34 protein-coding genes are annotated in these 43,536 nt (G+C 40.3%); 24 read left to right on the forward strand and 10 right to left on the reverse strand.

Annotated elements, in window-relative coordinates:
- The first annotated feature begins 115 nt into the window (after window positions 1–115).
- From L4C32_RS11960 to L4C32_RS11980, 5 genes are read left to right on the forward strand one after another with little or no spacing between them, the layout of a single operon-like run.
- On the forward strand, window positions 116–763 hold the full coding sequence (locus tag L4C32_RS11960) for an XrtA/PEP-CTERM system exopolysaccharide export protein (protein WP_428197108.1): 648 nt from the start codon (window positions 116–118) through the stop codon (window positions 761–763).
- 17 nt (window positions 764–780) lie between these two features.
- On the forward strand, window positions 781–2,334 hold the full coding sequence (locus L4C32_RS11965; RefSeq protein ID WP_428197109.1) for an XrtA system polysaccharide chain length determinant: 1,554 nt from the start codon (window positions 781–783) through the stop codon (window positions 2,332–2,334).
- Window positions 2,331–3,278, forward strand: coding sequence for an XrtA-associated tyrosine autokinase (locus L4C32_RS11970; protein ID WP_428197110.1), 948 nt, complete (start codon window positions 2,331–2,333; stop codon window positions 3,276–3,278). The genes L4C32_RS11965 and L4C32_RS11970 overlap by 4 nt, the downstream gene beginning before the upstream one ends.
- Window positions 3,226–4,707: a porin family protein gene (locus L4C32_RS11975; protein ID WP_428197111.1), complete on the forward strand. Its 1,482-nt coding sequence runs from the start codon at window positions 3,226–3,228 to the stop codon at window positions 4,705–4,707. Before L4C32_RS11970 ends, L4C32_RS11975 begins: the two co-directional genes overlap by 53 nt.
- A gap of 2 nt (window positions 4,708–4,709) precedes the next feature.
- A complete protein-coding gene (locus tag L4C32_RS11980; protein WP_428197112.1) occupies window positions 4,710–5,807 on the forward strand; it encodes an XrtA/PEP-CTERM system-associated ATPase in 1,098 nt (365 codons plus the stop codon).
- Window positions 5,808–5,834: 27 nt separating this feature from the next.
- Here L4C32_RS11980 and prsR read toward each other — a convergent pair whose 3' ends face one another.
- From prsR to L4C32_RS12020, 8 genes are all read right to left on the reverse strand, one after another.
- Window positions 5,835–7,187 (reverse strand): PEP-CTERM-box response regulator transcription factor, encoded by a 1,353-nt coding sequence (prsR, locus tag L4C32_RS11985; protein WP_428197113.1) that lies wholly within the window; start codon window positions 7,185–7,187, stop codon window positions 5,835–5,837.
- Window positions 7,188–7,218: 31 nt separating this feature from the next.
- A complete protein-coding gene (prsK, locus tag L4C32_RS11990; protein WP_428197114.1) occupies window positions 7,219–9,270 on the reverse strand; it encodes an XrtA/PEP-CTERM system histidine kinase PrsK in 2,052 nt (683 codons plus the stop codon).
- A gap of 28 nt (window positions 9,271–9,298) precedes the next feature.
- Window positions 9,299–10,309, reverse strand: a complete 1,011-nt coding sequence (locus tag L4C32_RS11995) for an NAD-dependent epimerase (protein ID WP_428197115.1) — start codon at window positions 10,307–10,309, stop codon at window positions 9,299–9,301.
- A gap of 155 nt (window positions 10,310–10,464) precedes the next feature.
- Window positions 10,465–12,408 carry a RecQ family ATP-dependent DNA helicase gene (locus L4C32_RS12000; protein ID WP_428197116.1) on the reverse strand — a complete coding sequence of 648 codons (1,944 nt, stop codon included), beginning with the start codon at window positions 12,406–12,408 and terminating at the stop codon, window positions 10,465–10,467.
- Window positions 12,409–12,546: 138 nt separating this feature from the next.
- Complete coding sequence (locus tag L4C32_RS12005) at window positions 12,547–13,821, reverse strand: response regulator (RefSeq protein WP_428197117.1); 1,275 nt, start codon at window positions 13,819–13,821, stop codon at window positions 12,547–12,549.
- 62 nt (window positions 13,822–13,883) lie between these two features.
- Window positions 13,884–15,077 carry an EAL domain-containing response regulator gene (locus L4C32_RS12010; protein ID WP_428197118.1) on the reverse strand — a complete coding sequence of 398 codons (1,194 nt, stop codon included), beginning with the start codon at window positions 15,075–15,077 and terminating at the stop codon, window positions 13,884–13,886.
- 38 nt (window positions 15,078–15,115) lie between these two features.
- Window positions 15,116–19,519 (reverse strand): transporter substrate-binding domain-containing protein, encoded by a 4,404-nt coding sequence (locus L4C32_RS12015; protein WP_428197119.1) that lies wholly within the window; start codon window positions 19,517–19,519, stop codon window positions 15,116–15,118.
- 144 nt (window positions 19,520–19,663) lie between these two features.
- A complete protein-coding gene (locus tag L4C32_RS12020; RefSeq protein ID WP_428197120.1) occupies window positions 19,664–20,848 on the reverse strand; it encodes an NnrS family protein in 1,185 nt (394 codons plus the stop codon).
- Between the two features lie 167 nt (window positions 20,849–21,015).
- Between L4C32_RS12020 and norR the strand changes: the two genes are divergently transcribed.
- From norR to mog, 12 genes are all read left to right on the forward strand, one after another.
- Window positions 21,016–22,551, forward strand: coding sequence for a nitric oxide reductase transcriptional regulator NorR (gene norR, locus L4C32_RS12025; RefSeq protein ID WP_428197121.1), 1,536 nt, complete (start codon window positions 21,016–21,018; stop codon window positions 22,549–22,551).
- Window positions 22,552–22,788: 237 nt separating this feature from the next.
- Window positions 22,789–24,450 (forward strand): hydroxylamine reductase, encoded by a 1,662-nt coding sequence (gene hcp / locus L4C32_RS12030; RefSeq protein WP_428197122.1) that lies wholly within the window; start codon window positions 22,789–22,791, stop codon window positions 24,448–24,450.
- Window positions 24,451–24,516: 66 nt separating this feature from the next.
- Complete coding sequence (locus L4C32_RS12035) at window positions 24,517–25,569, forward strand: FAD-binding oxidoreductase (protein WP_428197123.1); 1,053 nt, start codon at window positions 24,517–24,519, stop codon at window positions 25,567–25,569.
- Between the two features lie 171 nt (window positions 25,570–25,740).
- Window positions 25,741–26,022: an HlyU family transcriptional regulator gene (locus L4C32_RS12040; protein ID WP_428197124.1), complete on the forward strand. Its 282-nt coding sequence runs from the start codon at window positions 25,741–25,743 to the stop codon at window positions 26,020–26,022.
- A 207-nt stretch (window positions 26,023–26,229) separates the two neighbouring features.
- Complete coding sequence (gene pntA, locus L4C32_RS12045; RefSeq protein WP_428197125.1) at window positions 26,230–27,783, forward strand: Re/Si-specific NAD(P)(+) transhydrogenase subunit alpha; 1,554 nt, start codon at window positions 26,230–26,232, stop codon at window positions 27,781–27,783.
- Window positions 27,784–27,794: 11 nt separating this feature from the next.
- Complete coding sequence (gene pntB, locus L4C32_RS12050; protein ID WP_428197126.1) at window positions 27,795–29,171, forward strand: Re/Si-specific NAD(P)(+) transhydrogenase subunit beta; 1,377 nt, start codon at window positions 27,795–27,797, stop codon at window positions 29,169–29,171.
- A 249-nt stretch (window positions 29,172–29,420) separates the two neighbouring features.
- Complete coding sequence (gene vxrA, locus L4C32_RS12055) at window positions 29,421–30,878, forward strand: sensor histidine kinase VxrA (protein WP_428197127.1); 1,458 nt, start codon at window positions 29,421–29,423, stop codon at window positions 30,876–30,878.
- Complete coding sequence (locus tag L4C32_RS12060) at window positions 30,853–31,515, forward strand: response regulator transcription factor (protein WP_428197128.1); 663 nt, start codon at window positions 30,853–30,855, stop codon at window positions 31,513–31,515. Before vxrA ends, L4C32_RS12060 begins: the two co-directional genes overlap by 26 nt.
- Window positions 31,516–31,519: 4 nt before the next feature.
- Entirely contained in the window at window positions 31,520–32,416 is an 897-nt protein-coding gene (locus L4C32_RS12065; RefSeq protein WP_428197129.1) for a DUF2861 family protein, read from the forward strand.
- Window positions 32,417–32,537: 121 nt separating this feature from the next.
- Window positions 32,538–33,731 carry a conjugal transfer protein TraF gene (locus L4C32_RS12070; RefSeq protein ID WP_428197130.1) on the forward strand — a complete coding sequence of 398 codons (1,194 nt, stop codon included), beginning with the start codon at window positions 32,538–32,540 and terminating at the stop codon, window positions 33,729–33,731.
- Between the two features lie 114 nt (window positions 33,732–33,845).
- Complete coding sequence (locus tag L4C32_RS12075) at window positions 33,846–33,995, forward strand: YoaH family protein (protein ID WP_428197131.1); 150 nt, start codon at window positions 33,846–33,848, stop codon at window positions 33,993–33,995.
- Between the two features lie 254 nt (window positions 33,996–34,249).
- Window positions 34,250–34,783 carry a molybdopterin adenylyltransferase gene (mog, locus tag L4C32_RS12080; protein WP_428197132.1) on the forward strand — a complete coding sequence of 178 codons (534 nt, stop codon included), beginning with the start codon at window positions 34,250–34,252 and terminating at the stop codon, window positions 34,781–34,783.
- Window positions 34,784–34,846: 63 nt separating this feature from the next.
- Here mog and L4C32_RS12085 read toward each other — a convergent pair whose 3' ends face one another.
- Window positions 34,847–35,596, reverse strand: coding sequence for an SDR family NAD(P)-dependent oxidoreductase (locus L4C32_RS12085; RefSeq protein WP_428197141.1), 750 nt, complete (start codon window positions 35,594–35,596; stop codon window positions 34,847–34,849).
- Between the two features lie 185 nt (window positions 35,597–35,781).
- Between L4C32_RS12085 and L4C32_RS12090 the strand changes: the two genes are divergently transcribed.
- Together L4C32_RS12090 and L4C32_RS12095 are read left to right on the forward strand one after the other, a co-directional pair.
- Entirely contained in the window at window positions 35,782–36,693 is a 912-nt protein-coding gene (locus L4C32_RS12090) for a patatin-like phospholipase family protein (RefSeq protein ID WP_428197133.1), read from the forward strand.
- Window positions 36,694–37,062: 369 nt separating this feature from the next.
- On the forward strand, window positions 37,063–37,923 hold the full coding sequence (locus L4C32_RS12095) for a hypothetical protein (RefSeq protein ID WP_428197134.1): 861 nt from the start codon (window positions 37,063–37,065) through the stop codon (window positions 37,921–37,923).
- A gap of 72 nt (window positions 37,924–37,995) precedes the next feature.
- Here the strand turns inward: L4C32_RS12095 and L4C32_RS12100 are convergent, their stop codons facing one another.
- Window positions 37,996–39,906: a methyl-accepting chemotaxis protein gene (locus L4C32_RS12100; protein WP_428197135.1), complete on the reverse strand. Its 1,911-nt coding sequence runs from the start codon at window positions 39,904–39,906 to the stop codon at window positions 37,996–37,998.
- Window positions 39,907–40,335: 429 nt separating this feature from the next.
- Between L4C32_RS12100 and L4C32_RS12105 the strand changes: the two genes are divergently transcribed.
- The 5 genes from L4C32_RS12105 to L4C32_RS12125 all read left to right on the forward strand — a co-directional run bounded on the left by L4C32_RS12105 (window position 40,336) and on the right by L4C32_RS12125 (window position 43,468).
- Window positions 40,336–41,259: a tetratricopeptide repeat protein gene (locus L4C32_RS12105; RefSeq protein WP_428197136.1), complete on the forward strand. Its 924-nt coding sequence runs from the start codon at window positions 40,336–40,338 to the stop codon at window positions 41,257–41,259.
- Between the two features lie 177 nt (window positions 41,260–41,436).
- Window positions 41,437–41,820, forward strand: a complete 384-nt coding sequence (locus L4C32_RS12110; protein WP_428197137.1) for a regulator — start codon at window positions 41,437–41,439, stop codon at window positions 41,818–41,820.
- A gap of 249 nt (window positions 41,821–42,069) precedes the next feature.
- The gene (locus L4C32_RS12115) at window positions 42,070–42,420 is read left to right on the forward strand and encodes a hypothetical protein (RefSeq protein WP_428197138.1); all 351 of its coding nucleotides are present in this window, start codon (window positions 42,070–42,072) and stop codon (window positions 42,418–42,420) included.
- A 146-nt stretch (window positions 42,421–42,566) separates the two neighbouring features.
- Window positions 42,567–42,782, forward strand: a complete 216-nt coding sequence (locus tag L4C32_RS12120) for a hypothetical protein (RefSeq protein WP_428197139.1) — start codon at window positions 42,567–42,569, stop codon at window positions 42,780–42,782.
- A 293-nt stretch (window positions 42,783–43,075) separates the two neighbouring features.
- A complete protein-coding gene (locus L4C32_RS12125; protein WP_428197140.1) occupies window positions 43,076–43,468 on the forward strand; it encodes a regulator in 393 nt (130 codons plus the stop codon).
- Window positions 43,469–43,536 lie beyond the last annotated feature (68 nt).

Raw genomic sequence — 43,536 nt, forward strand, 5'->3', positions numbered from 1 at the left:
ACTTTAGCCTTATGTTATGCAAATAGCTAAATATAATTTTACTTTTAAGGCCTTAATGGCTATCGTTGTACCTTGTGGATGATATAACTTATTGTATTATGGATGATATGAAGAAATGAAATCGAATCAGATACATAAACCCAACAAAAGCCTGCTTGTAGTAACTATTTTATCATTAATGACTGCTTGCAGCTCAAGTCAACTGCCAGAGCTACCTTCTGCGACATCTCACCCTTCGTTAACAAGCGATATTTCAAATTATAGCTATCTCATTGGCCCTGGGGATTCACTTGAGATTTTTGTATGGCGTAACCCAGAAATTTCGGGTAGCTATCAGGTTAGACCTGATGGAAAGATCAGTACCTCTCTTGTCGAGGATGTTGATGTTTCAGGACAAACACCGACTGACGTTGCTCGTGTTTTTGAAGAGAAATTGTCAACATATATTCGAACCCCTATCGTAACGGTAATTGTAAAACGATTTGTAGGGCCTTACAGCGAACAAGTCAGGGTTATTGGTGAAGCAGCGAATCCCAAAAGTATCAGTTATAGAGAAAACATGTCTCTGTTAGACGTCATGATTGAGGTAGGAGGTTTAACTGAGTTTGCTGATGGTAATAGTGCTCGTTTAGTACGAATTGTTGAAGGTGAACAGCAAGAGTATAGTCTTAATGTGGACTCATTAATTCGCGATGGTGAAATTAAAGCGAACATTGATATGTTACCAGGCGATATTATTATTATCCCGGATAGTTGGTTTTAGGTTAGGGCTTCAATACTATGCAAGAAATATTTGAAGACATATTTCACTATCTACGTGGAGTTTGGTTAAAGCGACGTTTTGTACTTGTCATATCATGGTTAATATGTCCGCTAGCCTGGGTATATATTACGTTTCTTCCTAATCAATACGCATCTGAGGCTCGTGTATATGCGGATACACGTTCGATTCTACAGCCTCTACTTAGAGGATTAGCCATACAAACTGATCAATCACAAGAACTTAGATTGATGGTAAAAACGTTGTTGAGTCGCTCAAACCTCGAAGAGATAGCTAGAGCAACAGATGCAGACATTCAAGCGGAGAGTGAGCAAGAGTTTGAAGATATCATTGCTAACCTTAAAGATAGCATTAAATTGAAATCTGCTGGGCGTGAGAATCTGTATACAATTAGCTATGAAGGTGCAGATGCCAGATATGTTAAAGATGTGGTTCAAGTCACCCTTGATGTTTTTGTAGAAAGTGCATTAGGTGAGAAACGTCTCGATAACGACCAAGCGAATGTATTCATTAGCCGTCAGATTAAAGATTATGAAGATAGATTGAGCTCAGCTGAAAAGAAATTAGCCGAATTTAAAAGAGAGAATCAAGGTTTTATGCCTGGCAGTGACCGGAGTTTTTATTCTAGATTAGAAAACTTCACCTCAGAATTAGAAAATACAGAGATCTTATTAAAAGAGGCAAAATCTAGGTTAATGTCAACCAAAGAGCAGATGCAATCTGAAGAGCTGACTTTGGCGGCGATGAAACAGAACACTAGCACTGAGTTTGATGACCGAATTGACAATATGCAATCTAGGCTCGATGACTTATTATTTCGATTTACTGATGCTCATCCAGATGTTATTGAAGCAAAAAGACAACTTTCAGAGTTACATACTTTGAAAGATAAAGAGTTGAAAGAGGTGAAAAATTCTCGTGAGTGGGTAGAGAATAGTACAGTTTATCAAGATCTAAAGCTCAAATTTGCTGAAAACGAAAATGAAGTGGCCTCTCTTGAAGTTAGGCAGCAGCAATATAACGTGAAAATTACTGAGTTGCAGCGTCAATTAGATCTAGTACCAGACGTTGAAGCTAACCTTACCGCTTTAACAAGAAATTACGATATTACAAAAAGTAAATATGAAGAATTACTTTCACGTAAAGAGAGTGCGGTGATTTCACAAAGTGTCGGGGAGTCTGGAGATAATATTAAATTTAGAGTTATCGATCCGCCAATGCTGGCAAGATCGCCTTCTGGCCCACCTCGCGCACTTTATTTGACTATAATGTTAATTGTAGGTTTAGGCTTAGGGGTGGGGTGTTCTTTCTTGATCAGTCAAATTAGCCCGCAAATAACATCAACAAAACAACTCTATCAGTCGATAGGTCTTCCTGTATTTGGCGTTGTTTCTGCAACTGAGATCTCAGGCCTTGAAGGGTGGGAAAAGAAGAAGATGAAGCTATTCATTGCAGGCATTGGTCTGTTACTGATTACCTTTGTATTGTTTGTTGTTCTTAATTCTGTACCCTCGATACATCAAAAACTTCTTTTAGAGGTATCTTACCTGTGAGCACCATTCAAAAAGCAATGGGTAAGCTAAAATCCCAACAAAAGTGTGATAATAAGTCTGAAGCGGCGGTTAACACTGAGTTTACATCACCTATAAAAGCAGAAAGAGACAGTGAACTCGACAATGTGTTGACACAAGATGTGTTAGCAGTAAAAGAGAATGTCATTGATGATAAAGAGATCATTGAGTTGGATCTTCATCACCTAAAGTCATTAGGTATGATAGATGACACAACGACCATTAAAAACAAACGCATGAATGATGAATTCAGGACCATTAAGCATAAGTTATTAAAAAATGCTTTCGGTGAAAACTCGAATTTAAATCGAAATGGTCAATTGGTTATGATAACCAGCTCAAGCCCAAATGAAGGAAAAACCTTTATTTCAATTAACTTAGCGTTGAGCATGGCCTTAGAAAAGAATAAAACGGTACTTCTTGTTGATTCAGATATTCTAAAACCGAGTGTATCTAAATGCTTAGCAATAGAAGAGCGTGTCGGTTTAATTGAATACCTAAATGGTGAGATAGAAGATATCGGTGATGTTATCTATTCAACCTCTATTCCTAATTTGAAGTTGATCCCTGCGGGCAAACCACACTATCAAGGTCATGAGTTATTAACGAGTGATAGGATGACCTCATTAACCAAAGAGCTTTCAAAACGGTATTCTGATCGTATTGTTTTGTTTGATAGTCCACCAATCAATGGGGTAGTCGAAACGGTGGTGCTCTCTTCGTTAATGGGCCAGGCGATGGTTGTTGTGGAACAAGATAAAACGAAGATGTCAGATTTAAAATCAGCAATCTCAAATTTACATGAAGAGTTAATTATTGGGTTAATACTTAATAAAGCCGTTCGAGGATCGTTTAGTAACTTAGGATATGGGTATGGATATGGCAGCTATGGATATGGCAGTTCTGAGACGAGTAGTAGCAGTTAGCATCATCTCTCTCTGCCCCATTGGAGATGGCTTTGCTAAATCAGAACAGAACAATTTTGAACCAAGCGTTGGTGTTGATATCCTGTTTACTGATAACAGAGATAGGACGGCTAGTAATGCAAAAAATGGTCAAGTGACCACCTTTAATCTGGGTGCAGACTTGGAGATTACAGGCAGCCAAAATAGCTTCACAATGGAGTATATTGGTCGTCAGCTTATTGATCATCAAGACTCTGACCGGAACAGCTTTTATAATGAGTTACAGCTTGATAATACATTCCGTTTGCCTGATTCTGGACTTGAATTTGGCCTTCATGGCTCAATCGATAATTTAGCGGATGAACTAGATACAGATGCGACTACTGACATCTTTAGTGGTACAACGATTGAATCAAAGTCCCTCTCAACAGATGTTAATTTTAGCAGCAATCCAAGAAAAAGAGTGAAGCTAGAAGCGTTTGCAGAGCTAGAACTTGTTAGAAATGAAGATACGATAGCCGATAACAATAATGTAGATTCGCGTTTTAATATTACCAATGGTTCTGCTGAGAAGCAGTATTTTGGAGAGCTAGATTATTCATACGAACAAAGTAACTCCGCAGCCAGCAGCAGCTCTGATAAAAATGTAGTGCAAGAGCTCTATGCTGAGTTTGGTTTACAACCTAAAGATCATTGGAGTCCATTATTTAGGTACTCTAATGAAAATCTTAGTAGTAATTCCGCCGAATCTGCAGAGTCTAATTACCTTGGAGCGGGTACTCGGTACTTTTTAGACAAAAAATCGTATCTTGAGTTAACTTATAACATCCCTAATGATAGGGAAACCAATGACAATTACGTTGGTGGTGCTATCAATATGGAAGCTAGTGCTCGCACAAAACTCTATGTTGAATATAGTCGACGTTTCTTTGGTGATGCCTATGAACTGGAATTTACTCATCAATCACGCCGCTTAAAAAATAATATCTCATATACAGAAGAGCCTACTAGCTTTAACCGAAAGTTATTGGTTGGAGGTAATGAGTCTAATCAATTATCACTCCTTAAAGAGTTAGAGTGGACATCCACCCTTGATTTGAAAAGAGGATTTGTTGAGTTCTCTGCTCGTAGCCAAAATACTAAAAACATTGAGGATGGCTCAACTAATACGGAGTTTGATTCTGTAGGAACGACGATTGAATGGCAACATAAGCTGTCTCGAAGCATGACGTTAACGAATACTTTTGATTATGATAAGTATGATTTCTTTGGCAGTGCAAATCCTGATAAAACAGATCATTATCGCATTTTTAAATCACTACTCGAACAGACATTTAATAATCGTGTTACCGCTAAATATACTTTAGAATACTCAAACAGAGATTCGTCAGAAATTGTTGATAATTATGATGAGTTAAGAGTAAGTTTTAATTTGAATAAGCATTTTTAATTATGTATGAAAACCATTTTAAGCTTTCTGATAAGCCATTTAAATTAAGCCCTGACCCAAATTTTTTCTACGAAAGTCCACACCATCAAAGAGCATTTGCCTATTTGCAATACGGTCTTTCACAAGGAGAAGGTTTTATTGTAGTTACGGGGCCAATTGGCACGGGAAAAACCACATTAGCAAGAACACTACTCGCTTCAGTAGATAATAATATTGTTGCCGCACAAATAGCGACAACAAGGCTGACTCCGGATGAGTTAGTAAGCATGGTTGCTTCACAATTTAATATTAACGTAGAAGGCCTGTCTAAATCAGAAATTTTACGAAAATTCGAACTCTTTTTACTGCAACTGCATAATCAAGGCAAACGTGCGCTACTGGTTGTGGACGAAGCACAAAACTTACCCGCTGAAACGGTTGAAGAGTTAAGAATGTTATCTAATTTCCAGCTTGACGATAAACCACTTATTCAGAGTTTTTTATTGGGGCAGGAGGAGCTCAGACCGATTATTGCCCTTCCTCAGATGGAGCAATTTCGACAGCGAATCATCGCGTCCTCTCATCTTAAAGCATTTGATGCGCAGCAAGTGAAAGATTATATATTACATCGCCTTAAACAGGTTGGCTGGGATAATTTCCCGCAATTAAATGATGATATTTTTGAAAAAATCACTGAATATACACTTGGCATTCCACGTAAAATAAACATCTTTGCTGATCGACTTTTCTTATTTGCATTTCTAGAAGAGATTGATGTGATTCAGACTAAAGATGTTGATTTAGTGATAGAGGAATTGTCAGAAGAGCTGTCAGGATCACTTTCTAAAGATGAGTCCGCTGCCGATGAATCAGTTGGAAATAATACCGTCGATATGTCGGGTCCACAACCTACATCATGTCGACAAGATGACGCTATCACGATGACGGATGTCATTACGAATGGTGGTGATGTTATAGAGCCCGATCAGTTAATGAAAACCTTAATGGAAGTTTCTGATGTTCTTGATAATGACATCCAACGTAAAATTAGAGTTATTCGGCAGTTAGATAAATTTATTAGAATCAAAAGTAAGCAAGCTGAGCTGTTAGATAAAAACTAACAGCGTCAACCGTCAACCGTCTACAGGTTAGCTGTACTCTTTTCCTTCGATAGAATATTTCTCCAATAATGAGTAAAGAGTTGGTCGTGTGACACCCAATAGATTTGCCGTATTTGAAATATTTCCCTCGGCATAACTTAACGCTTTACGAATCGCAATCTTCTCTGCATCTTCGCGTACTTGCCGTAAGTTTAACGCGAGGTCGATGTCATTGCCGCCGCTACTTATTCCAAGATCCATTTCATTAATATGTTTACCATCAGCCATAATAACGGCGGATTTGATTTTGTTCTGCAACTCACGAATATTTCCTGGCCAACGATGGGCAGAGAGTGCATTGATGGCATCTTTTGAAAAACTTAGGTCAGGTCTATTAAGTTGTTTTGTACTCTGTTGTAGGAAAAAGCGAGCGAGTAGTAGAATATCTTCACCGCGATCACGCAGTGGTGGAATGTTGATTGTAACTTCGCTAATACGATAAAAAAGATCTTCACGAAATGCTTTTTGCTCTACCATTTTCTGTAAATCTTGATGGGTTGCACAAACTATTTTGGTGTCTATTTGAATTTCAGAACGACCACCCACTCTTTCAATCACTTTTTCTTGTAAAAAACGTAATATTTTAGCTTGAAGAGAAAAGGGCATGTCACCAATTTCATCCAAGAAAAGAGTTCCACCATTGGCGCATTCTATTTTGCCTTTGGTTGTTTTTATTGCACCGGTAAATGCACCGCGCTCATAACCAAATAACTCACTTTCTAAGAGATTTTCAGGAATAGAGGCGCAGTTTATGGCAATAAATGGTTTATCAGAACGATTTCCTTTTTGATGGATCGCTTTAGCAATAACCTCCTTACCCGTACCACTTTCTCCTAACACTAAGGTTGTTACTTCTGTCGGAGCAATACGTTCAACCATTCTTGATACTTGTTGTATCTTGGGAGAGCTTCCAATAAATCCATAATTATCAAGTGAGTGCTGTTTTAAAGCTGCATTTTCTAACTCGAGATTAGCGACGAGAAAAGCACGCTCAACAATAACCGAAAGGGTATCTTCATCTATGGGTTTTTGATAAAAATCATGAGCGCCCATTGCTATGGCTTCCAATGCAACCTCTTTTTGATCATTACCAGTAATGACGATAACTTTGGTATTAGGTGATAGGGCTAGGATCTCTTTAAGTGCTAATAGTCCTTCAGAGGCATTTGTCTCATCGGGTGGAAGACCAAGGTCTAAGGTGACAACTTTAGGCTCATGCCGTCTAATTGCGTTTACGGCTGCCGCTCTATCGCCAGCAATAATGACTTGATACTGACTAAAGGTCCATTTAAGCTGTTTTTGAAGTCCTATGTCATCGTCAACGACAAGAAGTAGCTCCATAAATTACCTTCCTTGGATAAGTAGATGAAAGTTAATTGAGTGAATCACTAGCGATAGGAAAATGTAATGTAAAAACAGTGCCTTCTCCCTCTGTACTGCTAACGGACAAGTACCCATTGATTTTTTGTATGTATTGATTAGCATCATACACCCCAATACCCATTCCAGCATTACCTTTTGTGGTATCAAATGGCTTAAAAAGTCGATTCGTGATGAAGTCGCCACTCATGCCTGAACCTGTATCTGAAAGCGTGATAATAAACTCCGAATTGTGTGATCTGGTTTTAATGAGCACACAACCTGATTGGTCGGTGGCTTCTTGAGCATTTTGGATCAAGTGGCAAAAGACACTGTGTAATCGGCTTGGATCGGTAATGATGTGGCAGTCAGAAGTATGTGCGTACTCAATAGTCGGTGAAGGTAAGTAAGCTTTACGCTGTTCTACCGCACTATTCAAAGTAGATAGCAGTGAAGTTGATACCTCTGATGTAGTATTAATTTGCTTCTGCTTAAGTTGGGCTAACATTTTATTTAAACGTAATACAGAAGAGTCAACAGTATCAAAAGCATCTTCAATAAACTCAGGGTTGTCTCTGTGTTTGATTGAGTTGGTCGATAATAATTGAAGTTGAGCAATGACATTTTTTAAATCATGGACTAAAAATGCTGACATGCGGTTGAAAGCATCAAACTGCTTGCTCTCAGCAAGCTCTTGATTAGAAATATGTAAGTGTAAATAGTTGGTGACTTGAATACTGATAGCACGCATCAAATCACGATCCTCCCAGTTCACATTATCCGTCGACGTTAATGGAGAGAGTAATACCACGGCTTCGAAGCCAGATGGGTTAGATAATGGAATGATGTATTCAAATAACTGTTTCTTAGCCAAGGTGCTTGTATCAAAATCAAAAGGTGTTGCTTCATATTTTTCAATCACCTCCCTCAAACTAACAATCCACTGGTGTGCAAGAGCCAAATTGCAGAGTTCAAAATTAAGCTGATCGGTTTGGCTTAGTAACTCGCTACTGATGTTATGAGTTGCTTTAACCGTAAATCGTGATCCTTCTTTGACCAAGAGTACGCCATATCTGGGCTTAAATGGTGAAATGAAGGTGGTTAATACTGTCTGATAAGGGTTATCGCTACTATTGTTGAGTAAGTTAGCAAATTTAGTCCACTCCTCTCTATATTCATATTTATTAGCGAAAAAGTGTTTCGCAATAAAGACTTTAATTTTTCGCTGCAGTTTTTCAGATAGAAACAGAGCAACCAAAATAAATAGACTCATTGAAAAAAAGAAGATTTGTAGGATATTGCCCCAACTATTCCCAATATATTGTATGTAATAACCAGCTAGGGCCATGACCAGAAGGTAGCCACCAGCGGCTAAAAGTAGTGAGCTGTGGAAAATAACATCACGAGAGACATAAATTCGGACAGACCAATCAGTGACACGGCGAATGGAGAGTAAGATGAAAGGAATCGTGATAATGACAACCCAAGATCGAGCATATAAAAAGGTCACAGGAATGGTTTGAGTTAAAAGCGCATTTGAATAATAGGCAAAGTCGTAAGCAAAGAGTAACCCAAGTCCCATGCAAAGAGGTTTGACTGTCCAGCGTGACGTACTCACCGTCTTTCTAAACAGTGATTCGACCAACCATAATCCAACCAATGATTGCAAAAGATGGAAAATAAAAATTTGGCCAATGAAAAAGGAGGAAAAAAGAGTGCTTATTTCGCATAAAAGAAGAATGGCAACGGTAGCAAACGCAAATAATGTCCCAATCGGTTGCTTAAAAAAAGCACGTAAATTGTTTTTAGAAGAGATCGTGGCAAAGATAAGGGTAAACCAGGAAATATTACGAATAGTCTCGATAATAAAATTAATTTCAACTGGATAGGGGTACTTTAGCAATATAGCGGTAATGAGTGACCATAATGCACTTAACGCGATTGAGATCGCGAGTACCGTTCTTAGAAAACTATACTGTTTTTTATGGGTAAAAATAAGCAGAAGTAACGAGATAAACCCAATAAAGGAAATACAATAACCCACAAAACCCACAACACTTTGCACTAGCCAACTCCTATTAAATTATTCTGTATCACTTAATCTTATAAAATCTCTTGTACCAAGTGACGAAGGAGAATACGCCCTCATTAATATCGGTTTTAGGTTGATAGTTGATTAAAGAACTTAGATCACTACTATCTGCGTAGGTAGTATATACGTCTCCGGGTTGCATAGGCAGCATGTTCAACTTTGCTTTGACACCGATTGCAGATTCGATCGCGGTAACGAAATCAATAAGAGCAACGGGCTTACCGTTACCGATATTGAACACTTGGTAAGGGGCTGAACTGGACGCAGCACTTGAAGTTTCTACTGTCCAATCATTATTTCTAACGGGCGCATGCTCCTGAATTCGAATCACACCTTCAACAATGTCATCGATATACGTAAAATCGCGCTGTAAGTTACCCTTGTTAAAGATATTAATCGAATTTCCTTCAATGATGTCCTTGGTAAATGAGAACAGCGCCATATCAGGTCGGCCCCATGGACCATATACAGTGAAAAAACGTAAACCTGTAGTAGGAATATCGTAGAGATGTGAATATGAATGTGCCATAAGCTCATTGGATTTTTTTGTTGCTGCGTATAATGAAATCGGATGATCGACACTATCACTGGTTTCGAATGGTGTTTTACTGTTTAATCCATAGACAGAGCTTGAAGAGGCATAAGTTAAATGAGCGACTTTGTTGTGTCTGCAACCTTCGAGAATATTCAGGTGACCGACTAAGTTGCTGTCAGCATAAGCCATTGGGTTTTCAAGTGAATATCGCACACCCGCTTGTGCAGCTAGGTGAATGACCCGGTCAAATTTTTCAGAGAGAAACAGGTCAGCTATCTTCTCACGATCTGAAATATCGAGTTTAATAAATGTAAAGTTATCAAAAGGCTCAATTCTAGAGAGGCGAGCGTATTTAAGGTCGATAGAGTAGTAGTCACAAACATTGTCAATACCAACCACATCATGTCCAGCATTACATAGACGAATGGCCACTTCAGAGCCGATAAAACCTGCAGCGCCTGTTACTAAATATTTCATTGGGTTACCAGTCATCCATAACTAGAGAAAACATAATTAAGAGAAAGTGAGTAACGAAAGTCATTCTATTACTCAATAAATTAGGATAACACTGATCAGTTATTGTTTCCTTAATCTATTGAAATAAATATCATATAAGTCGATAGAGGAAACAACTATCGGTGGAGTGAATTAATGTTTTGTATTACCTGCTTGAAAGGCAGCTTGTCAAAGGAAGCGAACCCTTCCATTTTCCGCGCTTTGAGCTTGGTGGTAATCGGTGTGGATATACCACACAAAAAGCGAGTTTGTGATTCTGAGCTAGGTAATTCGCCTGTTTCTTGATGATGAGCAGATAGGTAAGGGGCAAGCCATTGGTTCATCAATTGTTGGTCAATGTCATACTGTTCGATGGAGTGGGGAAGTATGACGGAGTCACCTCGACACGATGAACAGTGGCCACACTGATTTGGTGCTTGGGTATCATCAAAGTACTGTGCCAACTGAAAACTTAGACATGACGACGACTCAAAGAAATCGATCATATCAGATATCCGATTAATTTCAGTCTCCTGCTTTAGCTTAAAGAGCTTGTGCAGTTCATGGGTTAAATCAGGCAGAGAGCTTGGTAGTGTATTCACACGATACACTTCAGTCATCAATTTACTCTCAAGTTCAATCCACCCCCGGTCGTGGAAATACTCAAGAGCGGCAATAACCCGTTTCCTATCTGCACGGTGTTCATTCCATAAACGTTCAAGATCGGGGGTACACCAAATTTTAGCCTTTTTACTGCTGTGTAAAACAGTGGTCGCAAATTGTCGCCTTTCATCACTAAAATGATTAATGATCGTGTCAGGAGCGACTAAATAACGAAATTTATACTCGGCAAAATAGCTGTAAGCGGGTGAGATGATATTGTGAATTTCGAGATAGACCATCAACGTCTTTAATGGCAATTGTCTAATGTTGGTGTGGTTAGAGAGGCGGGTTAATACGATTTCCCACATAGGTTGATCATTACTTACATCAACTCGTTCAATTTCATCAAGTAACGTCTGGATAGAAGACAGATCCGGTGTATCTCCGTAAACAAAATTCTCTAAAACCGTCAAATTATCTTTATTAGCAAGCACGGTACATTCTGAGGGATGATTATCGCGTCCGGCGCGACCAATCTCTTGACTGTAATTTTCAATGGATTTTGGTAAGTCAAAATGAACCACTCGGCGAATATCTGATTTATCAATGCCCATACCAAAAGCGATGGTCGCGATGATGCAGTTTAACTCACCTTGCATGAATCGAGATTGTATCTGTTGTCGTTTATCAGAATCCATGCCTGCGTGGTAGGCCTGAGCACTAAATCCAAGCGTTTGTAGGTGTTTTGCTACTTCTTCCGCTGTATGTTGCAGCGTAACATACACTATAGTCGGTAAGTGCGGATGAAGGCTTAACAGTGAGGTTAATCTGTCTAGCCTTTCCTCTTCGGTAACGGCTTCAATTGAGAGGTCTAAATTCTGACGATAGAAACCGGTTAGTACAATATCTTCACGAGATATTTCAAATTTATCACTCATATCAGTGACTACTTTTGAGGTTGCCGTTGCTGTGAGTAATAGTACTTGTGGAATATTAAGCTCTTGTTGGTAACGAGCAAGCTTTAGATAGTCAGGTCGAAAGTTGTGACCCCATTCAGAGATACAGTGTGCTTCGTCAACGACTAACAAAGAGATAGGCACTTGAGAGATAAAAGAGCGGAATCGTTCGTTTTTGAGTCGCTCTACCGAGATCATCAGTACTTTAGTGTTACCACTTTTAACCTCTTTCATTATCTGCTGGCTCTGTTCCCATGTCTGACTTGAATCGATGGACGCTGCCGGTATATTTTTACTGTGTAAAAAATCAAGTTGGTCTTTCATCAAGGCTAGCAGAGGGGAGATCACTAAGGTGAGATGGGGAAGTTGAGTCGCTGGCAGTTGATAGCAGAGCGACTTTCCAGAGCCCGTTGGAAAGATAGCGGCTGCCGATTTTCCTGCCAACACTTTGTTTATGACCATTTCTTGACCTGTTCTCAACTGATCAAAACCGAATTGTTGTTTCAGGATCTGGTTTAACATGCAAACTCTCGACGGTAGTAAGTGGCAGAATCATACTGCATTTAACTTGATATCGAATAGAATTACCATGTAAATATATACAGCAGTTTTAGAATGCGAGTGATATCTCCTAATAGAGTTGACCTCGTTAAACTCTGGTTACTTGATTAGGCTATTGATTGTGTGCGCTTTAACCACTTTAAGCAGGGTATCCTCTTCCATCTTAAGGGCATAATTTGCCATCTTTTTTAAACGAGAAAGCTCTTCGTCAAATTCAAGTTCTTTGCAGATCATTATTTTTAATAGAAGCTGTTCAAATAGATCATCAGACATCGATAGGTTGGACATCTCTAGATAACTCTTTTTGGTGTCACTTTTATTATCAGGGCTTCTTGATAAAAGGTAGATTTTGGCCAGCTCTCTAAATTTAGGGGCGAGCGGATTAATCTGAGATAGCGGCAATACCAACTTCTGATTGAAACGTTTTGGTTGAAGTGTAAACATCCAAATAAGCAGAGTGAAGACTTCCGGACGTTGCCATTGAGAGGCCTTTATGCGTGTAAATATGGTTGGAATGGCTCTCTCCCCCATATCGACTGACGGAAAAAAAGTGCCAATTAAGACCATAGAATAGAGCCTTGATATTAAGTAAGTAGCGTGTTTATAAATATGGCTCAAAAGTTCAAAAGCTAAGGTATACTGACCATTGTGAAGCAATATTTGGCAGTGTAACTCTTTAAGCTTTGTGGAGTTAGGGAATTTTGCTAGTAATGGAGTAATGATTTTTTCTGCTTCATCAAACTGTTTTAAAGTGATCAGCACCTCGATTTTTAAGTGGATGGCATTCAGCGATGGGCTCTTATCAAAAAACTTGTTTAACATTTTTAAAGCGATGTCGTTATGGCCCTTCTTCCTTAAAAAAACACAAAGGTTGGTGATGGCATTATTGTGTGCCTTATTGGTTGGGGCTGAAGGCAATAGCTTAAGTGCGGTACCAAGGTTAGAGCTGAGGAAGCTATCCATAACACTTTTTTCGAATTTACGATCAACAATACTGCTGGAGATGGCATCATGGAGGTTATTACCCCTCAATGGCTTCAGCAAGAATCCATTAGGATTAAAGTCAGAAAAACCACTAAGTACTGAGATAGAGTTATCAGCCGTGACCACAAAAATCATGGGATTATGGTCAAGCAATCCTAAATACCGAAAGCGCTCTAGTGTCTGTAAACCGTTCATGCTCTCACCAAGGTTGTAATCAACCACTAAGATGTCAATGTGTCTATTTTTACAGATAGATAGCGCAATACTGGCGTTATTTGCCGTATCAATATTGTGAGGTAAAAATCCAATTTTTTTAAGAATGACGCAGCTAGTCCTGAGTATTAATTTGCAATCATCGATAAGTAAAACACGCATGTCTTTAATTTGCATAATATTGTTAAACCTGATTAAACGTTAAATTAGGATGAAAAAGTAAAGATATCTGTAAAATACTACCTTATTGCTTTACTCTCATGCATAGTGGGGTACCACCTCTGCTGCCACTGTTTATGCCAAGTATTGAGCAAATCCACGGATATTGGCTTACTAATAAAATAGCCTTGGCCTAATCCGTCACTGATTTGTGCGAGGTGCTTTAATGTTGCGAAGTCTTCAATACCTTCTGCGACCGTCATCATGTTGAGTTTATCGGCTAAAAAGAGGCTGGCTTCGACGATGGAATTTGAACGTTTATTCGTCAACATTTTTTGAACGAAACTGAGGTCAATTTTTAATTCACTAAAAGGCATGTCATCGAGAAGCATCATCGATGAATAGCCCGTGCCAAAATCATCAATTGAGAGTTCAAAACCACGCATACAGAGCCTAATGGCCGAACACAGAGTAAAGCCAATATTCTCAATAATGTCGGTTTCGGTTAATTCGAACTTGATGTAATCGACCAGTGTTGGGTGTTCATCCAATAGGGCGATGACATAGTCAATAAACGCTTGATCTAACAGCTCTTTGGAGCCAATGTTGATGGCGACACTGCGGTGGCCAAACATCGGCTTATCATTGATCACTTGTTCAATAATGAATTTTGTTAACTGAGTGCCGAGACCAAAATGGGTCAGTTCGGGAAGAAAGCTACCTGGAAATTGCAAACCGTATTCAGGGTGCTGCCAACGAATTAATGCTTCACTTTGAACCCACTCTCCTGTTCGTAGTTTGATTTGGGGTTGATAGTGAAGGATAAACTGGTTCAGATTGAGCCCCTCAACGATCGATTTTTTATCAAAGGAATGTGTTGGGGCCGGTACGCTTTTAAGTTGACCTTCATTATACAGCAGCGCTTGTAATGATTGTTTGCTAATGGGCTTGTTAAGTGCACCTAATAACTTCATATTGTACGCTTCACACATACGTCCTGACGCTTTTAATACTACGTCATCAACAGCACTCGAAATGATGACTTCGCCAGAGTAGTTCGACTCCCCCAATATACGTAGTAATGAAATACCATCCAATCCAGGCATATTCAGGTCACAAATAATGACATCAGGCGCGTTGCATTTAATCATTTGAAGTGCATCTTCAGCATTACTGATTCCGTAGGCATCAAGCCCTGGGAGCATGTTAAGTAATGAGAGAATAGTCCTACGTTGAAAATCATGGTCTTCAACGACAAGAAGTTGTTTAGGCATATATAATTACAACCTTATAAGTACTGTTTGATAGTCAATTACACTAGCTCTAATTGAGTGATAAACTGTTCGACATCATCAAAATATTGAGTGTACTTGTCCGTGTGTCCAAGCATTGCCGAGTGTTCAAAATCTGACAGGGAATTTGCTAAATGATCTACATCTAGCATTAATGCCGCTCCTTTCATTCGATGCGTGATCTCTCGTACTGATGCGTGGTTATCGCTACGGAGAGCAATAAGCAACTCTGCAAGATCACACTTCTGACTGGTGATAAAATCACTGGTTATGCTGGTGGCTGTCTCCACATCTCCAAAGAGTTCGACCAGTTTATCTAAGCTAATAATGGAGTTTTTAGCTGAAACCTCAGTGTGTTCACTGGTAATGCTAGTTAATTGCTCCACGGTCAAATCAAATTCGGCGAAATCGAGCTCATCATTGGCGGGCGTGGTGCACTCTGGTAGCCATTTTACAAGGGTATCTCGCAGCTTTTCCATCGCGATTGGTTTAGACAAGAAATCAGACATCCCCAATTCGATACATTTTTCACTCTCTCCAACAATGGCATTTGCGGTCAATGCCACAATCGGGATGGAATCAGAGAAGGTAGAGCGCTCCATAGAACGAACTTTTCGGGTTAGCTCATACCCATCCATCTCCGGCATGTGGCAATCAGTAAGTAATAGGCCATACTGCTTCTCATTGAGTGCATTAAACGCTTCTACACCGTCATTAACGATGTCACAGTGGTAGCCTAACTTGGTCAACTGGGTGTTGATAACTTGTCTATTGATAGGGTGATCTTCTGCAACCAGAATAATGCGATTATCACGCTGAGCCTCTTCTCTGGTCTGTACCTTGTCTATCTGTAACGATGTAGGTTGATAGGTTTTTCGATCATCGTTAGCCATGTTTGGGTTGTTGAGACATAGCTGTAGATGCTCTGGAACTAATGGGTTCACAGATATCATCCAATTATGATCATAGGGTTCAGGAGAGAGGAGAGAACTCTTCTCTAATATAATGATAGAGATCTCGGGTAAGTGAGCAGAAAGCCATTGATGGTCTAGGTTTAATCTTTTGTAATCGTCGCGACTTAAAAATAAAAGGTGTATGTTGTTACCCACTGCAGACTGCATCATCAGCTCTTTGTTATCAAAAGTTCTATTCAAGATTGATGATTTTTGCGCTTGAAGATAAGCGATGAGATCTGGCTGCTGAATGAAGTCACCCACCATTAAACATTTTCTATTTGCATTGATCGGGGCTACGAACGATTCAATCACTCTAAAAGGTAGGATGACACTGAAGGTGGATCCTTGCCCTAACTCACTCTGAACGTTAATTTCACCGCCCATTATCTCCACAAACTGGTGGGAGATAGATAAACCTAAACCGGTGCCGCCAAACTTTCTGCTGGTGCTTTCGTCGGCTTGAACAAAAGGTTTAAACAGTTTATTAATGGCGCCTTGACTGATGCCCACACCGGTATCACTAATATTGAACCGAATAGTTTGGATATCATCTTGCTGAGAGACAAATTCAATAGAGAAACGTACCTTGCCAGTGTCGGTAAACTTAACGGCGTTGTTCATGAAGTTATTGAAGATCTGGCCGAGCCTAACATCATCCGCCTCGATGATTGAAGCAACTTTAGGATCTAACCAATACTCACAAAGTAGCCCCTTTCCATGAGCGTGGGGAGCATGAGTTTGGATGGTACGTGAGAGTAACGAGTGCAGATCAATCGGTACGGGTGATACCTCAAGCTTACCCGCTTCAATTTTTGAGAAATCTAAAATGTCATTAACAATGTGAAGTAAATTATCCGATGATTTGGTCAAGCTTGCATGGATATTTACCACCTCTTCTTGCATCGGATATTGCTGTAATATTTCCAGTAGACTAACAATGCCGCCAATTGGAGTACGGATCTCGTGGCTCATATTGGCTAGGAATCGAGACTTGGCTTCCGTCGCAGCAATAGCATTGGTTTTGGCAATTTCGAGTTCACGTTGTTGCTTTTTCAATTCAGTGATATCAGTCAGTACTGTATTCCACGTGTAGGTATCACAGTTATCGTGAACTCGGCTCTGAATCTGCAACCATTTGTCTTCACCAGCGAAATTGATGCGAATCTCATCAGATTGCAGACCAACTTTGGCAGCGGTGCGTGATTTTTGAATAAAGATGCGTTGGTGTTCTTTATCTAACAGACTGAGGAATTTACGATGATCAGCCATTAACTCTTGTCGACTGATGCCGACAAAATCGATAATACTGGCACTGACAAAAGTAAAATTAATATCGCTTAGGTTCGATTTGCTTTGAATCAGCTGAATCACAACACCATTGACATTATTTGCGAGTTCATTCACTCGCTTCTCGGCTTCTCTAGTTCGAAGTTCGGCGTTACGAAGTTCAGTGACGTCATTGACGATGGTCACTACGCCATCAACCTGGCTGCTTTCTGAAGTGTGATAAGGACACTTCCAATAAGAGAAATGTTTGACTGTGTTATGCAGTTCAATCTGTTTCTCCATGCGAGGTAATATTTCTCCATTAAATATCTTCTCATCGTCGATATCGTCTTCAAAAATGGTTTCAATACTTGGGAGGTGCGCAATATTATGCAGCTCAATTTCGGTTGTGTTTTCCGCTTTCAGCTGGACAGCCGCGGTATTTGAAGTGAGCATGTGACCATTTTTATCACGAACTAAAATAGGGAACGGGATAGCATCTAGCAGTGACCGTTCGAACTTAACACGTTGTTTGAGTTGGTCTTCGATTAATGTCCGCTGTTCTACCTCTTTTTGCAGACGTCGGTTCCAATAAAATACCCAGCAGATAAGAATAAGACTGATGGTTGCGATGGCGACGATCCAAGCGATCACTTGCGTAACCTGTACCCCAGTATTGTATGAGGTCTGTATCCATTTTTTCTCAATATCTTTCAAACGAGCTGGTGGAATAACTGAAATGGCTTTGTTAATGATATCCAGTAAAATCTGATCCTCTTTAAGAAACGCAAACCCAACAGGGATAAACGAGCGTTCATTAATCGAGTTGATAACTTTGATTATGCCGGCATATTGACCTTGAATATAAGGAGAGGAGATCAATAGTGAGCTGATGGCGACATCGATCTGTTGCTCATCAACGGCTTGAAGAAGATCCTCGATGTGATCATAACTTTTAATGGTACACCCTGAGCAATACTCTAGTGCCATACTTTCACCGTAAGTCGCAGATAAAATGCCTAATGTATGCTGGTTTGAAAGGTCATTTGATAGCTCGGACTTCCACTCACCCACACGGCCAAGAAGAACCCAAGGCTCACGCATAAAGGGTTGGCTTAAACTCATCTGGTTGCGACGTTGTGCACTTGGGGAGATGGATGACATCATGTCATACTCACCGTCTAAAAAGGCGCTGTAGGTCTGTTGATGTGTTTGACGATTCTTAGGGATAAATTTTAAGCCTGTTAACGAGCTAACTTCATCTAACACGTCAGCAGCAATGCCTTTATAACCTTCACTATCTACAATCTCAACTGGTGCCCAATCCGCCGCCACCCCGATATGAACTATGGGGTTTGTGTTTATCCACTCTTGCTCTTTTGTTGATAGGTGTAGAACCGATATCTTTCTCACAAATTCACGCTGTCTTTCATCCAACCACTTACGTAAAATTCGCTCATATTCGGGCATCTCGTTCACTTCACGAATCGCTTTATTTAAGCGCTCTAGCATGACGTGATTAGATTTCCGAACACCGATATAGAGTGTATCTACTGGAAGATCATCGAGCAGATAGATGTTAACTTGCTCTTGAAGGTGGCTGTTTTTATAGTGCTCATAGAGCATTACACCATCACCGATTTGAGCATCTGCCATGCCTAACGAAATGGAGCGAATCGCTTCACGGTTGCTGGGCACCGTAAGAGAGTCTGTCCCAGGAAGAATGTGTTTTAAAAACTCTTTATCTGCAAAGCCTTCAATAGTGGCGACGGTTTTGCCTTTTAACTCTTTATAACTATTGAGTGGTGTCTGACTAATGACGGCCCTACGAATCGCGAGAATGGATTCCGAAAAGGTCATATACGATTCACGTTCTAACGTAGCGGTTACACCGATCATTACATCGAGCTCACCCATTTTATACGCTTGCATGACCAAACTGAACGTCGGGTAGGAGTAAATTTCTACCTCATATCCAGCTTGTTGTGCATAGCGTTTAAAAAGTGAGGGTAATAAACCAACAATTTCCCCATTGTCATCTGTGATGGCTAATGGCTCAATAAACTTGCTTGGAAAGCCAACACGTATCACTTCACGATTTGAAGGTGAGAGTTGGGAATCGACAGCATAGCTATTCCATGCAAAGAGCAGAGCAAATGATATTACAGCAAAATTCAAAAGTGTCTGTTTAATATGATACATTGGTTACCGTCACGTTAGGGGTTTACGTGCGGTATAGTAGCATGTTTTTAAGGCACATCATGTTGGTTGGGGTATAAAAAAAATAAAAATAAAAAAAAGCAGTAAGACAATGACTTACTGCTGGTGCCAGATCACTATAGGCGGTTAACCAGGGTTACCATCTATACGGGGTTTACATAACATCGGAGCAAAATAGAACAAGAATAGACCGAAGCTAACAGTCCAACACAGGGCAGTAATACTAATGAGAATCGTCATATGCTCAGGGAAAAACGCCACACCGAAACTTCTTATCAAGGCACCACAAAAAAGGATCAAGAAGGCAGGCCACATTCTTGGTCCTTTATAAATCTCATGTCCAGTATGACCCATGGTGACACGAGTGATCATGGCTAAGATCAAACCTGCGATACTGCCAATAGCAAACAAGTGAAGTATTGAATGGTCGAGAAACGGGTCATTGCTGATTCCTGTGACAATTAGGCCAATTGGAATACAGAGATAAGCAGCGTGCAGAGACCAAACAAGAGGTTCACTTAAGGTTAACTGCGGCTTCCATCTTGCCATTCTCACCAATTGAGCAATACCTGCAACAATCATTAATGGAGCGGCAAGTTGTGCTGAAGCAATTGGGAAGAAGCTTAAAATAAACAGCAACAGAAGAGGAAGATTCGCGAACACATCTAACCAAATTAATGTAGGTGCTTTCTCGAAATTAAACTTGCGGGCAGTAAAGAACGGGATAACACGAGCCCCCATTACTGATAACAACAGAACAAACCACCAGATCATCGCTTGCCATACTGCAGAAGATGGAAAAGGAGGCATGCCTTTGATGGTGGCGTAACTAGCAAAGTTGGCAACAATTGCAAGAATAAAGAAACCAACAAAAATGATGTTTTTCCATTTTTTGCTTTTAATAACGCGGTATCCAACCGCATAAGCTGACGCAGCGAGAAAGAGAGACTCTACGATAGAGACAAGCCAGACAGGCGTAGTGGTCCAAAATAGCACTCTTGGTAATAGCCAAAGCAAAACGAGTAATCCAAGCCAACGGTTATTGGTTCCCTTTATCCCGGTCCAATTTTGAACCGCCGTTAATAAAAAACCAACCACAATCGCCATCGCAAATCCGAAAAACATCTCATGGACATGCCACCATAAAGCGGGAACAGAAAGGCTGCTCGGTTGACCATGGCCAAATGCATAGACCCAAATCACCACAGCGATGATTGAATAGAGAGAACCTAGAAGGAAAAATGGGCGAAAAGCCAATCTAAGTAGGGGGGGGATTTTGTCTTCAGTTTTGCGGTCGGTAATGTTGATCATAAAAATAGTACTCCTTGAATATGAATAGAATATAGCAAAAAATGCGCCAGTTTGTAACCGTTTGATTTTTGGTATAAATGTTTATGGAATGATTGTAAAGAAAGGCGTTTGATGTACTATTTACATCGAGTATACTGTGTGTATCAACTAATGTTCTAGGAGTTAAGGTGCAACCATCCATTAATCAAGTACTGTTGCAAATCGCTTTAGATTTGAGTTCAAGCCTCCCTTCGGGCCATCACTACCAACGGTTAATCGCCGCACTCAATCGTGTTCTACCCTGTGAAGCAAGTGCTTTATTTATAATGGATGAAATGGGCTTCTTACAGCCTGTTGCCGTGAGTGGTTTATCTGAAGAAGTATTAGGTAAAAAGTTCTATCCAGATAATCACCCGAGGTTAAAAGCGATTTTAGGCTGTACCACGCCGCTTAGGTTTCCAGCATCGTCGGAATTACCTGACCCATTCGATGGGTTTTTAAAAGATGACCCCAATAGCTCTATTGATGTGCATGATTGTATGGGATGCAGTCTCTATGTAGAGGATAGTTTAGTCGGTGTATTAACTTTAGACGCCATGACGGTAGGGGCCTTTGATCAAATTGATGATATCACGGTAGAAACATTCGCGGCACTGGCAGCGGCGACGATAAGAAATATTACCATGGTGGAAGCACTCAAACGTTCGAACAAAAAACATCAAAATATCAATAAATTACTAATTGAAGAAGCGAGAACAAAAGGTGGACAGCTGGTTGGGATTAGCCCAGAGATTCAGCGCCTTCGAGATAATATTAAGATGGTGGCTCACTCAAATTATGCTGTATTGATCAGTGGTGAAACCGGTACTGGTAAAGAACTGGTGGCGCACGAACTGCATGCACAGTCACAACGAAGCGATAAGCCAATGGTGTACGTAAACTGTGCCGCATTACCAGAATCGATCGCTGAGAGTGAGCTGTTTGGTCATGTAAAAGGAGCATTTACTGGCGCGAATAGCCACCGAGCCGGAAAATTTGAACTTGCAGACAGTGGCACCATCTTCTTGGATGAAATTGGTGAATTACCGCTGTTGTTACAAGCGAAACTACTGCGTGTGATTCAACAAGGAGAAGTGCAACGTGTTGGTGCTGATAAGAATCTATTTATCGACGTTCGTATTATTGCCGCCACTAACCGAGATTTAGAGCTTGAAGTGGGTGAAGGGCGCTTTAGAAGTGATCTATTTCACCGCCTGAATGTGTTTCCTATCCATGTTCCTCCACTGCGGGAACGAGAGGGTGATATTGCTGTATTAACCGGGCATATTCTCGACAAAGTGAAACTTCAATTTAATATTACTAAACTCCATGTGCATCCTCGAGCATTGCAATACTTAGAAGATCAGCGGTGGGTGGGTAATGTTCGAGAGTTAGAGCATACCTTAATGCGAGCGGCGTTAAGAACGATTCAAGAGCAACAAGCGGTGATCACTGACCAACACTTAGGCGTCAATAGCCTTCAAACAAGAGGGAGTCACAGCAGTTCCAACTCACTTCCAGAGCATCCAATTGTAATGAGAGAGGCGGTGGAGCAGTATCAAAAGCAGCTTATTGAACATGGCCTTAAGAAATCAGACGGTGTGTGGGCAAAAGCCGCCGATTTTTTAAAGATGGATCGTGGAAATCTGTATAAGATGGGCAAAAAGCTAGGGGTTAAAGTTTGATCTAAATCAACTTTATGTGTTAATAAAATGTTTTAATTCAATGAGTTATGCGATATGCGTTGTAATAAAGACAKCGTGAGATGTCTTTATTACATCGGTCTTGTGTGGGTTATTTAAATTAAAGTGATATAATACAATGAGTTACAGTTTGGCATGGTTTGTGCTTTTAATGGTTATCGTCAGATTAGATGATCATTTTAAGAGGGTCTCTCAGACCACATAATAACTGGAGTCAATATGTTCTGTATTCAATGTGAGCAAACCATTCAAACCCCTGTATCTAAAGGGTGTTCTTATACACAAGGTATGTGCGGTAAAACCTCAGAGGTCTCTGACCTGCAAGATGTACTGGTTTACAATTTGCAAGGAGTCTCTTTTTGGGCTGAGTTAGCGCATAAATTGAATGTTGCTGATAACGAAATTGATCAGTGGGCGCCAAAAGCCTTCTTCTCAACATTGACTAACGTAAACTTCGTTCCTGAAAAAATTGTCGCTTTTGCACAACTCGCTGAAGAGTATAAAAATCGTCTTAGAGATAAAGTGGTCACAGCGGCATTAGTTTCAGACTTCGCGCTGCCACCGCTATCAGAAGCAGCAAAATTTGAACTACCAGCAACGGCTGAAGAGATCGTAGCAATTGCACCGCAAGCTGCAGTTAACCGCGGTTACGAAACCATTAGTGAAGATGTGATTGGATTACGCTTATTATGCCTATATGGATTGAAAGGCGCAGCAGCTTATATGGAACACGCCAGTGTATTAGGCCAAACCAACGTTGAGATATACGCTGAATACCATCAAATCATGAGTCTATTAGGAACGGATCCTACCGATCTTAACCTACTGCTTGAAACGTCAATGCAGATTGGCATGATGAACTACCGTGTTATGGAGATGCTTGACCACGGTGAAACCGATACCTACGGTCATCCAACACCAACAGCCGTTAATGTTAAAACGGTATCTGGTAAGTGTATATTGGTCTCTGGGCATGATCTTCATGATTTAGAAAAGATTCTGCAGCAGACAGAAGGTAAAGGCATCAATGTTTACACCAATGGTGAGATGCTTCCAGCACATGGCTATCCAGAGCTAAACAAGTATCCACACTTAGTTGGTAATTACGGCAGCGCTTGGCAGAATCAGCAGAAAGAGTTTGCTAACTTCCCTGGCGCGATCGTGATGACATCAAATTGTCTGATCAATCCAAACGTTGGCCAATACGCGGATCGTATCTTTACTCGCAGTATTGTTGGTTGGCCTGGAGTGGTTCACATAGAGGGCGATGATTTCAGCGAAGTGATTGACTGTGCATTAGCACATGAAGGCTTTAAGCATAATGAAATTGAGCAGATGATCACTGTTGGATTTGGTCGTAATGCATTGATGGAAGCAGCGCCTGCTGTTATCGAAAATGTTAAGTCCGGTGACATCAAGCACTTCTTCTTAGTCGGCGGTTGTGACGGCGACAAATCTGAGCGTAGTTACTACACAGACTTCACCGCACAAGTTCCAGACGACACGGTTATTTTAACGTTGGCATGTGGCAAGTTCCGTTTCAACAAAAATGAGTTCGGTGATATCAATGGCATTCCACGTCTTCTCGATGTGGGTCAGTGTAATGACTCATATTCAGCGATCCAATTAGCACTCGCTCTGTCAAAAGAGTTTGATTGTGGTGTTAACGAGTTACCTTTGACACTGGTACTCTCTTGGTTTGAACAAAAAGCGATTGTGGTTCTGCTTACATTGTTTGCACTGGGCATTAAAGGCATTTACACCGGCCCAACAGCTCCCGCATTTTTAACCGATAATTTACTGGCGATTATGCAAGAGAAATTCGATATGAAATCGATCTCTACGCCTGAAGAAGATCTTAAGATCATCTTAGGTAAATAATCAATATCAAGCCCAGTGGTGTATCGCTGGGCTTTTTTAATTATCTGAAATGCATAAAGGCAAACAATGACAGCGATTAAAACGTGGGATCCATCGACGGAAACGTTAGTGTGTGTTGCAAGATGGAATGAGACTGTTGATACCGTTACTTTTAGATTTGAAGTGAACGTAGCGAAAAAGAGTACACGCAAATTCGAATTTAAACCGGGGCAATTTTTGACTATTGGTGTTGAAATTGAAGGTAAGCTTGAATACCGAGCTTATTCTCTTAGCTCTATACCTAATACACATTACGCAGAGCTTACAATAAAACGTGTTGATGGCGGAAAAGTATCAAACTATCTTATCGATCAGCTTACAGTTGGTGACGCGGTAACTTCATTGGGGCCAGAGGGTTCATTTAATAGTACTGACTGCCAATACCGGGATAAAGTCACTTTAATCAGTGCGGGGTGTGGTATTACCCCTGTCATGTCGATGGCAAAACAGTGGTTAGAAAACAAAGCAGATGTTGATATTAACTTTGTGCATATTGCACGCAATAAAACATCCATCATCTTCGCAGAACAACTTAAAAGCTTCTCTAAAGACAACAGAAATTTTCAAGCTAGTTTATTATTAAAAAACGCGGAAGGTACAGAGTATAGAGAAGGCAAGATAAATAAAGAGACACTACAAGAGTTGTGCCCTGATTTACAACAATCAACGGTGTTCTTATGTGGGCCTGTTCAGTTTATGAAAGATGTAAAAGGGTATATTCAGAGTAGTGACTTCGATATGAATCATTTTTTTGAAGAGAGTTTTAGCCCTGCAGAACCAGTTAATGACGTTAAGGGAAAAGAGCATACAGATGAATCCGTCAACATTTCAGTACCAGATTTTGGATTCGAAATGAAGGCAGGTAAAGGGACACTGCTCATTGACGCATTAGAAAAAGGGGGGATACCCGTTATTGCTGCTTGTCGCAGCGGTGTTTGTGGTTCCTGTAAATGTAAAGTGGCGGTAGGAACGGTTCAGTCAAGCAGTCAAGAGACACTAACAGCAGATGAAATTGAACAAGGATTTGTATTGGCTTGCTCATCGACCGTTACTGCCAGTGTTGAAGTATCCCTTTCATAAACCTCTACTCGATAGATGTAAACACTGCAAACCAATGTCACTTTGTGAGTTTTGGTTTGCAATTCTCTGCCACGTGATTGAAAAACAGTCAAATTGAAGACATTTCACTGGGAAATTATTCACTATTCCTTATAATGTTGCTACTCATTATAATCATTTATAGGTATGGTCGTGGGATTTCTTTCAAAGCTGTTTGGACGTTCGTCTAAACCATCACAACAAACGACAGTTGAACCCACCGAATATAAAGGGTATTTGATCTATCCGCAGGCAACTGAGGAAGGGGGGCAATATCGCATTTCAGGTTCGATAACAAAAACGATCAATCAAGAGCTGAAAACACATCGATTTATTCGTTCCGATGTCGTCTCCTCAGAAGGAGATGCCAATAAGATCATGTTATCAAAATCTCAAATGTTCATTGATCAAACAGGGGACAAAATGTTTGAGTGATCACTTAATTACCTAATCGATTGTTAAAACAGTGATTTAACATTTGTTACTTAATTTGTGATGTAAAATTACTTCCTTTTTATCTTTTTTGAACGAATATCATACAATTCGTCGTTTATTTTGGTACTTTTATTACAAAACGCTTGAAGTATCGCTGTTCGTTAGATAAAAAGTACCTATCACTTTGTTATTAGCCAAGGAATTACTATGCAGATTGGTGTACCAAAAGAGAGTCTCGCGGGGGAAACCCGTGTTGCTGCTACTCCAAAAACCGTTGAGCAGTTACTTAAACTCGGATTTACAGTCTCGATAGAAACAGGCGCAGGCATTCTAGCCAGCTTTGATGATGCTGCATTTGAAAAAGCAGGGGCAAGCGTCGTTTCAGCTGAAGACGTTTGGCTGTCGAACATTATTTTAAAGGTTAATGCGCCTCAAATTAATCCAACCAACAATGTTGATGAATTTGATTTGATTCAAGAGGGAGCCAGTATCGTAAGTTTCATTTGGCCCGCGCAAAATGAAGCACTGCTTGAGAAATTGGCTACAAAGAAAATTAACGTTCTAGCCATGGACTCAGTTCCACGTATTTCACGAGCTCAAGCTCTAGATGCATTAAGTTCAATGGCGAACATAGCGGGTTACCGCGCTGTCGTTGAAGCTGCACATGAATTTGGTCGTTTCTTTACCGGGCAAATCACTGCTGCAGGTAAAGTGCCACCAGCCAAAGTATTGGTTGCTGGAGCAGGTGTTGCTGGTTTAGCCGCTATTGGTGCTGCCGGAAGTCTTGGTGCGATTGTTCGTGCTTTTGATGTTCGTCCAGAAGTAAAAGAACAAGTACAAAGCATGGGTGCTGATTTCCTTGAAGTGGATTTCAAAGAGGATACCAGCGCTGGTGATGGTTACGCCAAAGAGATGTCTGATGATTTCAACAAGAAAGCAGAAGAGCTCTATGCAGAACAAGCCAAAGACGTTGATATTATTATCACAACCGCGTTGATCCCTGGCCGCCCAGCTCCAAAATTAATCACCAAAGAGATGGTTGATTCAATGAAGTCGGGAAGTGTCATTGTCGATCTGGCTGCTGCCAATGGCGGTAACTGTGCTTATACCGTGGCAGACAAAGTTATCACAACAGATAACGGTGTGAAGATCATCGGTTATACCGACATGGTCGGTCGTCTACCCACTCAGTCTTCACAACTGTATGGAACAAACTTAGTTAACTTGTTGAAGCTGCTTTGCAAAGAGAAAGACGGCAATATCAACATCGATTTTGACGATGTGGTATTACGTGGCGTTACTGTCGTGAAAGAGGGGGAAGTGACGTGGCCGGCTCCACCAATCCAAGTGTCAGCTCAACCACAAGTGAAAGCGGAAGCGATTAAAAAACCGGAACCTAAAGTCGAAGAGCCAACATCACCCGTTAAGAAGTTTGGTTTTATAGCAGCAGCAATCGCTGGGTTTGGTTGGGTAGCAAGTGTTGCTCCTGCCGAGTTCTTATCACATTTTACCGTATTTGTACTAGCGTGCGTCGTAGGGTATTACGTGGTATGGAATGTGAGCCACTCACTGCATACACCATTGATGTCGGTAACTAATGCGATTTCTGGAATCATTGTTGTTGGTGCTCTGCTACAGGTAGGCCAAGGAAATGGTTTAGTCTCTTTCTTAGCATTCTTTGCTGTATTAATTGCAAGTATCAATATATTTGGTGGCTTTACCGTAACCAAACGTATGCTTGAAATGTTCCGTAAAAACTAAAGGAGTAACACATGTCTGCAGGATTAGTACAAGCAGCTTATATCGTTGCTGCCGTTCTATTTATCATGAGTTTGGCGGGATTATCTAAGCAAGATACAGCTAGAACGGGTAACTACTACGGTATCGTAGGTATGGCAATAGCACTTATTGCCACGATCTTTGGCCCAGAATCAGCAGGTACTGCATGGGTGATCGTTGCGATGATCATCGGTGCAGTTATCGGGATTTACTACGCGAAACGTGTAGAAATGACGGAGATGCCTGAACTGGTAGCTATTCTCCATAGCTTTGTAGGTTTAGCGGCTGTTTTGGTTGCCTATAACTCATACCTTGATCATGGTGTTTTAGTTGGGGCGATGCTGAACATTCACTTAGTTGAGGTTTTCTTAGGTGTCTTCATCGGCGCAGTGACCTTCACTGGTTCTATCGTTGCATTTTGTAAATTACGAGGATTAGTCAGTTCAAGTGCGTTAATGCTGCCTCATCGCCATAAACTGAATTTATTGGCGATTGTTGTTTCAATCTTACTGATGATCAACTTCGTGAACAGTGAAGGAAACATGTTCGCGCTTGTTGTGATGACATTGATTGCTCTAGCATTTGGTTACCACCTTGTGTCATCTATCGGTGGTGCGGATATGCCTGTAGTGGTATCAATGCTGAACTCTTACTCAGGTTGGGCAGCAGCAGCAGCAGGTTTCATGCTAGCCAACGATCTTCTGATTGTCACAGGTGCGTTAGTCGGATCTTCTGGTGCGATTCTTTCGTATATCATGTGTAAGGCGATGAATCGCTCATTCATTAGTGTAATTGCTGGTGGATTCGGTACTGACGTGGTTATTTCTGACTCTGATGAAGAGCAGGGTGAACATCGTGAGATTAATGCTGAAGACGTTGCTGAAATGCTGAAAGAGTCAAAGTCTGTGGTTATCACTCCGGGATACGGAATGGCAGTCGCACAGGCGCAATACCCAGTGTATGAAATTACTGAAAAACTACGCGCTATGGGTATTGAAGTCCGTTTTGGTATTCACCCTGTTGCGGGGCGTCTACCTGGCCACATGAACGTATTACTTGCTGAAGCAAAAGTACCTTACGACATTGTGCTTGAAATGGATGAGATTAACGATGACTTTGCTCAAACAGATACCGTATTGGTTATCGGAGCAAATGATACGGTTAATCCCGCTGCACTTGATGATCCAAACAGCCCAATTGCTGGAATGCCAGTACTTGAAGTATGGCACGCGAAAAACGTGATTGTGTTTAAACGCTCAATGAACCCAGGTTATGCGGGGGTACAAAACCCATTGTTCTTCAAAGAGAACTCGCAAATGTTATTTGGTGACGCGAAAGAGTCCTGTTTAGATATCGCTAAACACTTATAGCACTATACTTGTACTAATAGGGAGCCGTTTKGCTCCCTTTTTTTATTGTTTAAAATGAAGGCTAACCCAAAATCAATTCGTTTATAATGTCTCATTAATAAGAATAATTATTTGATACAATACAAATAATTGATATCGATTCATTGAATTAGGTTCAAATTAGAATTGGAAGTAGAATTTAGGTTATTCTAAACACCTAATTATTCAATAGGTTATTTATTAACCGCATGCAGAACAATAAAATTATGGATGTACATACCCTTGCTATTTAGAGGCATTTTTGCGTTATTGATACTGCTGTTCGTCTTACCGGTTACAGCGGACACTCTCCCTCAGAAAATTGAGCAGTTTAGAGATCGGTTTAATCAATCCACCTCAACGGTATCTTATGACATTCGCCTTATTCAAGGGGATTTCCCTACCTCACTGTTAACGCCTGATACCATGCTACCTCAGACGTCAAGTTACCCTTTTAAATACATTAAACAGCTCTACCTAGCGGCCAAAATATGTAAAGGACCTTGGCCTGTGAGTCCTTTGGTTACTGATCCTTTGGTATTTACTCGAGCTATGTGTAATAACACAAAGTTGCATACAAAGTGGTTCATTCGTTCGGGTATGATCCATCCTGGAGGGGGAACTTATGCGGCAAGGTATATAGAGAAATTTCCGAGCCGTGAACAAGAGTTGACTCCTTACATGCATATAAAGGAGCGTGGATGGGCGGCGGCTAACACCATCCTTGGACGCCTGCAGAGAATGAAGCCAGATGCGATCTCTGCTTTGATCTCCGGTGCAGATACCTTCGTTAGTGATGATGAGTTATGGCTACGAAATGGCAATAAGTATGATGTTTACCATTCAGCACTGTGGCGAAATAAATTGGAAGAGACGGGCTTGTCTTTTACTCTTTCAAGAATGACAGCACACTGTTATGTAAGAACAGGTAATGTTTGTTGGGATGTTAAAAGCGACTCTAAGGTTATCTATTACAGTATTCTAGGTTTAGTGATTATCAACATATCTCTGATTTGTGGATGGAGCTTTACCCGCTGGCGTAGTCGCAGAAGGGATCTTAAAGATCGTATGTTGGTGTTGCAGATTCTTACTCATGAGCTTAGAACACCTATCGCCAGTTTAAGTTTAACTGTTGAAGGTTTTCGTCGAGAGTTTGAACGTTTACCGGAAAGTGTCTATGACGAATTTAGGCGTTTATGCGAAGACTCAAGACGGTTACGACAACTGGCTGAAGCGAGTAAAGACTACCTTCAATCGGGCAATCAACACTTAGCAACTGAATGGATCCCTTCCGTTAATGACTGGTTAAGTTATCGATTTGAAGAGAATACAACTCGGGTGATTTTTACGCTTAATTATGACTCAGCAGTTAAAGTCAACATCTACTGGTTAGGAAACTGTATAGATAACTTAGTTAACAATGCTTGTAAATATGGGGTTGGCCCCGTTGAGCTCAAAGTGACAATAAGCAGTAAAAGCATGAAAGTGAATGTGAATGATGACGGGATTTTAACAGCAAAAGATTGGAACAGATTGCGCAAACCCTTTGTGAGTCAAAGTGGTTTGGGATTAGGATTAACGATTGTTGATTCTATGGTCAAACGAATGGGTGGGACCTTGAAATTACAAGGTCCACCTACATCATTTATTTTGGAGGTACCGTGTGAAACCGACACTACTATTAGTTGAAGATGACCGTAATTTAGCGGAAGGACTGATTGTCAGTCTTGAACAAGCGGGTTATCACTGTCTGCATGCTGATAAAGCAGCAGATGTGGCCGCTTTATGGGAACAAGCAGATTTAGTTATTCTAGATAGACAACTGCCAGACGGGGACTCAATATCGTTTCTCGCACAGTGGAAAGCATTGAAAGATACCCCTGTTATTTTATTAACTGCATTGATCTCAGTACGTGACAAAGTAACGGGCCTAGACGCTGGTGCTAACGATTATCTGACTAAACCTTTTGCAGAAGCGGAGTTATTAGCAAGAGTACGTGCCCATCTACGTAACCCTGATGGTGTAGAGCAAGTCAATTCAAATCAAGTCATTGTGGGTGTCTTGACTATTGATACATCGACAAGAGAAGTGATTAATGCAGGGCAACAAGTATCGTTAACTCGAACTGAGTTTGATCTTCTACTCTTTCTCGCCAGTAATGTGGGTAAAGTGTTCACTAGGGACGAATTGCTGGATCAAGTATGGGGATATAACCACTTTCCAACGACCCGTACGGTTGATACCCATATTTTGCAACTTAGACAGAAGATCAACAATATAGATATCGAAACACTTCGTGGTGTGGGTTATAAGATGAAAGCGTAATCGTATGAATAGATTGAATGTCAAAACAGCGTTAATTGCTTTATGTATGCTAACCGCTTCACCAGCTGTGCATGCGGAACATTGGTTTATTGAGAATACCGCATTAACTAATACCCATAAGTTGTTTTTAGAAGGTGATTCACAACGAGGATTTCAATCACTCATTGAAGTGTGGCAACAGTTACCATCAATAAGCCAACAACAGCATTTAGATAAATTAATTAATTCAGTGATAGAACTAGATTGTGGACGATCATTTAAACAGATTGGTATTCCAGAGTGGTTAGACGGTGTGACTATTGAACGTCAGAGTATACAAAGTCCGGGTCGCTTATCTCATAAAGTGATTGTACGAGCGAATACTCCCCAAGACTTAGATCGCATTCGATTGATACGTTGGCCAGATGTGGAAGTAATTAATGAAAGCAGCCCTGATAGAAGTGATGGCGTTGAAAGCAAATATCAATATAGTGCAACAACCGAAACGTTAAATACTAGAGCAAAGAGTGGGCTCTATAAAATTCAGGTTGTTTCGGATTCCAAACTGGAATGGGAAACATGGGTCATATTGGCCGAACCACATAATAAAGAGTTGGTAAGGTGGAGCTCAAAACAGAAATGGACGACCTATAAAAGCGGGTTGTTGAATAAATATTGCCCACTACCAACCTTAGATCTTAGTTTACATACCAACAAGGACTCTAAATTTCATAAGGTATGGACAGAACAGTATGAAGGTGACTACCCGATTGAACTGCCTAAGATGACACTGCCTGACGACCGTTATGTATTGGCGGTCTCACTTAAGCATCGACGTTGGCAAGGCAGTATCACGATTCTCGACACACAGACCATAACCAAAACAATCGATCTGAGTACAGAACTCTTTACTGAGAGATAGTAGGTCACATTCTGCAATAAAAAGCAGCACTTCTATCTAGTTGCTATTAAATAACTCTTCAGTTTTCATATTCATCGCCGTTATCATTATTGAGATGAGAGTAGTCACCATGGATAACGGTATGAATCGCACACTTTTTCGAAACGTAATAACTTTAGCTCTTCTGACCACACCCAATATTGCAAATGCCGATGCGCGTACGCAAGCGATGGGAGGGGCAGGAACCGCAAGCGGAAGCTACTTGGCTGGCGCTTTCTATAATCCGGCACTGGTAGCGATCTATAATAGAAAAGATGATTTTGGTATTTTGTTACCCGTGATCGGAGCTGAGTATCAAGACATCAATGATATGCGAGATAAAGTCGATGGGATGCAAAATACCATAAAAGGGTTAGACACCACTGATCCTGTGGCGGTAACTAATGCCGTAAACCAACTGCAAGACTTGGATGGCTCCCGATTCTTAATTAAAGCGAGAATTGCAGGTGCCATAGCAATCCCCAATAAATTCATTTCTGCCAGCCTGTTTACTCAAAGTTATGTTGAAGCGATTTCGCTTCCACACATAGCCACCAGCAAAGCGGGTGATGACCCAACGGAAACCCAGATAAGGCCGATTTATGATTCCACGGTGACCTTAACAGGATTTCAGATTAGTGAAGTAGGAATTGCACTGGCAAAATATGTGGATTTTATGGGGCAGCATTTCACGGTAGGTGTCTCCCCAAAATACCAATACTTTGGGGCTTATAACTACACCGCAACGGTCGAAGACTTTGACGTAGATAAATACGATGATGATAAAGTCACGGATAGTGCATTTAATCTGGATGTAGGCGTTATTTGGTTTTATGGACCGTTTAGGCTAGGGCTAGCAGGTAAAAATTTAATTGCACAAGAGTTGGTGACAGAGAATGTCACTGTTACCACTACCGGTCCATCAAGCTACCCTGCGTATACTCCGTCAGTGTTAAATTATCAATATGTGTATGAATTGAAGCCACAATATACAGTAGGTGGCGCTTTTGAAACTCATTATTTCACCTTAACTACGGATGTTGATCTCAATACACAGACTCGGTTCAAAGGGTTTGATGATGACACACGTATGTTTCGTGTCGGGGCGGAATTTAACCTACTTGGCCAAATTCAGTTACGTGGTGGGTATCGAGTGGATTTAGAAAATAACCTTGAAGATACCTACACTGCGGGAATCGGATTTTCGCCGGGTGATCTGTTCAGGTTGGACGTGGCAGCAAGTTACGCGAATCCTGATGCGGCAGGTGTATCGATGAATTGGTCATTTGCGTTTTAATTAACAGTATACTTCCAGCACATTAGCCACTACTATCTGCCCAATATTATTATGTTGGGCATTTTCTTTTATAACTATCTTATAAAAGGGCAGTGCGCAGTAAAGGAGTCACTTATGTTCGATGATTTACCAACCTTATCGCATGAAGAGCAGCAAGCAGCTGTAGAGAAAATCCAGAAACTGATGGAGCAAGGAGTCAGTTCTGGGCAAGCAATACAAATGATTGCAGATGAGATACGACAGCAACAAGCAGATAAAAAGTAATCCGATATGATTAAAGTGAACCGACCTTCTAGGTCGGTTTTTTTATGTGCGCAATACAATTTAGCGCACTATAACTAAGGTGAGTTGTGAGTCGCCGGGTCTGACGCACTATAACCCATATTCAGAGGTGGTAACTCGACCCTAGTGCATCATAACTTAGTTTTCATGAGCTAGCATAATTAGATAAATGGGCTTGGGTCGCTGAAAAAAACACGGCATAATAAACAGATAGTCTACAGAAGGAATAAATTAGAATGAGTAAAGCAAAGATTGGAATCATTACTGTCAGTGACCGTGCAAGTGCGGGTATCTATGAAGATATCTCTGGCAAGGCCATCATTGAGACGCTAAGCGACTATCTCACCTCAGAGTGGATTCCGGTATATGAAGTGATTCCAGACGAACAGGACGTTATTGAGGCGGCTCTAATTCGTTTGGCTGAAGAAGAGAACTGTAGCTTAATCGTCACCACAGGCGGTACTGGGCCAGCAAAAAGGGATGTGACTCCAGAAGCGACTGAGGCTGTATGCGACCGAATGATGCCAGGTTTTGGTGAATTAATGCGTGCAGAATCTCTTAAATTTGTCCCAACTGCGATTCTATCTCGTCAAACTGCGGGTCTTCGTGGTGACAGTTTAATTGTGAATCTACCAGGCAAACCAAAGTCAATACGCGAGTGTTTGGACGCAGTATTCCCTGCTATTCCATATTGTATTGATTTGATGGACGGTCCATTCCTTGAATGTCACCTGGATGTCATCAAACCTTTTAGACCGAAAGCTAAATAGAAACAAAATAAAAAGCCCATAAGTTGCACTGTCACTTATGGGCTTTTTATAATAATGACTTAATTACAGTGTTAAACCGCCATCAATGTGTATGCATTGTCCAGTGATGTAACTCGCCTTATGGGATAACAAAAAATCAATCAGATCTGAGGCTTCACTGGGAGTACCTAATCGACGCAAGGGAATTCGTGACGTAATTGTGGTTAAGGATGTTTCGCTGAGAGGTGTGTGATCGGGGGAGTTCTTTTTGATGTAACCAGGAACGACACAGTTCACCGTGACCGATTTGTCAGCGACATGAACCGCTAATGACTTTACTAATGCCTCTAATCCAGCTTTTGCGGCTGCAGACGCGGGTACTGACCCGCCACCATTTTGAAATTTATGGGCGAGAAATGAACTGACAGCAACCACTCTTCCCGACGGGGATTTTTTTAACATGGGCAGGGTCATTGTAATAAGGCGATAGAAGGCTGCTTGAGTAACTTGAAATGAGTAAGCTAAGCCTGCGTCATCAAGCTCTCCAAAATCCCTCCAATCAGGGAATCCCGCATTACTTACTATCCCATCTAACTGACCGATTTCATTGACTACATTGACTATCTTTTCACTCACCGCGGGATCAGTTAAATCGCCAACGACTGGGTAACTTGTGCACTGTTTATCATGTAGTTTTTGTTGAAGTTCTTCCAAGCCGTCTTTATTCGAACCCGTGTGTATGATCAAGGTCGTGTGTGGGTCAGCAATGGTTTCACAAACTGCCGCTCCAATACCACTTCCTGCTCCTGTTACCAAGATCACTCTTTCAGTCATCTGCAAAATATAGCTCCTAATTGAATATTGTATGCAAAGACTATAACTGACAAATAATAAAATGTCTGTGACGGTGTGACTAAATAGTAATGAGTTGTATCATTATATGAAAATAGCTGTCGTCAGCATTTATAAAAAAAATGCCTGATGTATGATGGAATTATTGACAGAACTCTGGAGGCAATATGCAAAATCGCCATAAGAAAATATCGGTCTCTTTAGTACTTGGCAGTGGTGGTGCGAGAGGGATGGCTCACATTGGAGTGATTCGAGAATTGGAACGCAACGGGTTTGAGATAAAATCTATCTCAGGCTGCTCAATTGGTGCCGTTATTGGTGGGATTTTCGCTGCAGGCAAGCTGGATGAATTTGAGCAGTGGGTCTGTGCAATTGATAAAGTCGATATCGTCTCACTTCTTGATATTTCATTTAGGAAAGGGGGACTAGTAAAGGGAGAGAAAATAATCAATAGCTTGAAAAAGTTAGTTGGTGAGCAAAATATTGAAGATCTTCCTATTCCTTATACTGCAATTGCCGCGGATGTGAAAAACGAAAAAGAAGTGTGGATTAATTCAGGCTGTTTGTTTGATGCCTTTCGAGCATCTATTTCACTTCCTCTTTTCTTTACCCCAGTGAAACACAATGATACGTATTTAATTGATGGGGGGGTGTTGAATCCTGTTCCTATTGCCCCTACGTTTAACGATAAGACAGACATCACAATTGCCGTAAACTTAGCGGGCTCAGTCGATGAGATCGCTAAATTAAAGTCACGTCCAATGCCTCGTATCACCGAGAGTGAAAATGAAGGCAGTGATATTCATTTGAGTATAAAGCGCTTTATTGGTCGCTTAAAGACCAGCCCTCAAAGTACTGTGGATGGGTGGGGATCTTACAACATTGCAACGGAAGCATTCGATGCAATGCAAAGTACCATTGCTAGAGCAAAGTTAGCGGCCTACCCACCAGACATTACTATTGAGTTGGCTAGGAACACTTGTGGCACATTTGAGTTTGATCTGGCTAGCCAATTGATTGAACTCGGACGGATTAAAACGAGAGAAAGCCTAATAAAAGCTGGCATGTCTGTAGTTTGATTATGGTGTAATCGACAAGATACGGTTCTGATTCAATCTACATATTCTCATGTGATCTTCAAATGTGGTTTATGAAATAAAATCTCATAATAGAAGTCCAAAATAACGCTACCTATTGAATTTATAAACCTGTGCCGAATAATCGGTTGATTTCTATATTTCGTCTTATTTATTGGAATTTATTTGTCAGCTTTTTATACACATACTTGAAGTTAAGAATCATAGGCAGGGGTGAAAGGTATATGCAACAACAGCTTGCATCATTGGCCTAATTATTGCTTAAATATGCAACATGTTGTTTTATTGCTTATTTGAAGCATAAATTTCCACCCTACAGAACTCTGTAAAACTTATAATAGGTATTATTTTATGAGTACAATTTTACGTAACAAATTCCTACCACTAGCCGCTTTAGCTTGCGCTTTCGCTACTCCAATGACTACTGCAGCGCCATTGGATCTTAGGTTTACTGATTTCTTAGAAGTGACTAATGGTCAGGCTGCGTATAATTTTGGTCCGTCATTTAGTGGTGCAAGCATGCATTACACTAATGTAGCTACACAAGGTTCTGTAACAGTCGATGCACGTGTGACCGCTTATGCTTATGGCGATTACAAATTTAATTACCATATCCCTAACTACAATCAAACCTCGGGTGATAATCCAAATGATGATATTGCATTCATTTATTCTAATGAAGCTACGTTTGGCTCTGGGGGCTTAACCTATATCTTTGAACTTTTCGATGGGGCAGGTGCTAACTCTGGTACTTTCAGTGAGCGTTTTGTTGCGGATGAGCTTGCTATTATCGCTTATGATATTGATGGCGAAAATAACGAAAACTTCCATCAAACTGAGTCACTTCGTGTATTCACATCAGATGGTATCACCTCATACCAAACGGGTGCAGCTGCCGCTAGTGTAACGGCTGCATTTGAAAATGATGACGAAATTTTATTCACAGGCCCAGGTAACAATGTTTCTGAAAGTGATACCAGTGGCGCTGTTAAAATTACGTATGAAAATACAGACCATTTTGTTTTCCAATTCGAATCTGAAACATTTAAAGGTGGGGCTTCTAACCCAGTATTCAGTGCGATCGATGGCGACTTAACGATTAAAATGGATGGCGCAACAGTCTACATCTCTGAGCCAGAAACACTATTCACTATGGCAAGTGCCCTTTTCGGCATGGTATTAGTTGGACGTAGAAAGAACAAAAAAGCGTAAACGGATAGATAAGTGACCCCCAATAGTTGGACTACCAACTACTGGGGGCTTTTTTTGTCCTGATTTTACGTTTTACTGCAGTTTGAATTTGGCCACAATCTCATTTAATTGGCCGTTTGCTTGTAAAAGTTTCATCGTTTCTTCAGCGGTACTTTTGCCATTATCTGATAATTTAATTGCCATCTCTCGAATCGCCGTCATGTTCATGGCAATCTCTCCTGATACAAGGCTTTGCTCTTCAGCAGCGGTGGCTATCTGATTATTTAAGTCATTGATTTGCACAACTGAAGCAACAACAGCACTTAGGTCTGCTTCCACTGTAGTGCTTCTCTCAACGGTATTGGTACATGTGGTTTGCGTTATAGCCATTGCATCAATCGCTAATGATGAACCTTGTGTTAATTGCGCCAAGGTTTTTTGAATTTCTTCAGTACTGACTCGTGTCTTTCCAGCTAGAGCCCTGACTTCATCGGCGACTACAGCAAAACCTCGGCCCTGTTCTCCGGCTCGAGCAGCTTCGATAGCAGCATTTAAAGCCAGTAAATTAGTTTGATCTGCTATATCACTAATAACGCTTAATACTTTGGTGATTGCAAGCGTATCTCGTTCTATCGCCTCAATTGAATCAGACGAACCTTGAATGTTATGAGCGAGCTCAGACACCGTTATAGCAGCAGATCCGACACTGGTTTTAGACGTTTCAACTTGGATACTCATTGACTGCGAGAAGCATGATGCCTCTTCAGCATTGCTGGCAACATCTCTAGCTGTAACACTCATCTCTTCAATTGCAGTCGCGACTTGATCCGCTTCCTGGCTATGGGAGGTTAATACCTCATTGTTCGACGTGACGTGATGTTCAAGGTTATTGATACTGGATGCAATCACCACTGAGGATTGTGAAATATCTAACATTAAGGTTTGCAAGTTGGCGATAAACTGGTTAATACCTGCAGATATTTGCCCTAAATCATCTTTAGAGGTCACAGGTAAACGTTGGGTTAAATCACCGTTACCCTGCGCCAGATCTTGAACCACATCTTTAAGAGCTACAATTGGCTTATACAGTATATTCAAAATGACAACAACAGTAAGGACTGAAAGCAAAATCATGCCAATAGACATAGTAATAGCACTCACGAATTGATCATCAAGTTCGCTGTATACCACGGACTTCTCAATACCAACAAACAGGTATAATTTTTTCCCGCTCGCTATATTAATCTCACGGGTTAAACTGATCTTATCCATTCCAGCTAATGTATATTCACTCATGTTGAATTTAACATTGGTCATATTGTTATAGACATTTTGTAGGCCGATATCAGATAGGGTAGTGCCAACAGAAAGCACATTTGATGTAGAAGCAATTGCTTTGCCATCCGCATCTAAAATAGCAGTAATAGCACCAGGAATATTGAGGTTATTGATGGTTTCATCCAAAATATCCATTTCAATATCCGCAAGAATAACACCACCATTAAGTGCTTTACTGATCGATATAACCAGTTTTTTAGTACCAGCATCCTTATAGATATCAGTGATCGCAACGCCGTTGGTTGCATTAGCCATCTTGTACCAATCACGTGTACGTGGGTCATACTTTTCAGGAATACCTACGCCATCAATATAGAGATGAGTCTTAGCTGTCGAATAGGTCGTGCCATCATTAAATCCAAAATAGATATCAGAAACGCCACTTAGGTCTTTGGCTAATCGAGCCGCTGACACATATTGGCCGTCTATTGTTCCATTGTTATTGTTTGATGCTAGCTTCTCAACCGTATTGATTCGAGAGGTAAACCAACGCTCGAGTGTATCGGCTTCATAATTGATAACAGATGTTGACTGTGAGTTTACATCATCGATCGTGGTGGTTTGCAATGCACGATAATTTAACCCATTAGAGATGATAAGAACGGTCGTCACGATCAGTACTACACAGGTAATGATTGACGCCTTAAAGCCCATTTTCTGAAACACTTTTAATTCCTTACATGTTGTAAGTAGTAAGCCAAAATCTAATGCTCAGGTCTTAATGTACAACAATTAACAAAATTCAAAACACTGCTCATTAAACGATACAGTGACACTAGGTGTAGGGTGCAATTATCAATATTGTCGGAAGCACTATCGGCAGTTCTTGCATCTACTTTAATAAAATAGTGAGTTAAATCACATAAAAATGAATACCACTATCTGTTACATAGATAGTGGTATTCGATGGTTGTAGAGGAAACAGAAAGGCTGAACCAAAATATTGATGATACACTCAATAACCATCTGATTTTAAAGTTAAAAGTACCAATTCATTTTTACTTGTATGGCCATGATCACTGATTTTGAGTCAGATTATATTTAGGGTATGTGCGGATATTATTTCTCTCTAAATGAATTTACTTGCGAGGTTGTATGAAATTTGTAATTAATATATCAGTAATAGCATCATTGCTAGTTGCCATAACTACGCCGATAACAGTACTTGCGGATGAAGAAAATAAGAAAACATCTAAAGCGATATCGAGTAGCATTTCACTGCAAGAGCTGCATCAGCAAGCTGATCAAGGGAGCGCAGAAGCCCAGAATAAACTGGGTGAAATATATGACTATGCTAAAGGTGTTCCAGAAGATAATAAACAAGCCATCAATTTGTATAGTAAGTCCGCAGAACAAGGATTTTCAAGTGCGCAATATAACCTTGGTGACATGTACTATTATGGTGAGGGCGTAAATATAGACTTCAAAAAGGCCATGAATCTTTATAAAGCTGCAGCGGATCAACGTCATCCGAAAGCCCAGTTCGCATTAGGTGTAATGTATGACTTTGGTGAAGGTGTGCCAGAAGATGATAACAAAGCCGTTGAATGGTATAGAAAATCTTCTGAACAGGGGTATTTCAAAGCGCAGTATAATCTTGGAGAGATGTATTTTTTTGGAGATGGTGTCAATAAAGACAATTCTAAAGCCGTATATTGGTATCGAAAATCAGCTGATCAAGATTATAAAAAAGCGCAATCAGTGTTAGGTACAATGTATGAGTATGGAGACGGTGTAAAAACGAACTACAAAACAGCAGTGAAGTGGTATAGAAAATCAGCTGAACAAGGTTACGCAAAAGCACAATACTATCTTGGAAAAATGTACTTTTTGGGTGATGGCATTAATAGGAACTATAAACACGCCTACATGTGGTTCGATGTTGCGATAAAGAATGGCAATAAAGATACGGATGAAAAAATGGCCGTCTTGAAACAAACTATGTCACCGGAATCGATAGCCATTTCTAAAGAGATGGCAAAAAATTGTATTGCTTCAAAATATCAGAATTGTGGTTAAGACATTATTCGCAGCGATACAGAGTGCGAACGATGCTGAGTTCGCACTTTATTATTAGGTCATTATCGCTTTGTTGTAATAAATTAAAGTGCGCATTATATGTTCTTAAGTTAAATCAAAGGCTTATTGATAGTTTTGTTACGGGCGTATCTTTTCTAGCCTTTGGTAGAGAAGGGCATGAAAATGACTAAAAACTACATTTTTCGGTTTGTCATTTGTGGCTTAAGCGTAGAAGAAGCCGCTAATTTATGTTTTAAGAGTGTGAGGACTGTCACTAAGTGGGATTCAGGAAAAGTAGAAATCCCGCCCGAATGTAAACGCTTAATGAAGTTGTATTCAGGTTTTGAGTTTAGTGATGATAATGAATGGAGTGGTTTTTCATTTGTAAATGGAAAACTCCTGCTACCTACAGGTGCTTTGGTTGATCCACAACAGATTCTAATAGGAATGGCTTTAATTGAAATTGGTTGCAGTGATGATAGGAAAACTATGACCAAACTACTTAAGTATTCGAGGGAAATTACTCGCATAAAAGCAGTCATTAGTAGTAAGAGTCATTAATGGATTTTCTAACTTATCTTTCCTTCCAATTCATAATAAATACAATGCATATTTTCTACAAACATAAGTCAACTTTCTACATTTGTTTTATCTACTTTTGATGTAAGGCACTAATTTATCAGAAGTATTATGTTATTTTCTATAGTTATTGATTGATAAGATACAGAATGTATTGTTTAAATGATTCGTTTTGCATCTTGGTAAGCTGCTATATCACAGAGCAATGAATTCATTTAGAAAGGAAGATAAATGTCAACCGAAGTAAGAACTAAAGAAGAGTTAACAAGGGCTAAAGATCGTGAAGAGAACGAGATTATAGTCGTAGGTAAACTTGCAGATGAACTAAAGAAAACTAAGAAACTGGCGTATGTAGGCACCGGGACTTTGGATGTTTTAACGACTGCACTTGTAGCAACCCCTTTTACAGGTGGTATGTCTATGTTCGCTGCAGCTCCACTTGCTGCCCTTACTGGTATGGAAATAAGTGGGATTATAATTGCTGCATCATTAGGTATAACGTTGGTCATTGCCGTTTTTAAAGGGTATGACGAGATATCTTATAAGAAAGGTGAGCTCATTTTGAAACGTAAAAGTTCATGATATAACAAACAACTTAAGAGTGATTTACCATCCTGTGAGTTTGGGTAAAGTTGAGTTTTACGGTGTTAAAACTGAATTTTTTGCTAGGCTGGTTCTTATTATAATTGGCAATTATATTTGCCCAATTTTTGCAAGAGGAACAACGCATGAAAGATAGAAAAACATTAGCAAGTAACTCTGGTTTCAGTTTAATTCAAGTGATTGAAGTCGATGACAACGGTAACATATTAAGTACATCTTATGAGGTTGTTGATCCTGATGGAAAAACCATAGGGTGTTTCGGAAGTCTCAAAGAAGCACAAGATTTCCTTAAAAATATATTAGATCCCGAGCCTCCGGGTTCATATGGGCTAGGAATGTAAATATAACAAGTTCTAGGCATTAAATGGCAGGACGCATTTCTAGTACTCGGCATTTTCAGTTTAATTCGTGTTTATGGGACACTGCTTTACATTTTCTGGAGGCATTGGTCACTAATTTACAAAGCGTTAATACTACAGGGATGTCATGTTCTATTAATCGAGCTATGAAGCTTGAAAGCGTAATTAATGAAAGAAAGGTTCAGTTAAGTTATGAATTAATGTTCTAAGTATTACCTTTAAATCAGAAGGTTAGCAGTGTTATTGTTACCGTTAGGCCTTTAAGGTCATAGGTAATGAAGTACAACCAAATGAGTAAAAACTACGTCTTTAGGTTTATTAAGTGCGGCTTGAGTATAGAAGAAACAGCAAATTTATGTTTTAAGAGTAAGAGAACGGTTTCGAATTGGGATTCGGGAAGAGTAGAAATTCCTCCTGAATGTAGACGATTAATGAAAATACAATCTGGGTTTGAAATTAGCGATTGTGACGAATGGATTGGTTTTTCATTTGTTAGAGGAAAACTGTTGTTGCCTACTGGTGTATTGGCCACTCCTCAACAGCTATTAACTGGTATGGCCTTAGTTGAAATTGGTTGCAGTGATGACAGGCGAACAATGACCAAGCTTCTCAGGTATGCGAGGGCAATTGCTAGAGTAAAAAATACAGTTACTAATAAGTATTCGTAATAATACTTACTGGTTTGATCATCTCTACTTTCAATTTAAACAAGAAACACAGTGCATACCTTCTACTC

It is taken from the genome of Aliivibrio kagoshimensis (genome assembly GCF_050337105.1).
Taxonomy (GTDB): domain Bacteria; phylum Pseudomonadota; class Gammaproteobacteria; order Enterobacterales; family Vibrionaceae; genus Aliivibrio_A; species Aliivibrio_A kagoshimensis.

Bases quoted from the DNA above. Each gene is read 5' to 3' on its own strand.
- L4C32_RS12105 (WP_428197136.1), top strand. From the start codon at position 40,336: ATGAAATTTGTAATTAATATATCAGTAATAGCATCATTGCTAGTTGCC.
- L4C32_RS12065 (WP_428197129.1), top strand. From the start codon at position 31,520: ATGAATAGATTGAATGTCAAAACAGCGTTAATTGCTTTATGTATGCTA.
- L4C32_RS12070 (WP_428197130.1), top strand. From the start codon at position 32,538: ATGAATCGCACACTTTTTCGAAACGTAATAACTTTAGCTCTTCTGACC.
- L4C32_RS11960 (WP_428197108.1), top strand. From the start codon at position 116: ATGAAATCGAATCAGATACATAAACCCAACAAAAGCCTGCTTGTAGTA.
- L4C32_RS12015 (WP_428197119.1), bottom strand. From the start codon at position 19,519: ATGTATCATATTAAACAGACACTTTTGAATTTTGCTGTAATATCATTT.
- mog (WP_428197132.1), top strand. From the start codon at position 34,250: ATGAGTAAAGCAAAGATTGGAATCATTACTGTCAGTGACCGTGCAAGT.
- L4C32_RS12090 (WP_428197133.1), top strand. From the start codon at position 35,782: ATGCAAAATCGCCATAAGAAAATATCGGTCTCTTTAGTACTTGGCAGT.
- vxrA (WP_428197127.1), top strand. From the start codon at position 29,421: ATGTACATACCCTTGCTATTTAGAGGCATTTTTGCGTTATTGATACTG.
- L4C32_RS12005 (WP_428197117.1), bottom strand. From the start codon at position 13,821: ATGCAAATTAAAGACATGCGTGTTTTACTTATCGATGATTGCAAATTA.
- L4C32_RS11995 (WP_428197115.1), bottom strand. From the start codon at position 10,309: ATGAAATATTTAGTAACAGGCGCTGCAGGTTTTATCGGCTCTGAAGTG.
- L4C32_RS11975 (WP_428197111.1), top strand. From the start codon at position 3,226: ATGGATATGGCAGCTATGGATATGGCAGTTCTGAGACGAGTAGTAGCA.
- pntA (WP_428197125.1), top strand. From the start codon at position 26,230: ATGCAGATTGGTGTACCAAAAGAGAGTCTCGCGGGGGAAACCCGTGTT.
- pntB (WP_428197126.1), top strand. From the start codon at position 27,795: ATGTCTGCAGGATTAGTACAAGCAGCTTATATCGTTGCTGCCGTTCTA.
- L4C32_RS12000 (WP_428197116.1), bottom strand. From the start codon at position 12,408: ATGTTAAACCAGATCCTGAAACAACAATTCGGTTTTGATCAGTTGAGA.
- L4C32_RS12110 (WP_428197137.1), top strand. From the start codon at position 41,437: ATGAAAATGACTAAAAACTACATTTTTCGGTTTGTCATTTGTGGCTTA.
- L4C32_RS12125 (WP_428197140.1), top strand. From the start codon at position 43,076: ATGAAGTACAACCAAATGAGTAAAAACTACGTCTTTAGGTTTATTAAG.
- prsR (WP_428197113.1), bottom strand. From the start codon at position 7,187: ATGGAGCTACTTCTTGTCGTTGACGATGACATAGGACTTCAAAAACAG.
- L4C32_RS12075 (WP_428197131.1), top strand. From the start codon at position 33,846: ATGTTCGATGATTTACCAACCTTATCGCATGAAGAGCAGCAAGCAGCT.
- L4C32_RS11965 (WP_428197109.1), top strand. From the start codon at position 781: ATGCAAGAAATATTTGAAGACATATTTCACTATCTACGTGGAGTTTGG.
- L4C32_RS12120 (WP_428197139.1), top strand. From the start codon at position 42,567: ATGAAAGATAGAAAAACATTAGCAAGTAACTCTGGTTTCAGTTTAATT.
- L4C32_RS12010 (WP_428197118.1), bottom strand. From the start codon at position 15,077: ATGCCTAAACAACTTCTTGTCGTTGAAGACCATGATTTTCAACGTAGG.
- L4C32_RS12115 (WP_428197138.1), top strand. From the start codon at position 42,070: ATGTCAACCGAAGTAAGAACTAAAGAAGAGTTAACAAGGGCTAAAGAT.
- L4C32_RS12020 (WP_428197120.1), bottom strand. From the start codon at position 20,848: ATGATCAACATTACCGACCGCAAAACTGAAGACAAAATCCCCCCCCTA.
- L4C32_RS11980 (WP_428197112.1), top strand. From the start codon at position 4,710: ATGTATGAAAACCATTTTAAGCTTTCTGATAAGCCATTTAAATTAAGC.
- L4C32_RS12035 (WP_428197123.1), top strand. From the start codon at position 24,517: ATGACAGCGATTAAAACGTGGGATCCATCGACGGAAACGTTAGTGTGT.
- hcp (WP_428197122.1), top strand. From the start codon at position 22,789: ATGTTCTGTATTCAATGTGAGCAAACCATTCAAACCCCTGTATCTAAA.
- L4C32_RS12085 (WP_428197141.1), bottom strand. From the start codon at position 35,596: ATGACTGAAAGAGTGATCTTGGTAACAGGAGCAGGAAGTGGTATTGGA.
- L4C32_RS12095 (WP_428197134.1), top strand. From the start codon at position 37,063: ATGAGTACAATTTTACGTAACAAATTCCTACCACTAGCCGCTTTAGCT.